Source organism: uncultured Campylobacter sp. (assembly GCF_944323605.1).
Lineage (GTDB): Bacteria > Campylobacterota > Campylobacteria > Campylobacterales > Campylobacteraceae > Campylobacter_D.
This window is the reverse complement of the sequence record NZ_CALUTC010000009.1, coordinates 1-56861: the sequence shown is the minus strand read 5'-3', so window position 1 is coordinate 56861 and position 56861 is coordinate 1. Positions and strand designations below refer to the sequence as shown.

The window sequence follows — 56861 nt, the reverse complement described above, 5'->3', positions numbered from 1 at the left end:
GTATCCAAGAGCACAAACGCCTATACCACTGGCAAAATCAAGGTATTTTTTTCCTTTCGTGTCAAAAAGATAAACCCCATCACCTTTACTTAGTGTAATGTCAAATCTTTTATAAATTTGAAGTAAATTATCTTGTGCCATATTTATACCTCTGTGATGACTGTGCCTATGCCTTTGTTAGTAAATATTTCTAACAAAAGACTATGCTTTAATCTGCCGTCTAAAATGTGAATTTTATTTACCCCGCTTTCACAAGCTTGTATGCAGGATTTTAATTTTACAAGCATACCGCCTTGAGTGCTTTTTGTGAGTTCTTTTGCTTTTTTAATATCAAGTTTTGATATTAAAGAATTTTTATCTTCGTAATTTTCATAAAGCCCTTCTACATCACTTAAAAATACTAATTTTTCAGCCCTTAACGCCTTTGCTATTTCGCACGCTACATCGTCTGCATTAATATTATAAGTGTTTGCATTTTTATCCATTCCTATGGGAGCGATTATTGGTAAGAAATCCTTTTCAAGCAAGTCTAGCAGAATTTTTTCATTTACTTTTTTTATATCTCCTACGAAACCTAAATTTTCATCTTTTTTTTTGCAATCAAGCAAAAAGCCATCTTTTCCACTTATGCCTATGGCTTTTACCCCGTGGCATTCTAAATTTTGCACTAGACTTTTATTTATTTTATATAACATAAGTTCTGCTACTTCTACCACTTCTTTTGAGCTTATTCTAAGTCCATTTTTAAATTCGCTTTTTATTTTTAATCTTTCGCACATAGTGCTTATATCTTTACCTCCACCATGAACTATTACCGGTTTTAAGCCGACTAATTTTAAAAGTGCTATATCTTGCATAACGCACATTTTAAGCTCTTCGTTTTCCATAGCAGAGCCACCGTATTTTATAAGAACTATTTTAGAATTAAATTCTCTTATGTATGGCAAGGCTTCTATTAAAATTTCAGCTTTTTCTAAATAAGTTTGCATATCTTTTCCCTTTATCAAAGATATTATTATATTACAAAATATAAATTTTGATACCTTTTTTGAATTAAAACTTGCATTAAATATTTTTAAATTTTTATTTTAAGTTAATATTAAAAGTCTAAAATAAGATTTTTATTTTATTTCTTAGGAATAATATGTTTGATTGGTTGTTTAGCATAGATGCCCTTATGACTTTGCTCACTCTTAGTGCTCTTGAAATAGTGCTTGGTATAGATAATGTTATATTGTTAGCTATTTTGGTTAATAAGCTAGATCCAAAATATAGGGATAGAGCTAGGTATTTGGGTCTTTTTCTAGCTATGTTTGCACGTATAGCTTTGCTTTTTTCATTATTTTTAATAATGAAACTCACTGCACCTCTTTTTAATATATATTTTCCGGGAATATCAGAAGATAGCATAGCGTTTTTACCTATGGAAATTTCAGGCAGGGATTTGGTCTTATTTTTTGGTGGTTTGTTTTTGATAATTAAACCTATAATGGAGATAGTAGAACAACTCAAACAATCTAGAGGAGAAGAACATCACGGAAGCAATGTTAAGGCTAAATTTTGGACTGTTATAGTTCAGATTATTTTGCTAGATATAGTCTTTTCACTTGATAGCGTTATCACTGCTGTTGGTATAGCTCAAGATATAGAAATAATGGTTTTAGCTGTTATTGTAGCGGTTGCGGTTATGCTTTTTGCTTCAAAGCCTATAGCTGACTTTGTAGAAACATATCCTAGTATAAAGATTTTAGCTCTTTCATTTTTGATAATGGTCGGTCTTGTTTTGGTGTGCGAAAGTTTAGATATACACATAAGCAAAGCTTACATATACACCGCTATGATATTTTCTTTATCTGTTGAAATTTTAAATATTTTTGCTAATAAACATCAAGAAAAGCAAGATTAAAGGCTATTTAGTCTTTTAATCTGCTTGTAAATATTAAAGCTATTCCAAAAACTAAGCAAAAAAAATGTAAAAAATACGCAAAGAAAAAACAAATCAATAAACATAAAATTATTATAAAAATACAAAAACAAAAAACATAAAAAAGCACAAAAACAAATCATAAATAGCAAAGAAACCCTTATTTTAGCTTCTTTAAAATTATTTGTATTTTTGCTTAAATTTCTAAAAAGTATGATTTTACCATCTCTTTTAAAGCAAGCTATTTCATCATTTGTGCTTAGAATATTTCTTTCTATGCTTTTGTATTCTAAATTCTCATTATTTAAAACAAGTTTATAGTTGGAATATCTGTAGTTTGTCTCTTCGCACTTAGAAATTTTAGCTCTTAAAAAAGTGTTTTTGTGGTTTAAAAAATTATTTAAGCTCAAAAATGCCATAACTATCACCACCCAATTCGCCTCTGTAAAGGGCTTCTAGCTCTAAGTCAATGCTTATAGATTTTTGTTTTGTAAATTTTGAATTTGAAAATATTAAAAATGCATCAACTTCATTTTTAAAGCTTTGTAAGAAATTTTCTCCACCCTCAAACATTATAAATTTAGCATCGTTTGGGATTGTCTCATAAAATTCCCTACCTTTTACACAAAAAGCAGCTATTTTTTTATCAAAGCTATTAATTCCTTTTGTGCTTAAAATACACAAATTTGGGGCTTTTGCGTTTGCAAGACGAGAATCTAAGGTAGGTCTATCAAGCCTCATTGTATTTCCTCCCACAACTAATAAATCAATAACCGAGCGTATTTTGTGAGAATATATCCTACTTTCTTCCGAGCTTACTGTTTTTCCAAGTGCCGAACCGTTTAGGCTTAGAGCCAGTTTAAAAAGTTTATACATTTGATTTTTTTGCCATTTAAAAAACGGCTTTAAAAGATTTTGTGTTCTTTCTTTGCAGAGTCCAATATCAACATCAATTCCGCTTTTTTTCAAAAATTCAGCCCCACCAGCAGCTTGTGAATTTATATCTAAAATAGATATGAATACTTTTTTAAATTTAAGCTCTGTAAAAAGCTTCGCACAAGGTGGAGTTTTTCCTTGATGATTACACGGTTCAAGTGTAACAAAAGCTATGGCATCTTTTAATAAATTTGAGTGATTTTTCAAGATAAAAGAGTGTGCTTCATTAGCTTCTTTTGGAATTTCAAGTTTAGGATTTAAAAGCTTTAGTGCTTCTTTGATAGCCTCTAATTCAGCGTGTGCAAAGCCCGCTTTTTTATGTGCTTGTATGCTTAAAATTTTTGAGTTTTTATCTAAGATTACAGCCCCAACTGCTGGGTTTGGGTAGGTTAAAAACTGATATTTCCAAGCCTCATCAATGGCTAAGTTCATATAAAATTCATTATTCATAATATAATTATTTATCAAAAAGATAGTAAAGTTTTGAATCCTCTTTCACATAAGGCTTTAGTTCAGAGAATCTAAAATTTACCTTTTCCATTCTATAGTTATCTTGATACCAGATAAATTCTATACCGTCCTTGCTTATAAAAAATTCTTCTGGCAACGGTATGTATTTATAATCACTCCTAGAAAGAAGTCCTGTTTCTGCAGCATTTTTTAGCTTTCTATAAGTTATCTCTAGCAATTTGTTATCATTTATGTTTTTTATCAAATCTTTAGTTTTGCTAGACAATTCCTCTCCTGTTTCTAAAGAAAAAATTCTAGAATAAGTTTTATTTTTTTCATAAATATCTATATATTCATATCTAAAGTCTTTAAAACTTAGTATTTTGTCATCTATGTAGTCAGGCATTAAAGAATTTATATATTCTATATACAGCGAAAAATTTTCCTGCTTTTCTATCCTTTTCTTTTGTTCTTGTTTTAGTATCTCTTTTAATTCTTTTGTTGATTTTGCACCATATCCTATTTTCTCATTTATATTTTTAAGCACTTTTTCTTCTATGCCGATATTGCTAGGTATTAAAAATGCGTCATCTACCATTGTAACTGTAAAATTCAAGCCAACTTTTAAGCTTTCTTGCAACATATTTTTAGCAAAATTTAAAGTATTTATCTTGTTTTCACTAATCTTGTATTCAATGCTTATGTTTTTATCCTTGAATTCTAGTTCTAATTGTGGTTTATTGTCGCTATCAAATTCAAGATGAGCTATGACTTGCTCATATGAGTTTAGGTCGTTTAAAGAGAATGTTTGATTGTTATCGCTTAATATACCTACTAGGTATGCTTCATACGAATCCGGTAATATAACATTTGTCGTGTAATTTACATCATCTATTTTTTCTAAGCTAAGATAGGCTCTATTTTTGGATTTATCTTCTAAAAAATACCAAATACCTTCATTGTTTTCCATAGAGAATGGAAACTTTATTTTTTTTTCATCTAAGTTATTATCACTATAACAAGCAAAAAAAGCGAATATTACTATGAAAGGAATCAAAAGTCTCATAAACTCTCCTTGTTAAAATCATAGCATTATTATGGTATAAAAGCAATATTTTATATTAAAAAAGATAAATTTTTGATATTTTAAGCTTTAATCATTTTCTTTTAGAGCCAAGGCTTGATAATGAGTTATTAGACTTTCTATCAATTCATTAAAATTCCCACTTTCCATAATGCTATCAAGTTTATATAGGGTTAAATTTATGCGGTGATCGCTGATTCTATTTTGTGGAAAATTATATGTTCTTATTCTTTCGCTTCTATCTCCACTCCCAACCTGCGATTTTCTTTCACTGCTTTCTTTTTCCAACCTTTCTTTTTCTTTCATTTCATAAAGTCTAGCCTTTAATACCTTCATAGCACTTTCTTTGTTCTTGTGTTGTGATTTTCCATCTTGATTAACAACGACTATGCCTGTTGGTATGTGTGTTATACGCACTGCACTATCTGTTGTATTTACACTTTGTCCCCCATGTCCGCTTGATCTCATAACGTCTATTTTTAGGTCATTAGGATTTATATCTATTTCTATATCATCAACTTCTGGCATTACAGCAACTGTTATAGCTGATGTATGAAGTCTGCCTTGAGATTCTGTTTGAGGAACTCTTTGCACTCTATGAGTTCCACTTTCGTATTTGAAACGAGAATACGCACCAGCACCTTTAATGAGTAAAATAACCTCTTTAAAGCCTCCAACGCTACCTTCACTAGAGCTTACTATTTCCGTTTTGTATCCATTCAAATCAGCATATCTGATATACGCCTTTAACAAATCTCCGGCAAATAAAGAGGCTTCGTCTCCACCCGTTCCGGCACGAATTTCTAAGAAGATATTTTTATCATCATTTGGGTCTTTTGGTAAAAGTAAAATTTTAAGCTCTTCTTCAATTTTAGGCTTAGTGTCTTCTAAAATTTTTAATTCTTCTTTTGCAAGTTCAGCAAATTCTGCATCAGACAAGAGTTTTTTATTTTCCTCTATATCTTTTATGATTTTTATGTATTCTTTTGCCTTTAATACTATGGGTTCTAAAGACTTTTGTTCCTTTGATATAGCAGTTATTTTAGCTACATCATTTATAGTAGAATCTTTTTTAAGCTCTTCGTTTAAATCTTCGTATTTTTTTAGAAAAGGTTCTAATTTTTTAGCTAACATTAGGCTATTTTATTTACTAAAAGAGCTAAACGACTTACCCTTCTTGAAGCACTTTGTTTTTTCAAAAAGCCTCTACTAACCATAGCGTGGATACTCTTATTTGCTAGTTTAAAAGCTTCCATAGCGGCTGTTTTGTCATTTTTTTCAGCTGCTTCCCTAACGGCTTTTGTTATATTTTTAAGCCTAGTTCTGTAAAATCTGTTTCTTTCAGTTCTTTTAAGAGTTTGTCTCGCTCTTTTTTCAGCAGATTTATGATTTGCCATTTATGCTATCCTTTTTTTGTTTCTGAAATAAAATTTTAATTTTACAAAAATAAAATTAAAAAAACATTAATGTTTCTTTGTTAATCTGTCTTAAATTTCCAAAATTTTTAAGGAATACAATATGCAAACCATAGCAATTACAGGAGCAAGTTCTGGCATAGGCAGAGAATTGGCTTTAAATTTAGCTTGCAAGGATTCAAGATTATTAATTTCTTCTCGTTCTAAAGAAAATTTACAAATTGTGGCAAATGAGCTTGAAAATTTGGGCGCAAAGAGTGAAATTTTTGCCTTTGATGTTTCTTGTGAAAAAAGCTCTTATGAATGGTGCGAATATATTTTTAGACAAAGGGTAGATATTCTTATTTTAAATGCTGGAATTTCATCGGGTCTTGATGAAAGTGCCAAAAAACAAATTCAAATTACTAAAGTTAATTGTTTAGGTATCGCAAATACAATATTTTACGCTGTAGAAAAGATGCAAAAACAAGAAGCTATAAAGGGCAAAAAAGGACATATAGTTTTAATAGCCTCCATAGCATCTTTTATAGCTTTGCCAAATGCACCAAGTTATAGTGCTTCAAAGCATTATGTTAAAGCCTTAGGCGAAGCTCTTAGCTTGGCTTATCCTGATATTTGCTTTACTGTTGTATGCCCCGGTTTTATAAAAACAAATTTAACAAAGCACATAGATATAAAAAATATGATGAGTGTCGAGCTTGCTGCTAAAAAGATAGTAAAAGCTATAAAACAAGAAAAAGCACTTTTAGTTTTTCCTTTTTATGTGGCCTTTGTGGCTAAAATTTATAATATACTTCCTTTGTGTGTAAAGAAAATTTTTAGAGGGTTTTTTACAAAAAAATCAAGATTGTAAATTTACTTTAAAATGAGACATAAGCTCATCACACAGTTTTAAAAAATTTACACCGTCTATGCTAGGGTGGCTTACAAAGTGATTGTATATTTCTTTTAAGCCATTTTTTAGTTCATTAGAGGTTAATCCGTGGCTTATGGACAGTGTAGCTTCCATAAAAGCGGCTAATTTATCGCAAGCTTTTAAAGCCTTGCCGTCTATTGCGTAGTATTCATTGCTATTAAAATTCTTTAAAGAAGCTGAACAGCTTTTTATTATACCGTCTTTAAATGTCCTATTTTCAAATTCATTTTTTATAATTAGGTTATTTTCATCTTTTCTCATACCCAAAAGATATGCAAATTCAGACCTAAAATCACTTGGCACAAGAGGTAAAATTTTATCATTTATAAGTTTTATTTCGTATTCGCTGATTAATGAGTGAAGCCCATCTATGCCATATTTTACAGGGCTTATTATATCTCTTGTAAGACTTTCTGGCAAGTCGTGAAATAAGGCACAGTAAAAATTACTTTGAGCCCTTGTTTCGCAAGCACCAACATTTAATGAATAAAAATATGACAAGATAGCAACTACAAGCATATGACCTAAAACGGCTGTTTCTGGTATTCTAGGTGTTTGTGCCCACCTTTTTTGGAAACGCAATCTACCACTTAGATCTATTAATCTGGCTATTTTTTGATTTAAGGCTATTTTTCTAGCACCTATTAACTCGTAATAATCTTCTAATTCCTCTTCAACTTTAGCCTTTATATCTTCTATATCGTTTAGAAAATTGCTAGTTTGATACACTATGTTAAATTCCCATCTAGTGGCAAAATACGATGCGGCTTTTAGTATCAGTCTTTCCTTTTGGTATTGGTTTGTATTTAGGTATTTTTGATACCTTTTTAAAAAACTACCGTCGTCTATATCTTTTATCATAGGTTCTAGTTTCGATAAAACCCAAGAATTAATCTGCTCTTTTTTTTGTCTAAGCATTTCGTGATATACATCAGGTCTTATGTCTGTTACTATCACTCTGCTTAAAAATTCAAAAATTCCACCTTCAAGCACAACCGACATATCAACATCTTTTTCAAGTTTTGCTAAAAAATAAGCTATTATAAATTTGTGTGCTTGTTTGTCAAGCTCTACAAGCTCTGTCATTCTAGGGTAGTCATTCCACCTGCTTATACAAGCTGCTTTAAATATATGCTCTATCAGTTCCGCTTTTATCATAAACTAAACCTTTTTATCATAAAATCAAAATAATATAAAAAATTTCAGCCCTAATATTTCAAAAAAGTTAGTAAATTATACTATATTTAAAGCTTTTTTTTTTATAATTTTCAAATAAAGAATCAAAGGCATATTATGAGCAAATATACACACTTACACTTACATACTGAATACTCTTTATTAGACGGTGCCAATAAATTAAATGAACTAGCACAAACACTGCAAAAACAAGGGGTAGATAGTGTTGCTATGAGCGATCACGGCAATATGTTTGGAGCTATTGATTTTTATAAGACTATGAAAAAACACAATATAAAGCCTATCATAGGTCTTGAAGCTTATATACATAATTTTGATAATTTAAACGATAAATCTTCAAGACAAAGGTTTCATCTTTGCCTTTTTGCTAAAAATCAAATCGGTTATGAAAATTTAATGTATCTTAGCTCACAAAGCTATATAAACGGCTTGTATTATTATCCTCGTATAAATAAAAAATTGCTCGAAAAGCATAGCGAAGGACTTATATGCTCTTCAGCTTGTTTGCAAGGCGAGATTAATTGGCATCTAAATTCTAACAATGAAAAAAATATAAAATTCGGTTCTAAAGGCTATAATGCCGCTAAAGAAGTAGCTTTATGGTATAAGAATCTTTTTAAAGATGATTTTTATTTAGAAATTATGAGACACGGCATAGGGGATCAAAGATATATAGATGATTTGATAATACAACTAGCTAAAGAGCTTGATATAAAAATAATAGCTACAAACGATACTCATTATACATTTAAAGATAGAGCAGAAGCTCACGAGGTTTTAATGTGTATAAATACAGGGTTTAAGCTTGATGATCCAAATCGCTTGAAGCATAGTGTTCATGAATTTTATTTAAAAAGTCCAGAGCAAATGCAAAGATTATTTGCAGACATACCAGAAGCTATAGAAAATACGCAAGAAATAGCAAATAAATGTAATTTAGAATTAAAACTTGGCGATCCTACTCCACCAAATTTCAAATTTACTAGAGACTATGCTAAGGAATATTCTTTAACCTTGGAAGAAGATAATGAATTTAGCTTCAAAAATGATGATATAGTTTTTGAATTTTTATGTAGAAAAGGGCTTGATGAAAGGCTTTCTTATATAGATGAGTCTAAGCATAAAATCTATAAAGAAAGATTAGAAAATGAAATACAAATCATCAAAAAAATGAAATTTTCAGGCTATATGCTTATAGTTGCTGATTTTATATCTATGGCTAAGAAAGAGGGAATCCCAGTTGGTCCAGGCAGAGGTTCAGCTGCTGGAAGTTTAGTGGCTTATTCTTTAAAGATTACAGATATAGATCCTTTGCCTTATAATTTACTTTTTGAAAGATTTTTAAATCCAGAACGCGTTTCTATGCCAGATATTGATATAGATTTTTGTCAAGATAGAAGAGATGAGGTTATAGACTATGTTATTGATAAATATGGTGCTGATAAAGTAGCCCAAGTTATAACCTTTGGTAAAATGCTTGCAAAGGGTGTTATAAGAGATGTTGCTAGAGTTTGTGGAATGCCTATAGGCGAAGCTGATGAATTTGCTAAGCTTGTCCCAGACGAACTTAAAATCACACTTCAAAGTGCATATGAAAAAGAACCAAAGATAGCCGAATTTATACAAAATCATTCTAAAGGCAAGGATGTTTGGGACTTTTCATTGGCACTTGAAGGTCTTAACAGACACGCAGGAGTTCATGCAGCAGGGCTTGTTATATCCAATGAATCTTTATGGAAAAAAACACCTCTTTTTAGACCTTCAAAAAATGATGAAAAACACCTTGTTACACAGTATTCTAAGGATTTTTTAGAAGATGTAGATTTGATAAAATTTGACTTTTTAGGACTTAAAACCTTAACTGTCATAGACAATGCAGTAAAACTCATAAAACAAAGATATAACAAAGATATTATTTGGGAAAAGATAGACATAAATGATAAAAAGGTATATAAGACTATACAAAGTGGAAATACTTTAGGTATATTTCAGATAGAATCAGACGGTATGCAAGCTTTAAATTCTAGATTAAAGCCGGATAGATTTGAAGACTTGATAGCTGTTTTAGCACTTTATAGACCTGGACCACTTGAAAGTGGAATGGTCGATGATTACATAGACATAAAACACGGACGCAAACAAGCACAGTATGTTTTTGAGGACTTAAAGCCTATCTTAGAGGATACTTATGGGGTAATTGTATATCAAGAACAAGTTATGCAAATAGTTCAGCAAATAGGCGGCTTTTCTCTTGGTGGTGCTGATAATGTGCGTCGTGCAATGGGAAAGAAAAAAAGAGAAATTTTAGATAGCCTTAAAAGCGAATATTTAGAAGGTGCTAAGAAAAGAGGCTATGATGAGAAAAAAGCTGATGATTTGTTTGAGCTTATATTAAAATTTGCAGAATACGGCTTTAATAAATCCCATTCTGCAGCTTACGCTTTAATAGCCTTTCAAACTGCTTTTTTAAAGACTTATTACCCAAGCGAATTTATGGCAGCACTTTTAACAAGCGAACAAAACAAGGTAGAAAAAGTTGCCCAGTATATAGAGGAACTAAAAAGAATGAATATAGGACTTTTGCCTCCTAGCATAAATAATGCAAGGGGCGAATTTGTAGCTATAAACAAAGACGGTAAAGAAGCCATTGTTTATGGACTTGCAGCTATTAAGAGTGTTGGAATGCCAGCGGTGAGTAATTTGCTTTCAGTTAGAGGCGATGGCTTTAAAAGTATAGATGATTTTATAAAAAAAATAGACCCAACCAAGATAAACAAAAGAACAATGGAAAGTCTTATAAAAGTAGGTGCCTTTGATGAGTATGGATACAGCAGAAAATGCCTTATGGATAATATAGAAAAAATTTGCGAAATATCAAGAAAGATAGCGGACATAAAAAGAAATGAAAGCACTTCTATATTTGGCTTTGAGGAAACTACGGATTCTATAAAATTAGACTTAAAAAACACACAAGAATTTAGTTTAAAAGAAAAATTAGAATTTGAAAAAGAGATTATAGGTTTTTATCTTTTTGCCCACCCTTTAGACGAATACAAAAAAGAGCTTGAGGGCATAGAATTTTTTAAAAGCATAGAATTTGATAAATTAACAGGTAGCGGACAGATACTTTGTGTAGGAAAGATAGAGGAATTAAAAAGCTTTATGAGTAAAGGTGGCAGGAGATTTGCCAAGATGAAGATATTAGATCTTTACTCAAGCATAGATATAGTTGTATTTGAAAAAAATGTAAGCTTACTTGAAGGAATTTATGAGGATTCTGAAAAAAGAGACAAGCCTTATGCTTTTGTTATAAATTATAAAAGAGATGACAGAGAATTTAGTTTAATGTTTAACGAGCTTTTAAGCTTAGATGAAGCAAAAGCTAAAAGTTTAAAGGCAAAAACTTCTTTTAAGTCTAAATCCACAAATAAAGACTACGTGCAAGAGCCTAGAGAATTTGAAAAGACTATTTTAGAAATTGATTTAACATCTTTAAACAAAGAAATCATTTATGAAATTCACGAGTTGGCAAGTTCTTTACACAATCCAAATGAAAACAATAAAAGGCTTGTTTTGAAAGTAAAAACTGTAGATTCTTGTCTTCTTTATACTACGAATTTTATACTTTCAGAAGAAGCAAAAGAAAAGATAATTCAAAAAACAAGAGTTAGCTAATGTTTAATGGACTTATAAGGGAAATAGCCAAGGTAAAAAATTATCAAAATAACACGCTTAGTTTATATGCAAAGCACAAGCCAGAATTAGGAGATAGCATAGCCGTAAATGGTGCTTGCCTTAGCGTAACAAGATTATTTGAAGGTGGTTTTGAGCTTGAATTATCTTTAGAAACTAGAAATAATATAGCCTATAAAAATTTAAAAGATTTTGTGCATATAGAGCCGGCTTTAAGATACGCTGACAAGATAGACGGTCATCTTTTGCAAGGTCATATAGACGGTATAGGAAGGCTTAGCAAAATTCAAAAAAGAGAAAATGGAGTTGATTTTTACATAACAGTTCCTTCTAATCTTATGAAATTTATGGCAAAAAAAGGAAGTGTCGCAATCGACGGCGTTAGTTTAACGATAAATGAAGTTTTTGACGATAGCATAAGACTTACTATAATACCTATAAGTTTTAAAGAAACCCTTTTTAAAAATTACGAACTCGGCAGAGAAGTAAATATAGAAAGCGATTTAATAGCTAGATATTTAGATAGGATAGTAAATTTCAAGGATAAGGATAGCTTATGTCAAAGAATGCCTTATATTTATTAGACAATAAAGACTGCTCCATATTTTGCGTTTATGGAGAAGATTTTATGCCCTATGCGGCGAAAATAGTAGATGAAAATTTATTTAAAGACTTTGAGAGTGGTATAAAAACCTGCGTTTTTATGAAACAAACGCATTCAAATAATGTTTTAATTTATAATGAGAATGTTAAATTTTATGACTGTGACGGTCTTGTTACTGATAAAAAACACATTGCACTGTGCGTTTTGAGTGCTGATTGTTTGCCTTTGATTTTGTGGCATAAAAGTGGATTTATTGCAAATTTGCATTCTGGAAGACAAGGAAGTTTTGATAATATCTTAAAAAATGCCATTTTTTTGCTTGAGAAAAAAGGCGTTAAATCTAGTGAATTAAATCTTTTCATAGCACCTTCTATATGCTTTAAAAATTATGAGATAGCAGGCGATGTTTTGTCTTATGCAAAAACAAATTTTAATGATTTTGTATATGAAAATAAACTTGACTTAAAAGCCATTGTTAAAGATGAGGCTGAAAAACTTGGCATTACAAATATTATAGATAGTGGAATTTGCACTTTTGATGATGAGAGATTTTTTTCTTATAGAAGAGATAAAAGCCAACAAAGATTTGTAACTGTTGCTTATCTAAAGGACTGATATGTATGAGAAAAAAGATTTAACTTTATTAAAAATAATACAAAAAGCAAGGCAATTTAACGATACAGAGCTTAGCAGCGAATTTTTGTTAAAGTCTTTACTAGCTCAAAATTTAAGCGAGATTAAAGATAGCGAAAAAGCTTACATAACAGAGCTTTTAAATAATCTTGTAGAAGCTAAAAAAGAAGCATCTTTAAGCAAGTGATAAGTAAAACCTAGAATTTAAAAATTCTAGGCTCATAGCTTAAAAATCCTTTTTTAAATCTTTTTCCATATCTATTTCATAGGCTTTGTAAATGCTTGGCAAAAGCTTTCTTATAGCATAGTCGTATTTATTAAAAAGCTTATAAACTTCCTCTGCATTTAGCGGTTTTGAATTTTTAAAGTCAAAAACATCTGTATTTTCTATCTTTGGCATATGAGTATCAAAAAAATTATAAAAATCTTTTCGAATTTCAAAGAGGCTGTTTAAATTTCCAACTATCTTATCTTTATCCATAGTAAAATCCTTTTTTTATTTTTTTAGATTCTAGCAAAAAAATATATTTGAATTTTATTTTTTATATAAAAAATGCTAAATTTATCCAAAATTTTTTTAGGATAAATATGACTTTTTCTCAAAAACTAATCTTAAACGGCACTCAAACATTTTTAAATTATAAATTTAAGCAAAATTTTAAAGCAATAAAAAAAGGCGATACTAAAAAACTTCCTAGCAAGAAAAGCTATATGATGTATATACACATACCTTTTTGCCATACTTTTTGCACTTACTGCGGCTTTCATAAGTATATATATGATGAGCTTTTAGCTAAAAAATACTTTCAGGCTTTAAGAGAGGAGATTAAGAACGCAAAAGAGCTTGGCTTTGACTTTGATACTCTTTATGTTGGCGGTGGCACTACTTTGGTAAATGAAAACGAGCTTTTAAAAACCTTAGAGCTTTGCAAGTCCCTTTTTTCCATAAAAGAAATATCTTGCGAAAGCGATCCAAATCACATAAAGCCAGATAAATTAAGACTTTTTAACGGTCTTATAGATAGGCTTAGTTGTGGCGTGCAAAGCTTTGATGATGAATTTTTAAAAAAAACCGCAAGGTATCAGAAATTTGGCTCATCAAAAGAGCTTATAAAAAAACTTGAAGCTGCTATTGGAATTTTGCCTATTTTTAGCATAGATTTGATATTTAATTTTCCAGCACAAAATGAAAAAGATTTATTAAAAGACTTACAAATAGCACAAAAACTAAATCCTACCCAAATCACCACCTATCCGCTTATGAAATCAAAGCTTACAAAAAAGCTTATAGCTAAGTCTTTTGGCAAAGATTTAGTAGATAAAGAATTTGAATTTTACAAACTTATACAGGATTTTTTTAAAGCTTATCAACAAAATAATTGCTGGTCTTTTAGCCTAGAAAAAAACAGCTTAAGCGATGAGTATGTAAGCTATCATAACGAATACGTAGGCTTTGGTAGCGGTGCTTTTAGCTTTTTAGATAACAAACTTTTAGTGAATGCCTTTGATTTAAACGAGTATGAAAGTCTTGGAGAAAATAAGCTAATAGCTGAGTTTGATTTTAAAAGAAAGGACATACTAAGATATAATTTTTTAAGCAAAATTTTTAGCTTAGAGCTTGATATAGATAAATTTAATGAAAATTTTACTTGCGACATTAAAAAAGATCTTAGCTTGGAATTAGCTTTGTTAAAATTTTCTTCTTTTTTGTTTGAAAGGGATAAAAAATTCATCTTAAGCGATGAGGGAAAATATCTTTTTGTGCTTTTGATGAAAGAATTTTATACAAATATGGACACAGTTAGAGCCTTTTTTAAAGAAAGAATCTTGCATTAAATCATTTAAAAATTTTTAGCTTTTTTTTGATTGTAATACCCAAACTTCTTTTAAGCAAATTTTAAGGGGGGGGGGGGGGTATAGTTTTTGGAAAATTTTTAAAGGCTTAATTTGAGAAAATTCTTTTTTATATCTTTCATAACAGTTTCTTTTTCTTTTGCTTGTAGCTCTGATTATTCTTGTTCTTTGGGCTATAAGTGCGTGAAAGCTCCTTATGAAAGCAGGGGAACTTGTATGAAAAAGGTAGATGAGTATGGCAGACAAGATTATGATTACTCAAGAGATATGAATTTTGGTGTTAAAACTGAAGGTGATTGCTCCTTTAATACAGACTGTCCCATAGGCTTTAGGTGTGATTCTTACTATAAAACTTGTGTGAAAAATTAAGAAAAAAAATGAAAAAGATATTTACAACTGTGATTTTAGCTTTATTTTTAGGTGCTTGTGCTGCTTTAGATGAAAATACACATACTAATAACACAAAAAAAGAAACTTGCATTCCTGATTTTACAGGGAAAACAAATCCTTGTAAGGTAAATTTTGGTTATGATAATTCTTTTGTTAAATTTTACGAGTCCTTGTATCTCAATACATCTTTAAGAGAATGTTTTATAAATGCTAATGAAAATTTTTTACAAGACGATGAAGTGCCAGAGCTTATAGTGGCAAGTAGCTTAAAAGATGGTATAAAAAGATTAAAAAATTTGGGTTTAGGATACAATACTATAGGACATTCTTCTTTTACAACCTTTATCAGAATTGATCCTAGTGAAACTATAGCTTTAGCTAAGGCTTTAAGGGCAAAATATGTTATATATATAGAGAAAAATCTTGGCTTAAAAGAAGATGCTGAGAGAAGAAAGAGAATGAGAATTAGTCAAGAAGCTATCTTTTTGATGGGAAACTATCAAAGCTTAGATAAAAAATGTCCTAGACTTATGCAAGAATTTAATGCTCAAAAATCAAAATAGCTTTTAAGCCCTTTTAAAAATAAAGGACTAAAAAGGCTTTATTATCATCATAGAAATGATAGCTATTAAAAGCAAGGTTGGCACTTCATTGTATATCCTAAAAAATTTACCACTTTTTTTACAAGTATCATTTTGAAAAGCTTTTAAAAAATGTAAATTACTAAAATGATACAGCAGCAAAAGCAAGGCAAAAAATAGCTTTGCGTGCATATAACCCTGTGATAATAACAACTCTTTATTTGCAAGAAGCATTAAAATTCCACTTAATACTGTAACTATCATAGCGGGATTTTGTATGTAGCGAAAAAGCTTTTTTTCTTGTATCTTTACAACATCTACAAAAGCTTTATTTTCAATGTTTTCACTATGATAAACAAATAATCTTGGCATATAAAAAAGCCCAGCCATCCATGATATAAAGGCTAGGTAATGAAGCCATTTTAACCATATATAATTTTCAAGTAAGATTTGCATTTTTATCCTTTTTCTTAAAAAAAATTTCTTTTATTAAAATCAAAGCTACGCTGATATTTATCATCACATCGGCTACATTAAAGATAGCAAATTCAAACCACTTATGCCAAAAAAACATATCCACAACACCGCCATACAAGAATCTATCTAATAAATTTGAAAGCCCGGCGGAAACCATTATGCTAAAGGCTAAAAAATGCTCTTTAAAAAATTTTTTTTGTATTAAAAGATAAGTTATTAAAAGAAGTATAAGTGCTAAATGTATGTATTTTAGGTATTCTTTTAGAAAAGAAAACATAGAAAAGGCTACCCCGTCATTAAAAACTAAAACCAAAGACATAAAAGAGCCGTTGTATCTCATACCATTTAGGCTTAGATATTTTACAAACTGATCCAGCACAAAAACTGCTATGAAAGCAATGGTAAAAATAATGCTTTGTTTTTTGTTTAGTATATTAAGCATTCAGGCTTTTCTCAAAAAATTCCACCACAGTTTTCATTTCTTTTTCTATAAGTTTTTTGTCCTTTGCTTCTAATAACAATCTGATTAAATTTTCTGTGCCAGAATACCTAAACAAAGAGCCTATGCCTTTTTGTTTTAAGGAATCTTCAAGCTCTTTTAGTCCTTTTATTTTGCTTAAATCCTTTTTTTGAGTAATCTTTAAATTTTTCAAAATTTGAGGATAAGGCTTTATTTGCGATAGTATGCTTGAGGCGGATTTTTTCTTAGAGAGCATTAAGGCTGAAAATTGAAGTGCTGCTATAAGTCCGTCTCCAGTTTTTGCATAATCTGAAAATATTATATGTCCGCTTTGTTCTCCACCGAAATTTCCGCCTACTTCTTTTAGCTTTTCTAGCACATATTTATCTCCCACGCCGCAAGTTGCAAGTTTTATGCCATTTTTTTGTAAAAATTCTTTTAATGCTCCATTACTCATAACAGTCGCTACAACTGAAGAATTTAATCTGCCTTGCTCTTTTAGATAAAGGGCTAAAACTCCAAGTAAAGAATCCCCGTTTGCCACTTCCCCTTTTTCATCTACTACTACAAGTCTATCTGCATCTCCGTCAAAAGCAAAGCCCACATCAGCTCTAAATTTCTTAACCTCTGTGGCAAGACTTAATGGGTGCAAAGCCCCGCAATTATCATTTATATTTAGTCCATTTGGTTTATCATTTAGCACTATAACTTCAGCACCAAGTTCTTTAAAGACTGTAGGAGCTACTTTGTAAGCTGCACCATTTGCCACATCAAGCACTACTCTTAATGATTTTAGCGTTAGATCTTTTGGAAAGGAATTTTTAATAGAAACTATATAACGTCCTATAACATCATCTATTCTTTTTGCTTGTCCTATCTTTTCAGAAGTTAGTTTGCAACTTTCTATAAGCTTATCATTAAAATAAATATCTTCTATCTGTTTTTCTATATCTTCATTTAATTTATTTCCGTGCATATCAAAGAATTTTATGCCATTATCATAGTATGGATTATGAGAGGCTGATATCATTATACCAGCATCGCAACGCATATCTTCTGTTAAAAAGGCTATTGCAGGTGTTGGCATAGGACCTATTTGCACGACATTATATCCTATGGAAGTTAGCCCTGAAACTATGGCATTTTCTATCATATAGCCGCTTCGTCTAGTATCTTTTCCAACTAAGATGTTGTTGGTTATAGCTTTATCTTTGAAGTAAATCCCAGCAGCCATTGCAAGACGCATAGCTAAAAAAGAATCTAAAAATTCTCCAGCCTTTCCTCTAACACCATCAGTTCCAAATAGTTTCATATGAACTCCTAAGCTAAATTTACGAAATTATAACAAAGCATTAAAAACAAATATGAATTTAGCTATACAAAATATTAACTACGGCTTTTAAATTTGATAGTATTTATATCTTAAAATTTAAACAAGCTTTTTCTAATCTTTTTAAGCCTTCTAAAACAGTATCTTTTGAACTTGCTATATTTATCCTTATAAATTTTTCGCCACCACCTCTATAAATAGAGCCTTTTGATATGTATAATTTATGTTTTTTCCTTAGATATTCGCAAAAAATATCAGTGTTTTCGCATAATTTCTCGCAGTCTATCCACATTAAATATGTAGCTTCGCCTTGCACGACCTTTAAGTTTGTATTACTTTCTATAAAATTTTTGGCAAGTTCTTTATTTGATTTTATATAGGCATTTACATCATCAAGCCATTTTTTTGAGTGTCTATACGCCGCTATACTTGCAGTGATTGCAAATGAATTTGGTTCTGCTATCTCATCTGTGTTTATGGCTATTTTTATTTTATTTCTTAATATCTCATTTTGTGCTATTATAGTAGCTGAATGAATGCCTGCGAGGTTGAAAGCCTTGCTAGGCGATATTATGCTTATACAGTCTTTGTCTATTGATGAAAATGGAGTGTATTGTTTTTGACTTATATCGCAATGAATTTCATCGCTTACAACTAAAACTCCGTATTTTTTGCAAAGATCTGAAATTTTTTGCAATTCTTTAGTAGTGTAAATTTTGCCACTTGGATTATGTGGATTGCATAAAAGTAGCATAGTGCTTTGCGGTAAGCTTAGTGCTTTTTCTAGGTCTTTAAAATCTATTTCGTATTTGTGATTTTTGTATATTAGTTTATTTTCAACAACTTTTCTGCCATTGTTTTCTATACAGCTATAAAATACATTATAAACAGGGCTTTGCACTATTACATTTTCTGCAACTTCTGTGAATCTTCTTATTATAGATGATATAGCAGGTATTACTCCATTGCAAAAAAGCAAGTCTTTTTTTTCTACTTTTAACTTATGCCTATCTTCTAACCATTCTATTACACAGGCATAATAATCTTTAGGTATTATCTCGTATCCAAAAATACCAAGTTCTATTTTTTTATACAAAGCATCTCTAATAGCTTTTGAGCATTGAAAATCCATATCAGCTACCCACATAGCAAGCTCATCTTTTTTAACATTCCATTTTAAAGAATTTGTATTAAAACGGTTGTGTTTTTTGTCAAAATTCATTTTTCAAGCCTTTTTATTATTTGTATGGATTTTACATCACTTTCTTTTTTGTCTAAGTTTATATTTTCTATATCCTTAGCTTTTATGATACCACTTTTTGGATTAAAAATGCTTTTAATTGTTGATTTTACATCAATATCCACAGTAGAATACTCAAAAAGTAAGGTAGAATCATTTAATACACAATTTCTTATAAAAAGATTTTCTATATAACAAAGACCTTGTAAGCTTTGTATGAATCAGTTTATAAATTTTATATTCTTGCTATTCCAAGCTAGATATTCTCCATTTATATAACTGTCATAAGCTTCTACATTTTCACAGTTCCAAAAGGCATCTTTGCTTAATATTTTAGAATTTTTTATTATTATATTTTTACAAGTATCAAAGGCGTAATTGCCGTGAATGCTTATATTATCAGCCTTTATATTATGTGAATTCATAGCAAAATAATCCCCATAAATTTGTATTTCATTTAGATTTATATCATTGCAAAACCACATAGTTTCCGGTGCGTTTGGCATAAAAACTTTATCTAGTTGTATAAAAGAGCTATGACGAAAAGTTTTTGGTGAATTTATGCTAGAATTTCTTATATCAACATTTTTAGCATACCACAAGCCACTTCTTGCTTCTTGATTTAAGATTAAATTTTCAGCTTTTATATTTTGGCTATACCACATAGGGTATTTATAGTCAAAAACAGTGTCTTTTATGCTTAAATTTGCACTATGTTTTAGAGGAGATTCTCCTTTTTTAAATACACAAGAACTCATTTTAGCGTTATTTAGTTTAAATAAAGCTCTTTCAGCTTCAAAAATTTCTTCCTTAATCTCTTTTATAATTTTTCTCCCTTATAAAAGAAAAATTACAAAAGATTGGAGTTAGTCTAAGTCAAGAGCAAAAATAAATTTTTACAAAGGCTTAAAATCCTAAATTTGGATATTAAGCCTTTAAAGATAATAGCATTATAGTAAGCCAAGTAAGAACAAATGCAAAGAGTATTAGGCTAGAAAGCCTACCATTTCTTAATCGTCCCATTTTTGACCTAAGAAGTTACCATTTCTGTCGAAATACATTTCCATAAAATTTGTAAGCTCTACTTTAAAACCATAACCTTCAAAATCTATATCCTTTATATAAACACCAGGATAAGTTTTTTGTATAGTATTCATAGCTTTTTGAGGCAAACCGTAGTATCCTTGATATGGTTGTGGGTTGTTGTATTGTGTTGGTGGCACCGGAGCTGGAGCAACTTGATTTTGTGCTGCTGGATTAGCAAAAGCAAAGATAGCACCTAAACTTAAAGCCGAAAAAATAAGTTTTGTTTTCATTGAAAACTCCTTTGAAGTAAATTTTTTGTAAAAGTTTATTTATATCCTGTGAATTTTATGTGAATGTTTTGTGAAGCGTATGTGAATTTTTTGTTTTAAATAAAACTTAAAATTTTTTGTAATATAATGAGATTTTACACTAAATTTAAAGGAGGCGACGGTGAAAAAAAACATAGTTTTTTTTGAGGTTCAGGGCGGAAGTGATAAAGGACCTGATGGGTATAGAAAAGATACAATGCCTATGGTAAATGCTCTTAAGGCTAAAGGTTGGAATGCAGAGGTTATTTTTTTTGAGGTTGGCAAAAAAGATGAGATATATAAATATGTTAAAGATAATTTTGACGGTTATGTTTCTCGTATAAATCCTGGAAATTTAAAAGAGGAAAATGAATATTTTGATATGCTAAGAAAACTCTGTATGGATGGGCTTGTAGGTATGCCTCATCCTGATGCTATGATAGGATATGGAGCTAAAGACGCCCTAACCAAACTTGCTAGCACAGATTTGGTCCCTGATGATACTTATGCTTACTATGATATAAAAACCTTTAAAGAAACCTTCCCTAAAAGTTTAGCTAAGGGAGAAAGGGTTTTAAAACAAAACAGAGGTTCAACAGGAGAAGGAATTTGGCGTGTAAGTGTAGAAGAAGAGCTACCTGCTGGAGCAACTGTCGTGCCTTTAAATACAAAAATCAAATGCACTGAAGCAAAAGATAATCATGTAGAACATAGAGTTTTAGGTGAATTTATGGACTTTTGTGAGCAATATATAATAGGCGATAATGGTATGCTTGTTGATATGACATTCTTACCTCGTATAAAAGAAGGCGAGATTAGAATTTTAATGCTTTATAAAACCCCTGTTTATGTTGTGCATAAAAAACCAGCTGAAGGAGCGGACGCCTTTTCTGCTACTTTATTCTCCGGTGCAAAATATCGCTATGATGAGCCAAAAGATTGGCAAAACCTTATAGATTGGTTCTTAGCACAGCTTCCTGAAATTCGCACAAAGCTTGGAAACTATGATTTACCTTTGATATGGACTGCTGATTTTATACTTGATACAGACAAAGATGGTAAAGATAAATATGTTCTAGGAGAAATAAACTGCTCTTGTGTAGGTTTCACAAGCCCTGCGGAATTTATGGACAAAATAGCTGTTATGGTCGGCGATAATATAGTAAATATAGTAAGTGAGAAAAAAGCTTAAAACTTCCCCCTTAAAAAGGGGGCATTTATGAGAAATGAAGAAGAAATTTTACATCAGATCTTAAATTTTGCTACAAATAACGATACTATAAGATTAGTTAGCTTAGAAGGTTCAAGAGCGAATGAAAGCCTCAAAAAGGACGGTTTTGAGGATTATGACATATCATTTTTTTGCACTGACACAAAAAGATTTATAGAAAATGAAGAATGGCTTTTAGAATTTGGAGACTTGATTTTTCTGCAAAAACCAGAAGATATGGAATTTTATCCACCTGATTTAAAGGAGTCTTGGTTTTCCTTTCTTTGCACATATGAAGATGGTGTAAAAATAGATTTTACCGTTATACCTCTTTGTGATTTAAGCTTCTACCTTAAAAACGAAAAATTGAGTAAGTTTTTATTAGATAAAGATTCTTTAATCAGTAATCACAAAGCAAGTGTAGAAGATTTTTTCATAAAAAAACTTACACAAAGAAGCTTTGATGATGTTTTGAATGAATTTTATCATTTAAAATCTTATGCTTATCGTCATTTTTTTAGAAAAGATAATCTTTCTTTTATATTTTATATAAATGCTATGAGAGAAACTTTGTTTATTATGCTTACTTGGGAACTTGCTTTGCCTTTTGCTAAGATTAATAATTCTTGTGCCGAGTTTGATTTTTCTATGGGTAAGCATTATAAGTGCTTGAAAAATTATATAAGTAAAAAAAGGTATAAAAAGATTTTAAAAACTTACAAGCTAGGATATAAAAACTCAAATTTAAAAGCCTTAAGATTGATACAAAAATTATTTAAAAAATCTTACAAAAAGCTTGCAAAAAATATGAATTTTAATATTAAAAATTACGAGCATTCTATAAAGCATTACATAAAAACTATAAAACCAAAAATAAGCTGTTAAAAGTCAGCCCCTACGAAAAAAATTTCAACAAAATCTAAAAAAGGAGTAAAAAATTTAGGGGCTGACAGCATATTCTAGCCAAGTGGGATTTTATATAAAATTTGATTAACGAAAGTAAATAAAATTATATTTTTTTAGAAAAAAATATAATTTTTTAAAAAATACAATTTCAAAGAAAAAATAAGTTTATTTTGGTAAAATTCTGGTTTTTCACAATAAAATCTTACAAAACTTAAAAGGTTAGGAATTGATACAAAGATACAGCAGAGAATGTATGGCTAATATATGGAGCTTAGAAGCAAAATACAGTTATTGGTTAAAGGTAGAATTAGCCGCTGTTAAGGCTTGGAGTGAGCTCGGCTTAATAAATAGCGATGACTGTGAGAAAATTTGCAAAAATGCTAGTTTTAATATAGCTAGGATAGACGAGATTGAAAAAGAAACCAAGCACGATGTTATAGCATTTTTAACTTCTATAAGCGAAAATTTAGGCGATGAAAGCCGTTTTTTGCATTATGGTATGACAAGTTCAGATTGTATAGATACAGCACTTGCGTTGCAGATAAATGAAAGCTTAGAGCTTATTTTAAAAGATTTAAATCTCTTGCTAGAGACTATTAAAAATAGAGCCTTTGAACACAAAAATACCCTTATGGTAGGTAGAAGTCACGGAATTCACGGAGAGCCTATCACTTTTGGTTTGGTGCTTGGGATTTGGTATGATGAGCTTAAAAATGCAAAGTCCTTACTTTTGCACTCTAAAGATATAATTTCTTATGGAAAATTAAGTGGTGCTATGGGAAATTTTGCCCACGCCCCTTTAGAATTTGAGGAAAAAACTTGTGCGATTTTAGGTTTAAAAGCAGCCCCTATATCAAATCAAATAATACAAAGAGACAGACACGCACAGGTTGTTTCAGCTTTAGGGGTTTTAGCCGCAAGTTGCGAAAAAATAGCTGTTGCCATAAGGCATTTTCAAAGAACAGAGGTTTATGAGGCAGAGGAGTATTTTTCAAAAGGTCAAAAAGGAAGCTCTGCTATGCCCCATAAGAGAAATCCTGTTTTAAGTGAAAATGTAACGGGTCTTTGTAGGCTTATAAGGGCTTTTGTAAATCCAGCTTTAGAAAATGTCGCTTTGTGGCACGAAAGAGATATAAGCCATTCAAGCGTTGAAAGATTTATGTTTCCTGATATTTTTATAACTACTGATTTTATGCTAGATAGACTTACAAGACTTATAGAAAATTTACTTGTATATCCTAAAAATATGATGAAAAATTTGAATTTAACTGGTGGATTAGTGTTTTCGCAAAGGGTTCTTTTAGAATTACCATTAAGAGGTATAAGCAGAGAAGATGCTTATAAGATAGTGCAAAGGGCTGCTATGAAAGTGTGGCAAGATTTGCAAGATGGTAAAAATGCTTTAAATGAAAACGGAGAAAGCTTGTTTTTATCAGCATTACTTTGTGATGAGGAGTTAAAATCAAAGATGAGCGATGATGATATTAGATCTTGTTTTGATTATTCATATTACTTGAGAAATGTAGATTTAATATTTTCTAGAGTATTTAATTAAATTTAAAAGGTTATTTTATGAAAGTTATAAAAAGAAATGGTCGCACAGAAGAACTTGATATATCAAAGATAAAAAAATGCACTAATGACGCAGTTGCCGGGCTTGATGGCGTAAGTGTTAGCGAATTAGAACTTGACGCAAAAATTCAATTTAGAGACGGTATTTCAACAGAAGAGATTCAAAAAACGCTTATAAAAACTGCTGTTGATAAAATAGATGTTGATTGTCCTAACTGGACATTTGTTGCTGCTAGGCTTTTCTTGTATGATTTGTATAAGAAAGCAAACGGTATGAATAGATACAATCACTTAAAAGATTATTGTGAAAGGGCTGAAAAAGAGGGCAGAATGATTTTAGGACTTAAGGAAAAATACGACCTTGAGGACTTAAATTCGTATATACAACCTACAAGAGACTTGCAATTTACTTATCTTGGCATAAAAACCCTTTATGATAGATATTTGATGAAAGATAAAAAGGCAAATCCTATAGAACTCCCACAACAAATGTTTATGGGTATAGCTATGTTTTTGGCACAAAATGAATTTAATCCACAAGAATGGGCTAAAAAATTTTATGACCTAATTTCAACATTTGAGGTTATGTTAGCTACTCCTACTCTTTCAAATGCTAGAACTACAAGACATCAATTAAGCTCTTGCTATATAGGAAGCACACCTGATAATATAGAAGGTATTTTTGATTCATTTAAAGAAATGGCTTTGCTTTCTAAATTTGGTGGAGGTATAGGTTGGGATTGGTCTAAGGTACGTGCTATGGGAGGAAGTATAGATGGACACAAAAATGCAGCCGGTGGAATAATACCATTTTTAAAAATAGCAAATGATATAGCGGTTGCAGTAGATCAGCTTGGCACTAGAAAGGGTGCTATTTCTGTGTATATAGAACCTTGGCATATGGATATAAATGACTTTTTAGAGCTTAGAAAAAATTCTGGAGAGGAAAGAAGAAGAGCTCACGAGTTGTTTCCTGCATTATGGATAAATGATTTGTTTATGCGAAGAGTTAGAGAAAATGGAATTTGGACTCTTTTTGATCCAGCAGATACCCCTGATTTGTGCGATTTATATGCTGATGATTTTGAAAAAAGATATGAAGAATACGAAAAAGACGAAAGTATAACAAAAGAAATTGTAGAAGCTAAAGAGCTTTGGAAGAAAATTTTACTGAATTATTTTGAAACCGGACTTCCATTTTTATGCTTTAAAGATAGCGCAAATTTAGCAAACCCAAATGCACATGATGGTATTATAAGAAGTTCCAATTTATGCACAGAAATTTTTCAAAATACAGAACCAAATTACTATCAAATAGAAGTCAGATATGAAGATGGAACGGTTGAATGTTACGATGAAGAAGAGATTGTTATAATCGATGGAGGGCATCAAAAGCCAGCTAAAAAGCTTAGCACTCTTGACAGTATAGATGGTAGAAAAATTTACATAGTCGAAAAACATAAACACAATGGAAAAACCGCAGTTTGTAACTTAGCTAGTGTAAATTTAAGCAAGATAAAAACAAAAGAGGATATTCAAAGAGTTGTCCCTGTGGCTATTAGAATACTTGATAATGTTATAGATTTAAATTTTTATCCTCATGTTAAGGTAAAAGATACCAATCTTCAAACTAGAGCTATCGGACTTGGAGTTATGGGCGAAGCACAGATGTTAGCTGAAGAGGGAATTCTTTGGGGAAGTGAAGAGCATTTCCATAAAATAGACAAAATAATGGAATACATAAGCTATGAGGCTATTAATGCCAGCGCATCTTTAGCTGCTGAAAAAGGAAAATATCCTAAATTTGAAGGCTCTAATTGGAGCAAGGGAATTTTTCCGATAGATTTAGCAAATAAAAAAGCAAAAGATCTTACTTTAAGAGATGGACTTTTTGATCAAAGTGATTGTGACTGGGCTAAATTAAAACAAAGAGTAAAAAGAGATGGTATGAGAAATGGTTATCTTATGGCTATAGCTCCCACTTCTTCTATATCCATACTAGTTGGAACTACCCAAACTACAGAACCTATCTACAAACGCAAATGGTTTGAGCAAAATTTAAGCGGTATGATACCTTGTGTTGTCCCAAATTTAAATTTATCTACTTGGGGCTACTACATTCCAGCTTATGAATTAGACCAAAGAGCCTTAGTTAAGGCTGCTGCTGTGCGTGGAAAATGGATAGACCAAGGACAAAGCTTAAATATATTTATGTCTTTAGATAAAGCTAGTGGAGGCTATTTAAATGATATTTATATGCTAGCTTGGGAGCTTGGGCTTAAATCAACATATTATCTAAGAAGCGAAAGCCCTGATAGCAACAAGATAGACACAGTAGATAGGAGCATAGAGTGCGAGGGTTGTCAGTGATAAGCTTTTGCAAGGTATTTTAAGTATCTTGCAATTGATATCTTTTTCTTTTTTTATAAAACAAAAGCTCTACTATATGCTTTTTAAGGATATTTAGCTGAAATGGTTTTACTATATAATCATCGCAACCGCTTTTAAATCCTTCTTTTAGGTCTTTATTTGTATTTAAAGAGGTTAAAAATAAAGCTGGTGTGTTATCTCCACGTTCTCTAATCTCTTTTAGCAAAGAAAATCCATCTTTGATAGGTATTTTTACATCTAATATATACAAGTCATATTCTGATTTTGTGCTTAATTCATATGCTTCTTTTGCATTATGTGTTAAGCTTACGTCAAAACCTTCTTCAACTAAAAATTCATACACTATCTCACTTAAACATAAATCATCTTCAAGTAAAAGTATTTTTTTCATCGGCAAACTTTTTAGTATTTTTTTTGATATTTTAAAACTATATAGTGAAGTGAATGTAAAATTTATAAATCTTATGAAATGTTTATTTGTAAAACTATGATAAAATAGCCACTTCTTTATAGTGAAAGGTTTTTTTGCAGAATTTTAATGCTTTTATCCTCGGTGTTGTAGAGGGTTTGACGGAATTTTTACCTATTAGCTCCACAGGGCATATGATACTTAGTGCTAATATATTAGGACTTAATTTACAAGATGATTTTTGGTCTTCTTTTATAGTTGTTATACAGCTTGGCTCTATCTTAGCTGTTATTTTTGTTTTTTGGCAAAGGCTTATTAAGGGTCTTGATATATGGTTAAAAATTTGCATAGGCTTTATACCAACTGGTTGTATAGGTTTTTTAGCTTCTTTTTTCGTTGAAAATCTTTTTAATGGCTATGTCGTGGCTACTATGCTTATATTAGGTGGTATAGTTTTTATAGTTATAGAGTTATACCACAAGAAAAAAAGCCATACTATAAATTCTTTAGAAGAAGTTAGCATAAAACACGCCGTTTGCATAGGTATAATACAGTGCCTTGCTATGATACCCGGCACTTCAAGAAGCGGTGCTAGCATAGTCGGGGGACTGTTGCTTGGCTTAAATCGCAAGGTTGCTACCGAATTTTCTTTCTTAATAGCACTTCCTACTATGATAGTAGCAACTGCTTATAGTGTGTATAAAAACCCTGATTTATTTAGCAATTCAAATGAGCTTTTACCTCTTAGCATAGGTTTTGTAACAGCTTTTATTATAGCTTTTTTTGTTATAAAGCTTTTTTTAAAATTTATTTCTAAATTCGATTTTATACCATTTGCTATTTATAGAATTTTTCTAGGTTTTATATTTTTTTATCTTTATTACAGTGGAATTTTGGATTCTAGTAGTGAATTTTAATCCTATTTTACACAGATATAAAATAAAATTTTAATGAGATCTTGTATTTTAAAAGAACTTAAGTTTTACAAGGCTAAAATTAGCTTTAAATTTACTTTCTAGTGAGGTATGATGAATAAAGAAATAATTGGATATTTTGATAAAGACAAGATTATAGATACTCAAAGTGCTACTTCTACTGATTTAGAACCTATATATTTTGATAATTCTGCTAATAGTCTGGAAATTTTAAGGCATTCTTGTGCGCATCTTATGGCACAAGCTATAAAGCAGCTATATCCAGAGGCTAAATTTTTTGTAGGACCTGTTATAGAAGATGGTTTTTACTATGATTTTAGGGTTTCTTCTAAGATAGGTGAAGAGGATTTGCCAAAGATAGAAGCTAAGATGAAAGAGCTTGCTAAAAATAAAATCACCATAGAAAAATACGAGATAAGCAAAAAAGAAGCTATAGAAAAATTTAAAGATGATGATTTAAAACAAGAGGTCTTATTAAGGATTCCTGAAGGCAAAGTAGGGATTTATAAGCAAGGGGATTTTGAAGATTTGTGCCGAGGACCTCATATACCAAATACAAAATTTTTAAATTTCTTTAAGCTCACAAGGGTAGCAGGTGCTTATCTTGGCGGAGATGAAAAAAGAGAAATGCTGACTAGAATTTACGGCACAGCTTTCGCTGATAAAGAAAGTTTGAAAGAATATCTGCATATTATAGAAGAAGCTAAAAAAAGAGATCATAGAAAATTAGGAGCGGAACTTAAGCTTTTTACCTTTGATGATGATATAGGAGCAGGACTTCCTATATGGCTTAGCAATGGTGCTAGAATGCGTTCAAAATTAGAGCATATGCTTTATAAAATTCATCGTTTAAGAGGATACGAGCCAGTAAGAGGACCAGAGCTTTTAAAAGCTAAAGCTTGGCAAATAAGTGGGCATTATGAGAACTACAAAGAAAATATGTATTTTACACAGATTGATGAACAAGAATATGGCATAAAGCCGATGAACTGTGTTGGGCATATTAAAATTTATCAAAATGATATAAGAAGTTATAGGGATTTACCTTTGAAATTTTTTGAGTATGGCGTGGTGCATAGACACGAAAAAAGTGGTGTTTTGCACGGTCTTTTTAGGGTTAGAGAATTTACTCAAGATGATGCACATATATTTTGTATGCCAAGTCAGATAAAGGAACAAGTGCTAGAAATTATAGCTTTTGTTGATAAGCTGATGAAAATTTTTGATTTTTCGTATGAAATGGAAATTTCCACAAAACCGGATAAAGCCATAGGCGATGATGAAATTTGGGATACAGCTACAAAAGCCTTAAAAGATGCTTTAGATGAGCAGGGTTTAAGCTATGGCATCGATGAGGGTGGTGGTGCATTTTATGGTCCTAAGATAGATATAAAAATAACCGATGCTTTAAAAAGAAAGTGGCAGTGCGGAACAATACAGGTTGATTTTAATTTACCAAATCGTTTTAAACTAGAATACACAGATGCAAATAATGAAAAAAAACAACCCGTTATGCTTCACCGTGCTATATTGGGATCTTTTGAGAGATTTATAGGTATTTTGACAGAACACTGTGCTGGGGAATTCCCATTTTTCATAGCACCCATACAAGTTGCAATAGTGCCTATAAGTGAAAATCATTTATCATATGCTGAAAAAATTCAAGCAGAGCTTATAAATTTAGGTATAGATAGTGAAATTTACTCTAAAAATGATAGTTTGAGTAAAAAAATTCGTAATGCAGAAAAACAAAAACTGCCTATGATTTTAGTTTTGGGAGATGAGGAAGTAAAAAATTCTACAGTCGCTTTAAGAGACAGAAGGGCAAGAGAACAAAAAAATATTACTCTTGTTGAATTTTTAAATTTTATAAAGGAGAAAATAAGTGAGGTGCATTTTTGAGTAAAGAAAAAGAAGTGTTGCTTAATGAAGATATAAAAGCAGATGAGATAAGATGTGTCGGTGATGATGGTAAGGTTTATGGCATTATTAGCAGTGATGAGGCTTTGGAGATAGCAAATCGCCTAGGGCTTGATTTGGTTATGATAGCTCCGGATGCAAAACCTCCTGTTTGCAAGATAATGGATTTTGGAAAATTTCGTTATCAGCAAGAAAAAAAACAAAAAGAAGCTAAGAAAAAGCAAAAGGTTATAGACACAAAAGAGATAAAGCTTTCTGTTAAAATAGCACAAAATGACATTAACTACAAGGTAAAACACGCTTTAGAATTTCTTTCTCAAGGAAAGCACGTAAGATTTAGGGTATTTTTAAAAGGACGAGAGATGGCAAGTCCTGAAGCTGGCGTAGCTTTGCTTGAAAAAATTTGGACTATGATAGAAAATGAAGCAAATCGCGATAAAGAGCCAAATTTTGAAGGCAGATATGTAAATATGCTTGTAACTCCTAAAAAGTAAGCAATGATAAGCAAAGAACGTTTATTCTAAAGAAGATGATGTTGAGGTTGTCTTAGAAAAACTAAAGATTTCAAAAATAACTTGTAAGGTAAGGCTACTGGAATAAAAGGCTTTAAAAGTTTAATAAACATAAAAGTAGTCTAGAAATAGCCGAAACTTCGCTAAGATATTATATTTTCTAGGTTAAGATATGCAGGAAAATCCTTTATTTTTAAAAGAGCAAATCATCACCTACTTAGGCAATAAAAGGGCTTTGCTAGGTTTTTTAGAACAAGGCTTTAATATTGCGAAAAAGGAGCTTAAAAAAGAAAAATTTAGTTTTTGCGATATTTTTAGCGGCTCAGGCATAGTAAGTCGCTTTGCAAAAGCTTATTCAAATTTTATCATAGCAAATGATTTGGAGGATTATTCAAGGATTATAAATTCTTGTTATTTGACAAATAAAAGTGAAATTCCTTTAAAAAAGTTAAAAAATTTTTATGATAAATTACTTTTAAATTTAAAGCTTGAAAAAGGCTTTATCACAGAGCTTTACTCTGCAAAAGATGAGAATTCTATCGCAAAAAACGATAGGCTTTTTTATACCAAAAGAAATGCTATGTATTTAGATAGTATGAGAAAGCTTATAGATAGCGAAATTCCACAGGAATTTAGACATTTTTTTATAGCACCTTTAATTTATGAAGCAAGCGTGCATTCAAACACTAGTGGTGTTTTTAAGGGATTTTATAAGGATAAAAATGGGCTTGGAAAATTTGGAGGAAGTGCAGAAAATGCCCTAAGTCGTATAAAGGGCGATATAGAGCTTAAAATGCCTATTTTTTCAAATTTTACTTGCGAATTTGAACTTTTTCAAAAAGATGCAAATTTATTAGCAAAAGAGCTTGATTATTTAGACGTAGCTTATTTAGATCCACCTTATAACCAACACCCTTACGGTTCGAATTATTTTATGTTAAATTTAATAGCAAACTACCAAAAACCAAGTGAAATTTCAAAGGTAAGCGGCATACCAAAAGAATGGAATAGAAGCGATTTTAATAAAGCTAATAAAGCTCAAATAGCACTTTTTGACTTGATATCTAGTTTGAAAGTTAGAGTAGTTTTGCTTTCTTATAACTGTGAAGGATTTGTAAAAAAAGAAAATTTTTTAAAGGATTTAAAAAAACTTGGTAAATGTAAAATTTTAGAGCAAGTGTATCCGACTTTTAGAGCATCAAGGAATTTGCAAGCTCGTGCTAAACACATAAAAGAGCAACTTTATATTATAATAAAAGATAAAATTTAAGCGCTAAGCACTTAAATTTATTTTTCGCAGTAAAATGTTACTAAAGCAGATTTTTCCATATTTTCCTCATCTATTACAGGCAAAACCGGACCTATATTATTTACAGTACCTACTATTTTATCAAATTTATCAAACGACGCAGTGTTACTTTTTTCTGTTAAAACCCTTGGTGCAGGTCTTATTTGTCTAGATGAAAAATTTATATTTTTTATTTTACATTTATAATTTATGCTTTTTGAATATCTGATACTAGACTCATTTGCAAGAGTTAAAATTTTATTTATGCTTTCTTCCTCGCTTTTTCTAAGCAATTCGTTTGATATCGTAGCATTTAGTGATGGCACATTCATAGATATCAAACCGCTTAAAGAGGCTATTTTACTCATAGAGCTTATAAGCTCTTTGTATTCTTCTAGTTGATTTGTGTTTATTTCACAGTTAAAAGAGGCGTTAAAGCTATATCCTTTTTGTGTTTGCTTTCCGCTTTTATAGTCATAGTGAAAAGTTGGCTCTAAACTATAAGAACCGCCCGTGCAAATTTTATTTTTAGAAGCTAGTATGATTATATCATTAAAAGTTCGTGTTATTTTTTCTTTTTCTTCCTCGCTTAACTTTGTCTTTGTGCTAAGTTGATTGCTTGCAAAAAATCTTGGAGTCGATACAAAGCTATCTGGCAAGATTTTGCTTGAATCGTATAAATTTTGAGTAAAACTAAAGCCTTCATTTTTGTCTTGCTGTATATATAAATTTGAAAAAAAGATTCCAGCTACAAATACACATAAGGCTATTGATATGCAAAAAAAAACTTGATAAAAAGTATTTTTCATTCTAATTCCCCTTTTTTAGGCAAGATTATGGTTACAAGTAAAACTATAAACATCATTATTGCTATATATAAAAAGAATCCATCCTCAAAGCCAGCATTTTTGAATTGAAGACCTACCCAAGGTGCAGAACCACCAAATATAGCATTAGGTATTGCATAGCCAAAGCCTGTTCCTAAAGCTCTAACATGTTCGGGGAATAACTTAGCCTTAAAAATTCCAGCAACAGATGTATAAAAACTAAGTATTACAAACAAGGCAAGTATAGCTAAGAATGCGTAGTATTCGTTAGGAGCTGCCATCAAAGCCATAAAAAGTGGATATATAAAAATGAGTGCTAAAACGGCAAATATTAGCAAGAAATTTCTATGTCCTATTTTATCTCCTAAAGCTCCAAAAATTGGTTGAAGTATCATTAGTATAAAAAGAGAAAATAGCATTATATTATTTGATATAGAGCTATCTATCCCAGCACTATTTATCATAAAAGTTTTTGTATAAGTTGTTATAGTGTAAAAAGCTAATGAGCCTCCAGCTGTTATTCCAAGCACTAAAAGAAACTGCCTCCAAGATGTGCTAAAAAGAGCTTTTAATGTGCCTCTATCTTCGTGCTTGTGTAATTCTTTAGCACTTTCGTGCATTATAGCTCTTACAAATAGCGAGCCAAGTGCTAAAAGCCCACCTATTATAAAGAGAATTCTCCAAGCATAATCCCTCATTTCTTGTTCTGTAAAAAATAAAAGCATTATAGATATGCTTGCTACGGCTAAAAGCTGACCGCCTATTAAGGTTACGTATTGAAATGATGAGTAAAATCCTCTTTTTCCTTCTGTGGCTAACTCGCTTAAATATGTTGCCGCTATTCCATACTCTCCGCCTACGCTAAGACCTTGTATGAGCCTTGCTAATAAAAGCAATAATACCGCAAAATCTCCTATGCTTTCTTTGCTAGGAATAGCTGCTATCATAAAAGAGCCTATAGCCATTAGTATGACAGATATTACCATAGAAGATTTTCTTCCTATCTTATCTGCTAATGAGCCAAATAACCAAGAACCAATCGGACGCATTAAAAATCCAAGAGCAAAAATTCCAAATGCTGAAATTTGTTGTATAGTGGGATCGCTTGAATCTGAAAATTGTTTAGCAAAATAAACAGCTGTAAATGCGTATATATAAAAATCAAACCATTCTACTAAATTGCCACTACTTGCAGCTATTATAGAACGTATTCTTTTTGCTTTTGATAAATCTTGCATTTTATTTCCTTTTTAATTTCATTATACCTAAAAAGTATTTATGAATTAGTTAGAATCAAATACGGTTTAAATACAAAGTTCTACATTTGTTTATTTTACAAGGCTTTCAAAAAGCTAAGTCTAAGGCTTTACTTGTTAGAATTTAGGTTTTAAGGAGTTTGTATGAAAATTTTTCTTTTGTTTTTGACCTTGTTTTTCCTTGCTTGTTCGCCTTATAATGGGCTTGAACCCGGCAAAGAGTATGGCTTTAGATTAGATGCAAATGAAAGCTCTATTTTGCAAAATCCTCCACTAAATCAAAGCAGAATTTACGTTTATAGAAAAGATAGTCCGCAAGCTTTTAATATAGAATACCAAAGAGTATTTGATATAATGATAGAATATAATAATAAAAGTGACTTTCTTGCAAAATCAAAACCTTACAATGCATCTTATAAAGATATAAATTTAGATTCAAATACAACAGTAACCTTAAAAGCAAGGATTGCTAATTCAGTTTCTAAACTTAGCTTTACTCCTAAAAAAGATATGATCTATTGTTTGCAAAGTGAAATTTTGCAAGATGATATATCATCAAATAGCTTTGTAGCCTTTCCTGCATTCATTCTTGTTGAAAAAGAAGATTGTATTTATATGATAGAAAAAAAGATAGGCAAAATTAATAATTAAGAGCATTTAATGCAAATAGTTTTAGATGATATAAAGATAAATGATGATTGGAAATTTTTTTTAAAAGATGAATTTTTAAGCCCCTATTTTTCCGATATAAAAAGTCATTACATACTTGCTTTGAAAGAAAAGCAAAAGATATATCCTCCAGCAAATTTAACATTTAATGCTTTTAACCTTTGCCCTTTAAAAGATGTAAAGGTTGTTTTATTAGGTCAAGATCCTTATCATCAGAGAGGACAAGCTATGGGTCTTTCTTTTTCTGTCCCAGATGCTGTAAAAATTCCCCCTTCTTTACGAAACATTTATAAAGAATTAGAAAGTGATTTAGGCATAAAGCCTTGTCTTAGCGGAAATTTAAGCAAATGGGCAAAACAAGGAGTTTTGCTTTTAAATTCTATCTTAAGCGTTAAAGAAAACGAGCCTCTTTCTCATTCTAATTTTGGTTGGGAAAAATTTAGCGATGCTGTGATAAAGAGATTAAGCGATGAAAAAGAACATTTAGTTTTCTTGCTTTGGGGAGGTTTTGCAAAAAGCAAAGCCTCTTTGATAGATGAGAGCAAGCATTTAGTATTAAAGGCAGCTCACCCAAGCCCTCTTGCTAGAACAGGTTTTTTAGGCTGTAAGCATTTTTCAAAATGCAATGAGTATTTAATATCGCATTTAAATTCTCCTATAAATTGGGACTTAAACTAGAAATTTTTTATTATTTCACTTGCGATTTTCTTTTTATCAAAACCTTTTATTTCGCTTATCATACCATCTTGTGCTAAAAAAATTCTATCTGCTGCATCAAAATATGTTTCATCGTGGCTTATGCTAAGTATAGTTTTGCCCTCTTTTTTTAACAAAGGCAAAAGTTCTTTATAAAAAAATCTTCTAAAAGCAGGATCTTGATCTGCTGCAAATTCATCAAGTATTAAAATTTCTCTTTTTTCAAGTAAGCAAAGTAGCATAGCAAGTCTTTTTCTTTGACCGCTTGAAAGTTTGGTATTTAGTATAATGCCGTCTTTTACCTCAAATTTTTCATCAAGTTTTAACAATTTTAAATATCTTTGAATGTCGCTATCTTTAGCTTCTTCATCATATCCAAGCAATTCTTTAAATATATGGCATTCTGTGAAAATCGCTGATATGAGTTTTCTATAAGATAGTAGGTTTGAAGAATCTATCTTCATATCGTCTAAGTATAAAGCACCGCTGTTTGGTTTTAGTAAGGAGGCAAAAAGTAAAGAAAAAGTGCTTTTTCCAGAGCCATTTTTGCCTATTAAAAATATAAGCTCACCCTTATTTATCTCCAAAGTAGTTGGCTTTAGCTCAAATTTATCCTCGTAAGAAAAGCTTACATTATCAAATCTAATTTTTTTGTAAGTTTTTATCTTTTCACATTTTTTAAATTCTTCTTTATAAGCTTGTAAAGACAAGCTTTTTATCTTATCAAGTGCTATTTTAGCTACTAAAATTGTTGGAAAAGCAGAAAGCAATGAAAGTAGTGGAGCTCTTAAAAAGAACATAGCAAGTGCTATGGTTGTGGCATTTTGTATGCTTGTTATGTTGAAATTTAAAGCTAAGAAAAATTCAAATGCAACAAGTGCTAAAAAACTTGCATTCGTAAAATTCACATAAAGGCTTTGTATTAAACTTGCCTTTTTATTATTTTTTCTTTTTTTTAATGCATATTTTTCAAAGCCATCTTTATAGTATCTACTTGCTCTAAATGTGTTTAAACTTAAATTTTTATGCCCGTCTATTATGTCTTGGTAAGCATTTTGTAGGAAATCATCATTATTTCTTGATTCTCTGAAATATTTATGTATTTTTCTTATCAAAATAAAGTCTATCAAAGCCGTAAAGATTAAAACAGTTATACAAAGTATGAAAATTTCATAACTTACATAAAATATATATGATAAAAGTGCTATAAATAATATACTTGATTGCAAAAAATCAGGACTTCTAAGCAATGCAAATGATATTGAGCGAGTATCAGCCCCTAAAGAAGCTAAAAGTTTGGCTTTTCCTATTTTATCAAGTTGTATTAAATTTGTGTCTAGGATTTGTTTTACAAGTTTTCTTTGCATCTTAAAAATAAAATTTTGTCCAAAAGAAGATAGTGCAAATTCCACACTTACATTAAAACAAAAAAGTATAATTAAAAGCAAAATAAAATAAAACATCATCAAAAAAGTGCTTTCATTTGCACTAAGTAAGTATTTGTTTATAAAAGACAAAATCCATACATTAAGAAAAGATGAGAGGAATGAAAGACAAAAAAATATAAAAATTTTTAACTTATTTTCTTTGATAATTTTTAATATAAAATCCATCATAAATCCAGTATTTTTTATATGAAAGATTAAAATAGCTTTGTTAATAAAAGTTCAAAAAGAGTGTAAAATTTTTAATTTTTAAAATTTTTATAAACTAGGGATTTATCCCTAGTTATTAGTTTTAGCTCTTAGTGCTTCCCATTCTTCCCAGCTTGAAGCTTCTTTTGATTTGAGCTTAAATAAAGTGCCGCCCAAATTCTTGTGTCCTACATGCTTATGACAATCTGTGCATTTCATAGCCTCATCACTGTCTTTAAATTCTATGTATTTTTGGTGCATTTTGTTTATCGTAGAAGTTTTTAGCTCATTTGCTTCAACAAAGGCATTATTATGGCAGTTTAAACAAGAGCTATCAAATGTATAATATTTTCTAGCATGTTCTCTGTTTGCAAGCCAATCTTTTTCATTTGGATCCCCAGTTAGCGTTGTAAATCCTTCAGCTATGCCATTTTTTGCTTTTGTGTAGAGATAATTTACTATATTATCGTGTGGTAAATGGCATTGAGTGCAAGTAGCTTGAACGCCTTTTGGATTGCTAGCACCATGCACGGGATCCATAACGTTTGTCTCAGCTATAGCCCCGTCCCAAGCGTGACAAGAGCCACAAAATGGATATTCTCCTGTAACAACTACAGCTTTATATCCTAAGGAGGTTAATACAAGTGTAACTACAACCGTTGATATTATAATCAAATATATTGTTTTATTTTTCATAATCTACCTCGCTATCAGCTTTTGCATAACTTCTTGTACGTGGCAAGAAGCACATAAAACTTTTTGATTGCTTATGTGTTCTGGTATGTTTTTCACTTGTGAAACCGTGTCTGTGTGACTTTTGTGACAAATATCGCAATCTAAGCTTTCATAATGAGGGCTTTTATGTATATTGTTATTATGCCCTAAACCACTAGTATAATCAGCTAATTTTTCATAATCCCCGTGACATTTTTGACAAGATTTATTCATAGCACTTGAATACTGTGTAGCCTCTTTTTCAAGGTGGCAATCAGAACAGGAAAGATTTAGCTTTTTGTGTATCCCATATATAGGAAAGCTATTTTCATCAAATTTGCTTACAATCTCTCCTTTAGAATCTCTTAAATTTTCATCGGCTAAAAGCAAAACACAAAATAAGCTAACAAATAAAATTACTAGTTTCATCACACACTCCTTATTTCATTATATCTTTTTGCTAATGCCTCTCCTGCACGCATTCCATACACTAAACAATCAAGCACAGCACAGCTACCAAGTCGGTTATATCCGTGCCTACCTCCTGTTAGCTCTCCACAGGCATATAAACCTTTTATAATATTTAAATCATTGTCATAAACTTCGCACCAAGTGCTAGTTTTAACCCCTCCCATACAGTGATGAACTTTTGGTCCAGGTCTTGCTGCAAAAAATGGTGCTTTTTCCACTTTTATATATTTACCTTTGAATTTTGAGAAATTTCTTCCAAATTCAGGGTCTGTGTATTTTTCATTTTTACTTGCCTCATCTACAAAAGAATTATATCTTTTGAGTTGCTCTAAAAATGGTTCTTTGTTTATTTTGTAGTAATCTATCAACTCATCTAAGGTTTCAAACTGTCTTACAGCACCAGCTAAAACCCCTCTTTGTAAATCTGGAAGTTTTATCGTTTTTGCACCATTAATATCAGTTATAACGATAGGTGGCACGCCATCATTTTCTGCAGTAACCTTTAGTATGGCATCAGAGCCAATTTTTCTGTCTGAAATCTCATTAAAAAACCTAAGCCCAGTTTTTGGATTTATCGCTATACCATAATCATAAGCTTGTGTAATAAAACGGTATCCAAAGCCAAAACCACCTTCATCAAAGCTTGTAACATGCATACTTTGTATATATTGCATATCTACAAATTTTACATTATCTTTAAGTAAAATTTCAGCTGTGTAACCTGTAGCACCTTGGTGATTAGTTGTTTTAAATTCTTTTGTCAAGCTTTCATCAAATTTTTGTCTAAAACGGTAATCAGCACCCCAACCACCTGATAGTATCTTACTTGACCGCTTTTGTTGTCTGCTTCTATGGCATCTGGATCAAAGTTAAACTGGTATTTTTCACGAACTTTAAGACCTATTACATTTCCATTTTTATCATAAACTATGCCATCCATTATAGTTCTAGTTTGAATTTTGCCACCATCGTTTAAAATCTTTTTTGTAAAGGACGAGTTATATAGCTACCAACTCCAGGAGATAAAGATCTAGCCACAGAATGCCCACCGCTTCTAGTTAATTGAGAGAATTTCACTCCGCTTGCCATAAGCCATTCTAATGTTCTTGGAGCATCTTCTACCATTATATCTACAAGCTCTTTATCATTTATATTATGTCCGCTTTTTAATATGTCAGCTACAAATTTTTCCTTTGAGTCTTCTACGTTTTCTTCTTTTTGAAATTTAGACCCAGCAACGGCTATTTTACCACCACTATATGCACTATTTCCACCAAGATAAGGCATTTTGTCTATCATTATTACATTTTTGACACCGTTATCTAATAGACTTTGCATAGCTGCAGAACCAGCATAACCTGTGCCAACTACTATCGCATCAAATTCCTTATCCCATTTTAGAACGTCTTTTTCGGAGATTCTAGCAACAGCACTAAAAGGAAAAGCACAAATTCCAATACCTCCTGCTATGACTTTTAAGGCTTTTCGCCTTTCTTTGAGCTCCATATCTCCTCCTCATTTATATTTTGTTTATTTTATAAAAAATATAAAAAAAGTAAAGTATTTTTTTAAAAAACTTATATTTTTTTAAAATTTATAATTTAAAAAACTTATATTTGTAAGATATATAATTAGCTATTTTTGTATTTTGTAAAAAAATAAGTATAAAATAATAAGAATATTCTTATTATTTGTAGCAAAAAAAAGAGATATTTTATCCACCTGTTTGATAAAAGGCTCTTTGAGATTTTTCTTTATATGCATTCCATTTGTTTTTTTCTGGTTTATTTTTTATAACTGTATATAAAATTTCACTAGCTTTTTTTATATCTTTGTTTTTAATAGCTTCTTTTATACTTAAAGCTTCATCAAAATACAAGCAAGGCACTAATAAACCTTCCGCTGTGATACGAATTCTATTGCAAGTGTTGCAAAATTCATCACTATGAGGCTCTATAATGCCAAAAGTATAGTCATTATCTATTTTATAAAGACTTACAGGAGATGAGGTATCTTTTTCTTGCTTTTTGATATTGTATTTTTTTGACAAAATCTCTAAAATTTTTTCACAATTTACTGAATTTAGCTGTCCGTAAGCGTGAGTGTTTTCCATAAATTCTATGAACCGTATTTGCACTTTTTTGCTTTGTGCAAAATCAAGCAAAGAAATAAGCTCATCATCATTTATACCCTTTAAAACAACGGTATTTAGTTTTACTATAAAGCCTAATTTTATCGCCTCATCAATACCTTCTAAGACATTTTCCAAAACATCTTTTTGAGATATTTTTTTAAGCTTATTAGCATTTAAAGAATCAAGGGAGATATTTATTCTTTTAAGACCAGCATCTTTTAAGGCTTTAGCTTTATCTTTCAAAAAAAATGCATTGCTTGTAAGAGCTAAATCTACTGTGCTTTTGTATTCAAATATCATTCTTATAAAATCTTGTAAATTTTCTCTTAATAAAGGCTCTCCACCCGTTATCCTAATTTTTCTTATTCCAGCGTCTATGGCAACTTTTACAAACAAAAATAATTCATCAAAACTTAATAAATTTTCATCTATTTTTTTATCTGGCGGAATTTTTGGCATACAATAAAGGCAGCGAAGATTGCAGTTGCTAGTTACTGATACTCTTAAATAATCAATCTTTCGGTTGTAAGAATCAATTAGCATTTTATTCCAAAATTTTTCTAAATTTAAGTGCAAATTCTACATTGCCCGTGCTTATACGAAGGTCTTTTGCTATTTGTTCTATGCTCTTTCCTTTTTGAAATAAATCCACTATTTTTTGTTCTTCATCTTCATAGTTTGGAGTTAGTTTGCTCATATTTTGTGTTTTTTGTTCTAAACTTGATAATCTATTTTCTTGTTCATTTTGAAATTCTTCTATAATATCTTCAAAGCCTCTTAAGCTTTTTAAAACGGGTAAAATTTTGCTATTTACTTCCTTGTCTATTAGAAATGAAATTTCAGCTTTTATTTCATCTAAATATGAACTCATATCAGGAGCATCGCTTTTGCTTTCTAAATCTTTTCTTAAAAAATGCAAGTCTTTATTTATATCTTCTATGGCATTTTCAAGTTTTCTAATTTTTGCAGAATTTTCTTTATCTTTTATAAAAACATAAGCAACTAGGGCGAGCATCAAGATAAGTAGAAAAACCAAATAAAGCAAATCTTCACTCATACATCATCCTTTTTTCTTTCTTTTAAGAATTCTCTTTGCATATTTGCTACAAAGTTATCATATAAAATTTTATCATCATTTCTAAATTTATTTATTTTTGCTATATTTTTATCTATTGCTTTTACAAAAAATGCAATATCATTACCTTCTAAACGAAATCTAAAATAATAATCCTCTTCTTCTTTAAGCAAGGGATCTTTGATTTTTATGTATTCATAGTGTATCGCACAAGCTAAAGTTGAATACTTAAGCTTTAAAAAATTTTCTTTATTATCAATCTTTGATTCTAGCCTTAATATATCGTTTTTTATAGATAATAACAATTTAAAAAGCACCTCTTCACTGTCGCTAAATTCTGCTTTAGAAGCCATTTTTTTGAAGCTAGCTAATTTAGCGTTTGTGTTTAAAGCAAAATATTCTTGTAAAAGATATTCCTCATCTTGTTTGCTTTCCTGAAAATCGACTTTAAAACTAGCGTTAAATAAGGTTAAGCTCACAATAAATCCGCCCAAACAAATATAAAAAATACTATGCTTAAGTAACCATTTAATGTAAAAAACGCTTTATCTATGTTTGCAAAATTTTTTCTTACTATTAGCTGCTCTAAAAACAATATAATAGCACAAAGTGCTATGCCTATAAAACTTATATAAGAAAGCTTGGCTTCATAAGCAAACCAAATCCAAAATACAATGGCTAAAAAATGAAAAAAAGCTGATAAAAATAAAGTGGTTTTAATGCCAAATTTAGCCGGTATGGAGTGGAGTTTTTTTATCCTATCATACTCCATATCCTGAATGCTATAAAGTAGGTCAAATCCAGCTGTCCAAAACATAATACCAATGCATAAGATTAAGCTATAAAGCTTTATTTCTCCTAATACTATAACAGAACCAGCAACTGAAGCAAGCCCTAAACAAAACCCTAAAACAATATGTGCTAGAGACGAAAATCTCTTAAAAGTAGAGTAGGCTGCTAGTATAAAAAGTATCAAAAAAGAAAGATAAAATGCTAAATCGTTGATAAAATAGGTAGCAAGTATAAAAATAAGTGCATTTGATACTATGAATACAAATACCGATTTTCTATCTATACGACCGTTTAAATTTGGTCTTTGCTTGCATCTTGGATTGTCTTTGTCTATATCCTCGTCCAAAAAGCGATTTACAGCCATAGCGAAATTTCTAGCACTAACCGCACATATTATGCCTAAGATAAGCACTTTAAAACCAAACCAGACACTGTCATTTTGAAAATTTGAAGCTACCATCATAGAAACAAATAAAAAAGGTAGTGCAAAAATAGAATGCTTAAATACTACAAGCTCAAGCAAGACGCATAATTTCATATACAACTTTTTCATACTATCTCTTTTAAAAATAAAATTTTGTTATGATTATACTAAAAGTAATTAAAAAAAAATGAGGAAAGTTTATGTTTTTTACTTTTGCTTTGATAGGAAGCACTGCAAGTGGTAAAAGTGCTATAGCACATAAGTTAGCATTAAAATACGATTTAGTCATACTTAGTTTAGATAGTTTATGTGTGTATAAACAAATAAATATAGCATCAGCAAAGCCAAGTAAAAAAGATATGAAAGAGGTAAAATATTTTGGTATAGATTTAATAGATGTAGATGAAAAATTTAATGTATCATTGTTTTTTGAAGAATACGAAAGAGCTAAACTTTTTGCAAAGGCTAAAAATAAAGCTTTGTTGATAGTTGGAGGTAGCTCTTTTTATCTAAAATCATTAATGCAAGGTCTTAGCGAATATGTAAAGGATATAGAATGCACCCTTAATAATGATGAACTTTATGAGCTTGTAAAAAGAGTTGATAAGAATGCAAAAATAGAAAAAAACGATATTTACAGACTTAAAAAGTGGTATAGCATATATAAAACAAGTGGTGAAATTCCAAGTGTATTTTTAGCAAAAACTCTCAAAAAACCACCGATTGATAAGCTTGAAATTTTTTATTTAAATTTAGACAAGGAAAAAATAATAAAAAATATAGCATTAAGGACTGCAAATATGTTAGATATCGGGCTTATAAATGAAGCAAAAGAACTTTTTTTAAGGTATGATGAGAGGCTAAAACCCTTAAACTCTATAGGTTTAAAGGAATGTAAAGATTTTCTTGATAATAAAATTTCAAGAAAAGAGCTTGAAATTTTAATAAATACTCATACAGCACAACTTGCGAAAAGACAAAGAACTTTTAATAAAAAATTCACAAGCACAAAACTAAATGAAAATGCTTTTGAAGTGCTTGATGAGTGGCTAAAAAACAAATTAAAAGTAAAATAATTTTAATAAAGACTCCATTATTTCTTTGCTTAAATTCGTGCTTAACTTATCTAAAAAGTCTGTAGTGGAAGGTTTTTCATCTTTCCAAATGGCTTCATTAACTTTGCTTAATTCTTTTAATTTATCTTCCGCCTTTTTTATACTTCCAAGCTCATCTATAAGACCAACTTTTAAAGCCTCGTTTGCTATGAAAATTCTAGCATCTGCCCAAGTTTGAATTTTATTCATATCAAGCTTTCTTTGTTCGGCTACAAATGATGTAAAAACATCATAAACATCATTTATATATTCTTGTATATAAGCCTTGTCTTCATCTTTTAGAGGTTTTGAGAAATTTAAAATTTCTTTGTATTTACCAGCACTAAGACTTTGAGGTTTTATGCCTAATTTTTTTAATGCCTCACTTATATCAACGCTAGAGATTAAAACACCTATGGAGCCTATGATTGAAATAGGATTTGCCATTATATAAGTAGCACTAGAACCAGCCAGATAAGATCCACTTGCCATATATTCTCTAGCATAAGCTATAACCGGCTTTTTTTCTTTAAGTTCTTTTATAGCTAAAGCTATCTCCATACTAGCACCAGCTGCACCTCCGGGAGAATTTATATCAAGCAAAACCCCTTTTATATTATCATCTTCCATTACTTCATAAATTTGATTTACTAAAGTCGTGCTATCTAATATGGCACCGTTTATATAGATTTTTTGTAAATTTTCTATACCTTTTTCGTCTTTTCCTTGTAAAATAAAGATAAGCAGTATGATAAATAACAAAACAAAGGTTTTAAAATATGTATTTATGTATCTTATACAAGCAGATAGAGTTTTGAAAAATGATTTTATTATAGACATTTTTTTCCTTTTATATATAGTTTTTCAGCTTTTTTAGCATTGAGTATGAAATTTAAGACAAGATCTTGTTTATCGCATTCTTGTATCCTAAAAACAGCAAAATCAGCTTCAAAGCCTTTTTTTATCTCTCCTAAGTTCATATTAATAGCCTTTGCAGGTTTTTGAGTAGCCATTAATATAAGCATTTTAGCTAGTTTTTTTAAGTCTAAATCTCTATGTATTAACAAATTTGCCCTTAGTTCATCAAGCATAGAAAGAGATATATTTGAACTAAGACCGTCAGTTGCAAGATGTATGTTTAAACCACTTGTTATAGCTTTTTTTAATTTTAATGTATTTTTGCTTAAAAGCCTGTTTGAAAATGCACAGTGCGATATAGAATGTAAATTTTTATCAAAATTTGAAAAATCATCTACAAAGACACAATGCGTAAAAAGCGTTCTTTGAGCTTTAAAAAGCTCTAAAAAACTTTTTTCACTAAAATTTGGTTTTGAATCTTTTGAAATTTTGTCAAGCCAAGATTTGAATTTTGATTTTGTATTATTAAGCCATAGTTTTTCGTGCTTGCTTTCTAAAAAATGCGTGCTTACTAAGGTTTTATTTTTTTTAGCAAAGTTAATAGCAAATTTAGCTAAATCCAAATTTAAAGAATATGGAGAATGCAAAGATACAGCGGGTATAAAAAGCTCATTTTCATACTCTTTACTTTTATGAAATCTTTTCAAAAAATCTTCTTTTTTTGATTCGTTTAAGTCTTTATTTACACCTAAAATTTCATTAAAAAATATTATTCTAGCAGAGCTTTTTACACAAGCTTTTAAATCGCTACCAAAGCTAGAAATTTCCCCTATTGTCCCGGTGCCACTTTCTTGCATAAGTCTTATATTTTTTAGTATTAATTCTTCTTTTGCCTTTTCATTTAAATTTTCTCTTTTTTTCATTACAGAATTTAGCCAAATTAAGAAATCTCCATAACTCAAATCATATGAATTTGCACTAAATTCTAAGTGAGTATGAGGATTTATAAAAGCTGGCAAAAGTAAAGAATTTTTTTTACAATCTATAAATTCAGCATTTGGGTATTTTTTTTGCATACTTTTTACATCGCCATAATCTATGATATTTTTATCAAAGGCTATAGCATTGTTTTTTAGTATGTTAAACTCATCATCGCATTTTAATATAAATTCCGCACTTATTAAAAACATAAATTTACCTAAATTTTTTTAGTCTTAAGCCTAAATTCTACCTAATTTTAGTTTAAAAATGTTATAATTGATAGCTTAAATTCTTAAAAGGTGGTTTTTAATGAAGGTAATGGTAATTCAAGGACCTAACATAAATATGCTAGGACTTAGAGAAACGGCTATTTACGGACCTATGAAAATGGAAGATATACACGAACAAATGAAAATAGCTGCTTCTCAAAATAATGTAGAGATTGAATTTTTTCAAAGCAACTATGAAGGCGAAATAGTAGATAAAATACAAGAGTGTTTAGGTGTTTTTGACGGCATAGTTTTAAATGCTGCTGCTTATACTCACACTTCCGTTGCTATTAGAGATGCTATAGCAAGTGTAAATTTACCTGTTGTTGAGGTTCATATCAGCAATGTTTATAGAAGGGAAGAATTTAGACAAAAAAGTCTTATAGCACCAGTTTGTGCCGGAACTGTGGTAGGATTTGGTGCTTTTGGTTATCATTTGGCACTTATGGGTCTTTTACAAATTTGTGATCAACTTGCAAAATTAAAGCAAAATCAAGGACAGTGATTTATGTTAAAGATAGAAGGTGCTAGAACTGTTAAAAAGATTAAATTTTTTCCATTTTTTACGAATCTTAGAAACAATGCTAAGTATTTTGCTATAGTCGGTATAGGAGCTAATATAGCCTGTGAAAAGAAAAGATTTAAATCTCTTTTTAGGACATTAATGAACGATAAGAGGATTAAGGTTTTAAGCACCTCTTCTTTACTTATAAATAAAGCTTTTGGTTACGAGTTTCAAAGAGATTTTTATAATGCTGTTATGTTTATACAAACTATTTTGCATGCAAGAGAGCTTTTAAAGGTTTTGTTTTTTTATGAATTTAAATTCAAAAGAAAGAGAAGTTTTAAAAATGCTCCAAGAACGCTCGATTTAGATTTGTTATATTTTAGTAAAAATATTAAACAAGACGAAAAACTTTGTGTGCCACACAAAGGAGTCAATGAGAGAATAAGTGTTATTTTGCCTCTTGGAGAATTGGTTCAAAAAGGAAGATTGTAGTGGGACAGCTTATCCATACCTTTACTGTTGAAGATACTGAAGAGATAATACCTAAGGTAAAACAAGATTTTGGCGATGAGGCTATGATAGTAACTCATAAGCAAATAAAAGCTAAAACCTTGACTCAAAAACCATTATATGAAGTTGTTGTGGCTATTGATGAGAAAGATTATGAAGAACATTTAAAAAAGACTGGAAAGACGCCTGTTAAAAAGGTAGAAAATACTGTAAAACCTAAAGCAAAACAAGAAGATGATGTAGTGCTTGATTTTTCGTCCGCTGCTAAAGATGTGAGAGCTAAAGCTTATGCTAATGTCGATTCTAAAAATAAGCTTGATAATTTCAAAAAAAGACTTTCTGAAGTTAGTTCTGAGATAAACAAAGTAACTAATTTTAATGAACTTAATACCAATTCCGCTGAATACGACAAAAAAATACAGTCATTTGAAAAGCAAATAAACAAACTAAGCGAAAAAGTTGGCTTGATAGTTGATATGATGTGGGAAAGCAAATCAGAATTAAGAAATAATGTTATTATCCCGCCCGAATTTGCTACCATATACAAACAAGCAAAAGAAAGCGGTATGAAAGAAGAGCATTTAGAAGCCATTATGAAAGCAACTGTTGAGAATATGCCAGCTTCAATGAAAACAAATCCAGAAGCTGTTTATAGGTATTTTCATTCTTTGCTTAGAAATATGTTACCTTGTAGAGCAGAAACAGAGATAAAAAAACAAAAAATTATGATGTTGGTGGGACCAACAGGTGTTGGAAAAACTACTACTCTTGCTAAGCTTGCTTTTAGATATGCTTATGGAGATAAGAGATACAAAACAGGTATCATAACGCTTGATACATATAGGATAGGTGCTGTTGAGCAGCTTTTTCAGTATGCAAAAATGATGAAATTGCCTATTATAGATAGCATAGAGCCAAAGGATTTGGACGAGGCTATAAAAACTCTTAATTATTGTGAGGTTATATTAGTAGATACCATAGGAAATTCGCAATATGATCAAAGTAAATTAGCAAAAACTAAAGAATTTTTATCCCATTCTAACGCTGACATAGATGTTAATCTAGTCATTTCAGCTAATACTAAATTAGAAGATTTAATGGAAATTTATAATAACTTTTCTTCTTTTTTGGATATAGACACTATAATAATAACAAAATTTGATGAAACAAAAGTTTTTGGGAATATTTTTTCTCTCATATACGAGATAAATAAACCCATCAGTTTTTTTTCTATAGGTCAAGAAGTTCCAGATGATATAGAGCCAGCTTCTAGTGATTTTTTAGTAAAATGTGTTTTAGAGGGCTTTAAAAGGAAAGAATGATGCAAAATCAAGCTACAAGATTAAATAAACTAATGCAAGATAGCAAGGAAAAAAGAAAAGGAACACATTTTATAGCTGTTACCAGTGGTAAAGGCGGAGTTGGAAAAAGCACTGTTAGTGCAAATTTAGCTAATCTTTTATCAAAAAATGGCTATAAAGTAGCCTTATTTGACGCTGATATAGGGCTTGCAAATCTAGATGTTATATTAAATGTTAGAGCAAATAAAAATTTACTTCACGTCTTGCGGGGTGAGTGTTCTTTAGAAGATATTATCATAGAAGTAAAATCTAACTTGTGGCTTGTCCCGGGAGAAAGTGGCGATGAAATTTTAAAATATAATGATAAAAATATTTATGATAGATTTTTAAATCAAGCCTCTGTTTTAGATGATTTAGATTTTCTCATCATAGATACTGGTGCTGGTATAGGGGGAAATATACAACACTTTTTAGAAATGTCTGATGAGATTATAGTTGTAACTGTGCCAGATCCAGCAGCTATTACCGATGCTTATGCCACCATAAAGGCAACATCAAAAACAAAGGAAAATATCCTTATGCTTTTAAATTCGGTAAAGAGCGAAAGCGAAGCTTTAAGAGTTTTTGAAAACATAAAAAAAGTTGCTGATTCAAACATTAAAAATCCTCTAAATTTAGAATTTATAGGTTATTTAAGCACTAGCAAGGATATTAGCTCTAGTATTAAAAAAAGAAGTTTGTTTTCTGATGAAAATTCTATGTCAAGTGATGAGCTAAGATCTTTAACCTCAAAGCTTTTATATAGATTGGAACAAAAAGTGCTTGATGATGTTTCAAATAGATCTTTTTCTAATTTCTTTAGAAGGATTATAGAAAGATTTTAGATTGAAGGAAATGTTATGAGACCAATGCCAGAAAATTTTGTAGCCTTTTTTTTAGTATGCGGTTTTTTCATAGGCTTAGCATTTAGTGTAGTAAGCATAGACGATCCTTTTGATATAGTAGTTTTTACCCTGCTTATAACCTTTTTATTTTATATACTCATACATATTAGCATTATGTTTTTCATAGATATTAATAAAATAGGCGGTAGAATTTTCAACAAAAATAGCTATGAAAGCACTAGCAATGACATAATAAACGATCTATCTATAAGAGAAAGAAAAATGGAGCATCTTTTACAAAAACTAGAAGAAGAAAGAGAAGAGCTCAAGAAAAACGACTTTAAAGAAAGAAAAAGAAATGCTAAAAAACAACGTCCAGCTGCCTAATGCTTACGCAGAAGCTATAAAAAAAGAACAAGATGAGCTAGTTCTTACTTATATGCCAGCACTTAGGGCATTGGCTTTTAGATTAAAGGAAAGATTGCCATCTAATATAGATGTAAATGATTTGATAAGTGTGGGCGTTGAAGAGATGATAAAGCTTTCTAGAAAATATGATAAAGAACAAAATGATAGCTTTTGGGGATATGCTAGAAAAAGAGTTAATGGATCTATGCTTGATTATCTTCGTTCTTTAGATGTGTTAAGCAGAGGAAATAGAAAGCTCGTAAAAGATATTGATAATTTGATAGATGAATATTACAGAGAGTATGAATGTGAGCCAAGCGATGAATATTTAGCAAATGCTTTAAATTTAGACATAGAAAAGATACGAGAAGCCAAAATAGCACACGAGTTAAGCTATGTTTTGCCTTTGGAAGATCAATTAGAATGTTATAGCGAGGATAGCACCTTAGATAAGATAGAAAAGGAATTTTTTTTACAAAAGATAAATGAAATACTTGATACCTTAAAAGAAAGAGACCAGCTTATACTTCAGCTTTATTATTATGAGGAGTTGAGTCTTAAGGAGATTAGCGAAATTTTAGATATAAGCGAGTCTAGAATATCTCAAATTCACAGGAGATTGATTAAAAAGCTTAGGGAAGGGATTATAAGTGGCTGAGATATTATCACAAGAAGAAATAGATGCCCTACTTGAAGTTGTTGATGAAAACGATTCTGGTATTGGCACTAGAAATAAAGAGGAAAAAGACGAAAGAAATATCGTTGTATATGACTTTAAAAGACCAAATAGAGTTTCAAAAGAACAGCTAAGATCTATAAAAGGCATACACGATAAATTAGCAAGAAATCTCGCTTCCCAAATTTCATCTATAATGAGAAGTATAGTTGAGATAAAGCTGCATTCAGTCGATCAGATGACTTATGGTGAATTTTTGATGTCCTTGCCAAGCCCTACAAGCTTTAACGTGTTTTCTATAAAGCCTTTGGATGGAAACTGTGTTTTAGAGATAAATCCAAGCATAGCTTTTCCTATGATAGATAGACTTTTAGGCGGTCAAGGCGATAGCTATGAGACATTAAGAGAGCTTACTGATATAGAATTAAATTTGCTTGATTCTATACTTCGTATAGTTATGCAAAGACTTAAAGAAAGCTGGTCTAATGTTACTGAAATTTATCCTAGCATTGAAGCTAAAGAATCAAGTCCAAATGTAGTTCAAATAGTCGCACAAAATGAAATCGTCATAATGGTGGTTATGGAGATAATCATAGGTAATTCAAGTGGTATGGTAAATATTTGCTATCCAGTTGTTCATCTAGAATCAGTTTTAAGTCGTCTAGCGAATAGAGATATTATGATGGGTGAGACCTCGGCTAAGAAATCTAGAAATAAAGAGTTAAAAACTTTGATAGGTCGTGCAGAGGTTGTGTATGAAGCTATTTTAGGAAAAACTATGATTTCTGTAGATGAATTTTTGGAATTAAAGCAAGGCGATATACTAAAACTTGATAGACAAGCAGATGATAAAGCTATAGTTTCAATAGATAAAAAAGATGTATTCTTGGCACAAATCGGACTTCATAGATTTAGAAAATCTATAAAAATAGTAGAGCTTATAAGAACTGATAAAGATGAAATTAAAGAAATACTAGAAAAATACGAAGAAGAAAGAAGAGCTAAGGCTAATGTATATAACGATGCTGATATGCAAGAGGAAGAAGAGGAAGAAATTACATGATAAATGATTTTTTAAAAATTTTTACAAATGAAGCAACTAGCACTCTTGAGGGTTTATCTGGAAAATCCGCTGAATTTGGCGAATATCAAGAATTTGATGTAAGCGAACAAGATACTATGAAGCCACCGTTAGTAAATGCGGTGTTTGATGTAAGTGTAGGCGGAAAATTCGCTTTTCTAGCTTCCTCTGTTTTAATGAGTGCTATAGGCGAATGGATGATGGGCGAAGAAGAAATTTCTAGGAATGATCAGTTAAATTCCGATGAAATGGATGCTGCAAAGGAAGCTATACTAAATATAATGTCAGCTTTTTCTACAACTTTAGGAGCACAAAAAGATATACCAAAAATGGAATTTAAGATTGAAAAATGTGAATTTGTAAGTGATTCACTTGATCTTAATGGCTTTCATAAATTGTATTTTTTTGATGTTAAAATATCTGATTTGAATGAAAAAGTAGCCATAGTGCTTGATAAAAAGCTTTATAATTCTTTGACGAAGGTTGAAAATAGCTTTGTTGGAGGAGATTTTGTAGCAGAGGACGATGAGCAACAAATAGGCAATCTTGGAAATTTAAGAAACATAAATTTGATAATGGACGTTCGTCTTCCTATACGAGTTCGCATAGGAAATAAGAAAATGCTTTTAAAAGATGTTTTAACTATGGATATAGGCTCTGTAGTAGAATTAAATCAACTAGCAAATGATCCCTTGGAAATTCTTGTTGGTGATAAAAGGATAGCTTATGGGGAAGTTGTCATCGTGGATGGTAACTTTGGAATTCAAATCACAGAGATAGGAAGCAAGAAAGAAAGATTAGAGCAACTTCGTTAGTTAGCTTAATCCTTTGTTAAGGCGTGTAGTTTTCATCATCGCTATGCAAAAGAAATCCTTTACTTAAGTTAAAAATCAAACATTTAAGCTATTTTTAGAAAAAAGCAAATGTTTAATCACTTATTTTTAACAAACCCTCTAGTAAAGAATTTTTTTGCTCTTGAAAAATATTTATGTATTTTGAGCTTAAAGAGCTATATATATTTATATACCCATTTTCTGCTTTTATGATATTGTTGTTATCTAGCTTTACTTCTGAATCAAAGGCATATTTTCTAATCTTATTTATCTCATCTGTGATTTTTTCATCTGAAATACCTGCCATTTGAAAAAAGGTTTGTGCTATATCCGCTAAGCCACCTAAAAGCATATTTGATACTGAAAAATTTTTTAGCACATCATCGGCAGATTGTGCTATAAGATTTTTATCCTTTGAGTTTAAATTTTCACTAGAATATTCAAGCTCTTTTAAGGTATCATTGTAGCCATTTAAATTTCCTTGATACATAAAATCTTTTATGTGAGTAAGCTTAGCAGCCAAGTCTTCTTTGCCATCTTTTTTTACATTTTCTATAACTTCTTGCATCTTTGATTTTATGGTATCAATGGCGTTTAAAAACTCATCCTTGCTAACCTTACCTAAATTCATAAAGTCTAAATTATTTTCCGTGCTTTTGCTGACCTCTATAAATTCACTTAAAAATTCTTTGTTGTCAAAGCTGGAATTTGAGCTTTTATTTGTTTGGGTATATGTACTAGAATTTAGCGAAGTGTTTATAAACATTTTTAATTCCTTGAACTTATCTTATTTGATTATATCTGCCATTGTAAACCTGATTTGAAAAAAATCTTTAGCTGCATTGAAAATTTTTGTAGCTAAAGGGTTTACGCATGCACCTGTTTTAACTTCTAAAAAGATAAATTTTAACATAAAGTTTAATAAAAATTAATATAAGCATTATTTTATAAAGAAAAAGTTGCTTTCTTGTGTAAAAAAAGAATTTTAAATTTCAAGCTTTTAATTTGCCTCTATCCACTAAACCTTTAAATCAACTTTGTTTTTATCCACCTTAAATAACTTTTCTAATAATTCTAATACATCATTTCCTTTTTTTCTTTCATTTTCTAAGAAAGTTAAAAAGAAGTTTTTAGCTATATCATCATAAGTATAAGTTTGAGATTTACTTTCAGCTTGTATAGGAGTAAATGGTTTATTTTCTCTAGAAGTAGAATTTGTGTAAGGTTCTGTGTTTTCTTGTGAATTTAAGCTTTCTTGCAAATTCACATTTTTATCTTTTAAATTCTTTAACTCAAGCCATTCTTTTTTAAATTCATCTACATTGCTATGTTTTGACATAAGATTTAAGATAGTTTTAAAATCATCTAAAGTTCCACTTGTTAGCATCTCACTAAGCTCTATAGCTAAGGCACTTCCTACCTTACCAAAACCAGCACTCATACCAAGCACGGTTGCCTCACCCTCTAGTATAGCTCTGTGAGGAGAATTTTTAAAAAAGCTTACAAAAAGTCCGCTTTTGCTTAATTTATCATCCTTTAAATAAGCCTCTTTGCTTAATCCTTGTAAAAGCTCATTTATATCTAAATTTTGCTTTGTTTCAAATCTAGAAAAAGTAAAATTTAAAGAAGTGGGCAAGTGTCCTAGCAAATTTGCATTTGAGTTCATTATCTTTGAGTTAAATTCATCATAATTATCGTAAGTCTTTACCACAGCTAAACTTTTTATATTAAGCTCATATCCAATGGCTATGGATTTTAAATCCTCATTGCTCATAAAATCTTTATCACCAAGCTTTAAAGCAGAAAAAACCTTATAAGCATTTTGCATACTCTTTGCTATGTCTATGCTCGTAAAAATATCTTTATTTTTGTAAGAATTTACTAAATTTTCTATATCCTTTGCATAAATTTTAAAGTCTTTTGGAAGTCCCGCAGCTTCGTTAAAATCAGCTGTGAAATATCCTTCCTTATCTACGCCATAGCCTAGAATTTTATTAATAGCTTCGTTTTTGTCTCTTACTAGGTTTTGCTTTAAATTTGTATTTAAAGATGAAGTTTGATTTTTAATATTTTCTAAATTTAGGCTGTATAAAGTTGAAGTGTTAGAGACAAAAGAAAGCATATCTAGCCTTTAAAATTTACTTGTGTTAAAATCGTCAAATTTTAAAAAAGATTTATGCTAGCTTTTTATATCTATTGTCATAAGGTCTATAAAAGTCAAATTTTTCTTAGATAATTCAGTCAAAAGATCTAAAAATGTTTTAGAATTTTCATTTTTAAAACTTAAGGCATTAAGCTTACTTTCTAAAGTTTTTAGATCATCTGTGCTATTTAGTAAGGAAAAAGCATCGGCTAAATTTGCAAAAAAGGTAGAGCTTAATTTTTCATTAAAATTAGCTATATCATCTTTATTTACGTTCTTATCAAATCCTTGTAATTTACCCCAAGCAGTGCTTTCGCCCTCTACTAGATTAAGCCCTGGCACTGCAAAAGCATTTTTAGATAAAAATCCAACTATCATACCACCCATACTTATGGAGCCGTCCTCATTTGTATATTTATCCGCATTTGTATCCCAAGATAAGGCAGTATCTGTGCTTTGCAAGATATTAGGGTTTGTGGGTAAGGTTTTGGAATTTTCATCTGTATTATCTGCATTAAAAAAACTAGGAGCTAGTATTTGATTATTTGAAAGTGTTTTAAATCCACCATTTGAAACTATATCTTTTACCTCTTCATAAGAAAAGGTATTTTCTACATTTAAACTATCTTTGTTTATTATATAAGTGTGTGGAAAGTGATTTTGTATATCATCTTTGCTGAAAGAAGTTTTTGTGCTTAGATGAGGGCTGCTTTGTATGAGCGATGATACTATTTTATAAGCATTGCCAATAGTTTTTGCTATGTCTATATTTTCAAAGGCTTTAACCATAGAACTAGTATTTTCATTTGCCCAAAAATCAACCAAACTTTGCATAGTGCTTGAGTGAATTTTTATATCAGTAGGAATATTTGCAGCCTTATTAAATTCGCTTGTGAAATATCCTTCTTTATCAACCTTATAGCCTAATACTTCGTTTGTATTGTTTGTGGCATAACTTTTTGTATTTATTTTGTTGGATATATAATAATTATTATGTTGATTTGCTACATTTTTTATATACATAAAATATCCTTAACTTTCTTATACCTTTAGAGCATATTTTACAATCTTTTCACACTTTAAAATCTATCTTATTCTTATCTACCTTAAATAACTTTTCTAATAATTCTAAAATATCAGTCCCCTTTTTTCTTTCATTTTCTAAAAAGTTTAAAAAGAAGTTTTTAGCTATATCATCATAAGTAAAAGTCTCACTTTTACTTTCAGCTTGTATGGGGGTGAAGGGTTCGTCTTTGGAATTTTCTTTAGACTTTATATTTTCTTGTGAATTTAGATTTAATTCTTTTAAATTTGACTTTTCATTTTCCAACAATTTATCATTTAAAGCTTTTAATTTCAACCATTCTTGTTTAAATTCATCTATGTCCTGTATTTGCATAGGTAAAAGTAGAATTTTTCTACTTATTTCATCGTTAAAACTATGCGTTATTGAGTGTTTTTTCATAAAATCATTTAATTCTTTTATTTCATCTACACTCATACTTTTATCAAGTCCTCCCATTTTAGCTATAATGGTTGTTTGTCCTTCAAAAAAACCATAATTTCCAACAGCATTCTTTCCTTCCATTGAATTTATAAAGGACATTAAAGCCTCACCCTTACTTAGATAGTCTTTATCAGTTTTCAAATCAAGTTTCGCATTTACCTTAAAAAGCTCATTTTCTTGCGATAAAAACTCCGTCTCATCTTTGTAAATTTTGTCTACCTTAAAAGTATTTGTATCGTATCTAAAATATTTTGGAATTTTAGCTAAATCATCTTTGCTAAAAAAGTCTTTTTGACTTTGAATAAGTTGAGAAAATACTTTGTAAGCATTATTTAAGCTTTTTTCTAGGTTTATTTCTGTGAAAAATACATCTTTTGCACTGCTTCCAAATTGTATAGAATTCAGCAAATCCTTTATATCATTTGTATTTATCTTAAAGTCTTTAGGAATTGCTGCCGCTTCATTAAAATCAGATGTAAAAAAGCCCTCTTTATCTACGCCGTAACCTAGAATTTTATTAACAGCCTCGTTTTCGGGTTTTACTAGGTTTTGGGATGGATTTGTATTTAAATTTTCTAGTGTTTTTTGAGCAAAAACACTAGAACTTCTTTGGGTAGAATGATAGTTAGAAACAAACATTTAAAAATCCATATTTTATTTTGCAATTCTATTAACAGCCCTAGACTGCAATCCACCAAAATATCTATCAAATTGATCTTTATATTTAATGCTTAACTGTCTTACTATTAGATTACTATTTAAAACTTGCTTAGATTGTTTATACATATGCCCTGTTCTAGCATCGTATAATATCGCATCATATGTAAAATAATTATATGGCTTCCCTAAAGACGACACAGACCAGTTGTTTTGTGCCATAAAGCCAACAAAAAGATACAAATCACCATATGTTAAAGCGTTCCATTCTGACAATTCTCTTTGTGTCATAGTAAAATAAGAAGCGGCATGATTAGCTAAAGCAAAGCATTGATTTATACCGCACTGATGAAAACTATCATAATACCCACCCCTAACCTGCTTCTTTTCCTCTAAGCCCAACACCTTTACACCAGGACTTTTTTCAGTGAGTTTGCCATTGGTATAAAAGGCTAGTAAATCAGTAGCAAAAGATAAATTTATAATAAAAGTAGATAAACTTAATACAACAAATATCTTTTTAATCATTAATTTTACTCCTTAAAAAATAAACTATCTTTTAAATTTATATCGTCAATCTTTAATAAAAACTTTATATAATTTATTTTTTAAATTTACATCTTGTGTAAAAAAGAAATGTTTAAATATAAAATTTACAAAACACTATTTATATATATAATAAACTAAATTTTTTTAATCTTTTCACACTTTAAAATCTATCTTATTCTTATCTACCTTAAATAAATTCTGTAATAATTCTAATACATCAGTCCCCTTTTTTCTTTCATTCTCTAAGAA

The 56861-nt window shown here is 30.4% G+C and carries 62 protein-coding genes and 1 pseudogene (1 of these 63 running past the window's edge); 28 read left to right on the top strand and 35 right to left on the bottom strand.

What is annotated here, in order from left to right; all coding sequences use genetic code 11:
- Positions 1-141 carry the 5' portion of an aspartate aminotransferase family protein gene (locus tag Q0J35_RS06190; protein WP_297194199.1) on the bottom strand. It extends 1029 nt beyond the left edge of the window, so the window shows 141 of its 1170 coding nt (coding positions 1-141); its start codon is at positions 139-141; the stop codon falls past the left edge of the window.
- 2 nt (positions 142-143) lie between these two features.
- On the bottom strand, positions 144-989 hold the full coding sequence (gene argB, locus Q0J35_RS06185; protein WP_297194197.1) for an acetylglutamate kinase: 846 nt from the start codon (positions 987-989) through the stop codon (positions 144-146).
- Positions 990-1144: 155 nt separating this feature from the next.
- On the opposite strand from argB, the gene Q0J35_RS06180 reads away from it, so the two are divergent.
- Positions 1145-1906: a TerC family protein gene (locus Q0J35_RS06180; protein WP_297194195.1), complete on the top strand. Its 762-nt coding sequence runs from the start codon at positions 1145-1147 to the stop codon at positions 1904-1906.
- Here the strand turns inward: Q0J35_RS06180 and Q0J35_RS06175 are convergent.
- The 5 genes from Q0J35_RS06175 to rpsT all read right to left on the bottom strand — a co-directional run bounded on the left by Q0J35_RS06175 (position 1903) and on the right by rpsT (position 5791).
- Complete coding sequence (locus tag Q0J35_RS06175; RefSeq protein WP_297194193.1) at positions 1903-2343, bottom strand: hypothetical protein; 441 nt, start codon at positions 2341-2343, stop codon at positions 1903-1905. The two genes, Q0J35_RS06180 and Q0J35_RS06175, sit on opposite strands and share 4 nt — an antisense overlap.
- Positions 2321-3310, bottom strand: coding sequence for a bifunctional diaminohydroxyphosphoribosylaminopyrimidine deaminase/5-amino-6-(5-phosphoribosylamino)uracil reductase RibD (gene ribD / locus Q0J35_RS06170; RefSeq protein WP_297194191.1), 990 nt, complete (start codon positions 3308-3310; stop codon positions 2321-2323). Before ribD ends, Q0J35_RS06175 begins: the two co-directional genes overlap by 23 nt.
- Positions 3311-3317: 7 nt before the next feature.
- Complete coding sequence (locus Q0J35_RS06165) at positions 3318-4376, bottom strand: hypothetical protein (RefSeq protein ID WP_297194189.1); 1059 nt, start codon at positions 4374-4376, stop codon at positions 3318-3320.
- A gap of 87 nt (positions 4377-4463) precedes the next feature.
- A complete protein-coding gene (gene prfA, locus Q0J35_RS06160) occupies positions 4464-5528 on the bottom strand; it encodes a peptide chain release factor 1 (RefSeq protein ID WP_297194185.1) in 1065 nt (354 codons plus the stop codon).
- Entirely contained in the window at positions 5528-5791 is a 264-nt protein-coding gene (gene rpsT / locus Q0J35_RS06155) for a 30S ribosomal protein S20 (protein WP_297194182.1), read from the bottom strand. Before rpsT ends, prfA begins: the two co-directional genes overlap by 1 nt.
- A 121-nt stretch (positions 5792-5912) precedes the next feature.
- On the opposite strand from rpsT, the gene Q0J35_RS06150 reads away from it, so the two are divergent.
- Positions 5913-6662, top strand: a complete 750-nt coding sequence (locus tag Q0J35_RS06150; protein WP_297194179.1) for an SDR family NAD(P)-dependent oxidoreductase — start codon at positions 5913-5915, stop codon at positions 6660-6662.
- Here Q0J35_RS06150 and Q0J35_RS06145 read toward each other — a convergent pair.
- On the bottom strand, positions 6651-7883 hold the full coding sequence (locus Q0J35_RS06145; protein WP_297194177.1) for an HD domain-containing protein: 1233 nt from the start codon (positions 7881-7883) through the stop codon (positions 6651-6653). The genes Q0J35_RS06150 and Q0J35_RS06145 overlap by 12 nt on opposite strands.
- Positions 7884-8018: 135 nt before the next feature.
- Between Q0J35_RS06145 and dnaE the strand changes: the two genes are divergently transcribed.
- From dnaE to Q0J35_RS06125, 4 genes are read left to right on the top strand one after another with little or no spacing between them, the layout of a single operon-like run.
- On the top strand, positions 8019-11597 hold the full coding sequence (gene dnaE, locus Q0J35_RS06140) for a DNA polymerase III subunit alpha (protein WP_297194175.1): 3579 nt from the start codon (positions 8019-8021) through the stop codon (positions 11595-11597).
- Positions 11597-12199 (top strand): riboflavin synthase, encoded by a 603-nt coding sequence (locus Q0J35_RS06135; protein ID WP_297194173.1) that lies wholly within the window; start codon positions 11597-11599, stop codon positions 12197-12199. Before dnaE ends, Q0J35_RS06135 begins: the two co-directional genes overlap by 1 nt.
- Positions 12172-12834, top strand: a complete 663-nt coding sequence (locus Q0J35_RS06130) for a polyphenol oxidase family protein (RefSeq protein WP_297194171.1) — start codon at positions 12172-12174, stop codon at positions 12832-12834. Before Q0J35_RS06135 ends, Q0J35_RS06130 begins: the two co-directional genes overlap by 28 nt.
- Before the next feature lies 1 nt (position 12835).
- Entirely contained in the window at positions 12836-13039 is a 204-nt protein-coding gene (locus Q0J35_RS06125; protein ID WP_297194169.1) for a hypothetical protein, read from the top strand.
- A gap of 39 nt (positions 13040-13078) precedes the next feature.
- Here Q0J35_RS06125 and cmeU read toward each other — a convergent pair whose 3' ends face one another.
- Positions 13079-13333 (bottom strand): CmeU family protein, encoded by a 255-nt coding sequence (gene cmeU / locus Q0J35_RS06120; RefSeq protein ID WP_297194167.1) that lies wholly within the window; start codon positions 13331-13333, stop codon positions 13079-13081.
- Between the two features lie 107 nt (positions 13334-13440).
- Between cmeU and Q0J35_RS06115 the strand changes: the two genes are divergently transcribed.
- The 3 genes from Q0J35_RS06115 (at position 13441) to Q0J35_RS06105 (ending at position 15659) form a co-directional block, all read left to right on the top strand.
- Positions 13441-14688 (top strand): coproporphyrinogen III oxidase family protein, encoded by a 1248-nt coding sequence (locus Q0J35_RS06115; RefSeq protein ID WP_297194165.1) that lies wholly within the window; start codon positions 13441-13443, stop codon positions 14686-14688.
- A 111-nt stretch (positions 14689-14799) separates the two neighbouring features.
- The gene (locus tag Q0J35_RS06110; RefSeq protein ID WP_297194163.1) at positions 14800-15075 is read left to right on the top strand and encodes a hypothetical protein; all 276 of its coding nucleotides are present in this window, start codon (positions 14800-14802) and stop codon (positions 15073-15075) included.
- Positions 15076-15083: 8 nt separating this feature from the next.
- On the top strand, positions 15084-15659 hold the full coding sequence (locus tag Q0J35_RS06105; RefSeq protein WP_297194161.1) for a hypothetical protein: 576 nt from the start codon (positions 15084-15086) through the stop codon (positions 15657-15659).
- 27 nt (positions 15660-15686) lie between these two features.
- Here Q0J35_RS06105 and hemJ read toward each other — a convergent pair whose 3' ends face one another.
- The 6 genes and pseudogenes from hemJ to Q0J35_RS06075 form a co-directional block, all read right to left on the bottom strand.
- Entirely contained in the window at positions 15687-16133 is a 447-nt protein-coding gene (gene hemJ, locus Q0J35_RS06100; protein WP_297194158.1) for a protoporphyrinogen oxidase HemJ, read from the bottom strand.
- Positions 16117-16596: a signal peptidase II gene (gene lspA / locus Q0J35_RS06095; protein WP_297194156.1), complete on the bottom strand. Its 480-nt coding sequence runs from the start codon at positions 16594-16596 to the stop codon at positions 16117-16119. The genes hemJ and lspA overlap by 17 nt, the downstream gene beginning before the upstream one ends.
- Positions 16589-17926, bottom strand: a complete 1338-nt coding sequence (gene glmM / locus Q0J35_RS06090; RefSeq protein WP_297194154.1) for a phosphoglucosamine mutase — start codon at positions 17924-17926, stop codon at positions 16589-16591. The genes lspA and glmM overlap by 8 nt, the downstream gene beginning before the upstream one ends.
- A gap of 103 nt (positions 17927-18029) precedes the next feature.
- Positions 18030-19166 (bottom strand): PatB family C-S lyase, encoded by a 1137-nt coding sequence (locus tag Q0J35_RS06085; protein ID WP_297194152.1) that lies wholly within the window; start codon positions 19164-19166, stop codon positions 18030-18032.
- A pseudogene (locus Q0J35_RS06080) lies at positions 19163-19999 on the bottom strand (DUF3737 family protein). Before Q0J35_RS06080 ends, Q0J35_RS06085 begins: the two are co-directional and overlap by 4 nt.
- A gap of 195 nt (positions 20000-20194) precedes the next feature.
- On the bottom strand, positions 20195-20500 hold the full coding sequence (locus Q0J35_RS06075; RefSeq protein WP_297194150.1) for a PepSY-like domain-containing protein: 306 nt from the start codon (positions 20498-20500) through the stop codon (positions 20195-20197).
- A gap of 160 nt (positions 20501-20660) precedes the next feature.
- On the opposite strand from Q0J35_RS06075, the gene Q0J35_RS06070 reads away from it, so the two are divergent.
- From Q0J35_RS06070 to Q0J35_RS06055, 4 genes are all read left to right on the top strand, one after another.
- A complete protein-coding gene (locus tag Q0J35_RS06070; RefSeq protein ID WP_297194148.1) occupies positions 20661-21710 on the top strand; it encodes a Cj0069 family protein in 1050 nt (349 codons plus the stop codon).
- A 27-nt stretch (positions 21711-21737) separates the two neighbouring features.
- Positions 21738-22613 carry an aminoglycoside 6-adenylyltransferase gene (locus Q0J35_RS06065; protein ID WP_297194146.1) on the top strand — a complete coding sequence of 292 codons (876 nt, stop codon included), beginning with the start codon at positions 21738-21740 and terminating at the stop codon, positions 22611-22613.
- A gap of 247 nt (positions 22614-22860) precedes the next feature.
- Positions 22861-24189 carry an adenylosuccinate lyase gene (purB, locus tag Q0J35_RS06060; protein WP_297194144.1) on the top strand — a complete coding sequence of 443 codons (1329 nt, stop codon included), beginning with the start codon at positions 22861-22863 and terminating at the stop codon, positions 24187-24189.
- A 17-nt stretch (positions 24190-24206) separates the two neighbouring features.
- Positions 24207-26576, top strand: coding sequence for a ribonucleoside-diphosphate reductase subunit alpha (locus Q0J35_RS06055; RefSeq protein ID WP_297194142.1), 2370 nt, complete (start codon positions 24207-24209; stop codon positions 26574-26576).
- Positions 26577-26595: 19 nt separating this feature from the next.
- On the opposite strand, the gene Q0J35_RS06050 is transcribed toward Q0J35_RS06055, so the two are convergent.
- The gene (locus Q0J35_RS06050; RefSeq protein ID WP_297194140.1) at positions 26596-26988 is read right to left on the bottom strand and encodes a response regulator; all 393 of its coding nucleotides are present in this window, start codon (positions 26986-26988) and stop codon (positions 26596-26598) included.
- Between the two features lie 134 nt (positions 26989-27122).
- Here Q0J35_RS06050 and Q0J35_RS06045 point away from each other — a divergent pair, with 134 nt between their 5' ends.
- From Q0J35_RS06045 to Q0J35_RS06030, 4 genes are all read left to right on the top strand, one after another.
- Complete coding sequence (locus Q0J35_RS06045) at positions 27123-27923, top strand: undecaprenyl-diphosphate phosphatase (protein ID WP_297194138.1); 801 nt, start codon at positions 27123-27125, stop codon at positions 27921-27923.
- Between the two features lie 111 nt (positions 27924-28034).
- Entirely contained in the window at positions 28035-29843 is a 1809-nt protein-coding gene (gene thrS / locus Q0J35_RS06040) for a threonine--tRNA ligase (RefSeq protein ID WP_297194136.1), read from the top strand.
- Positions 29840-30355: a translation initiation factor IF-3 gene (gene infC, locus Q0J35_RS06035; RefSeq protein WP_297194134.1), complete on the top strand. Its 516-nt coding sequence runs from the start codon at positions 29840-29842 to the stop codon at positions 30353-30355. The genes thrS and infC overlap by 4 nt, the downstream gene beginning before the upstream one ends.
- 190 nt (positions 30356-30545) lie before the next feature.
- Positions 30546-31643, top strand: coding sequence for a DNA adenine methylase (locus tag Q0J35_RS06030; RefSeq protein ID WP_297194133.1), 1098 nt, complete (start codon positions 30546-30548; stop codon positions 31641-31643).
- A 17-nt stretch (positions 31644-31660) separates the two neighbouring features.
- Here the strand turns inward: Q0J35_RS06030 and Q0J35_RS06025 are convergent, their stop codons facing one another.
- Positions 31661-32470: a hypothetical protein gene (locus tag Q0J35_RS06025; RefSeq protein WP_297194131.1), complete on the bottom strand. Its 810-nt coding sequence runs from the start codon at positions 32468-32470 to the stop codon at positions 31661-31663.
- Positions 32467-33726, bottom strand: coding sequence for an MFS transporter (locus tag Q0J35_RS06020; protein WP_297194129.1), 1260 nt, complete (start codon positions 33724-33726; stop codon positions 32467-32469). Before Q0J35_RS06020 ends, Q0J35_RS06025 begins: the two co-directional genes overlap by 4 nt.
- Positions 33727-33888: 162 nt before the next feature.
- Between Q0J35_RS06020 and Q0J35_RS06015 the strand changes: the two genes are divergently transcribed.
- Together Q0J35_RS06015 and ung are read left to right on the top strand one after the other, a co-directional pair.
- Positions 33889-34395: a hypothetical protein gene (locus tag Q0J35_RS06015; protein WP_297194127.1), complete on the top strand. Its 507-nt coding sequence runs from the start codon at positions 33889-33891 to the stop codon at positions 34393-34395.
- Between the two features lie 9 nt (positions 34396-34404).
- Positions 34405-35091, top strand: a complete 687-nt coding sequence (gene ung, locus Q0J35_RS06010; RefSeq protein ID WP_297194125.1) for a uracil-DNA glycosylase — start codon at positions 34405-34407, stop codon at positions 35089-35091.
- Here ung and Q0J35_RS06005 read toward each other — a convergent pair.
- The 10 genes from Q0J35_RS06005 to mqnP form a co-directional block, all read right to left on the bottom strand.
- A complete protein-coding gene (locus Q0J35_RS06005) occupies positions 35088-36722 on the bottom strand; it encodes a multidrug ABC transporter permease/ATP-binding protein (RefSeq protein ID WP_297194123.1) in 1635 nt (544 codons plus the stop codon). The genes ung and Q0J35_RS06005 overlap by 4 nt on opposite strands.
- Before the next feature lie 111 nt (positions 36723-36833).
- On the bottom strand, positions 36834-37439 hold the full coding sequence (locus Q0J35_RS06000) for a NapC/NirT family cytochrome c (protein ID WP_297194121.1): 606 nt from the start codon (positions 37437-37439) through the stop codon (positions 36834-36836).
- A 3-nt stretch (positions 37440-37442) separates the two neighbouring features.
- The gene (locus tag Q0J35_RS05995; protein WP_297194119.1) at positions 37443-37886 is read right to left on the bottom strand and encodes a cytochrome c3 family protein; all 444 of its coding nucleotides are present in this window, start codon (positions 37884-37886) and stop codon (positions 37443-37445) included.
- Complete coding sequence (locus tag Q0J35_RS05990; protein WP_297194117.1) at positions 37886-38692, bottom strand: FAD-binding protein; 807 nt, start codon at positions 38690-38692, stop codon at positions 37886-37888. Before Q0J35_RS05990 ends, Q0J35_RS05995 begins: the two co-directional genes overlap by 1 nt.
- Positions 38689-38868, bottom strand: a complete 180-nt coding sequence (locus tag Q0J35_RS05985; protein WP_297194115.1) for a hypothetical protein — start codon at positions 38866-38868, stop codon at positions 38689-38691. Before Q0J35_RS05985 ends, Q0J35_RS05990 begins: the two co-directional genes overlap by 4 nt.
- A gap of 32 nt (positions 38869-38900) precedes the next feature.
- Positions 38901-39434 (bottom strand): FAD-binding protein, encoded by a 534-nt coding sequence (locus tag Q0J35_RS05980; protein WP_297194113.1) that lies wholly within the window; start codon positions 39432-39434, stop codon positions 38901-38903.
- Between the two features lie 208 nt (positions 39435-39642).
- Positions 39643-40605, bottom strand: coding sequence for a GTP 3',8-cyclase MoaA (moaA, locus tag Q0J35_RS05975; RefSeq protein WP_297194111.1), 963 nt, complete (start codon positions 40603-40605; stop codon positions 39643-39645).
- Between the two features lies 1 nt (position 40606).
- Positions 40607-41119 carry a hypothetical protein gene (locus tag Q0J35_RS05970; protein ID WP_297194108.1) on the bottom strand — a complete coding sequence of 171 codons (513 nt, stop codon included), beginning with the start codon at positions 41117-41119 and terminating at the stop codon, positions 40607-40609.
- A complete protein-coding gene (locus tag Q0J35_RS05965) occupies positions 41116-41616 on the bottom strand; it encodes a hypothetical protein (protein ID WP_297194106.1) in 501 nt (166 codons plus the stop codon). Before Q0J35_RS05965 ends, Q0J35_RS05970 begins: the two co-directional genes overlap by 4 nt.
- Positions 41613-42482: a menaquinone biosynthesis prenyltransferase MqnP gene (mqnP, locus tag Q0J35_RS05960; RefSeq protein WP_297194104.1), complete on the bottom strand. Its 870-nt coding sequence runs from the start codon at positions 42480-42482 to the stop codon at positions 41613-41615. Before mqnP ends, Q0J35_RS05965 begins: the two co-directional genes overlap by 4 nt.
- Before the next feature lie 71 nt (positions 42483-42553).
- On the opposite strand from mqnP, the gene miaA reads away from it, so the two are divergent.
- Positions 42554-43429, top strand: coding sequence for a tRNA (adenosine(37)-N6)-dimethylallyltransferase MiaA (miaA, locus tag Q0J35_RS05955; RefSeq protein WP_297194102.1), 876 nt, complete (start codon positions 42554-42556; stop codon positions 43427-43429).
- Here the strand turns inward: miaA and sppA are convergent.
- Positions 43415-44287, bottom strand: coding sequence for a signal peptide peptidase SppA (gene sppA, locus Q0J35_RS05950; protein ID WP_297194100.1), 873 nt, complete (start codon positions 44285-44287; stop codon positions 43415-43417). The genes miaA and sppA overlap by 15 nt on opposite strands.
- Positions 44278-45495: an aminofutalosine deaminase family hydrolase gene (locus tag Q0J35_RS05945; protein ID WP_297194098.1), complete on the bottom strand. Its 1218-nt coding sequence runs from the start codon at positions 45493-45495 to the stop codon at positions 44278-44280. Before Q0J35_RS05945 ends, sppA begins: the two co-directional genes overlap by 10 nt.
- 100 nt (positions 45496-45595) lie before the next feature.
- Between Q0J35_RS05945 and aroQ the strand changes: the two genes are divergently transcribed.
- Genes aroQ through fliY form a run of 8 tightly spaced genes read left to right on the top strand, consistent with a single transcriptional unit; the run spans position 45596 to position 51738 of the window.
- Complete coding sequence (gene aroQ, locus Q0J35_RS05940) at positions 45596-46060, top strand: type II 3-dehydroquinate dehydratase (RefSeq protein ID WP_297194096.1); 465 nt, start codon at positions 45596-45598, stop codon at positions 46058-46060.
- A gap of 3 nt (positions 46061-46063) precedes the next feature.
- Positions 46064-46555 (top strand): 2-amino-4-hydroxy-6-hydroxymethyldihydropteridine diphosphokinase, encoded by a 492-nt coding sequence (gene folK, locus Q0J35_RS05935; RefSeq protein WP_297194094.1) that lies wholly within the window; start codon positions 46064-46066, stop codon positions 46553-46555.
- Positions 46555-47895, top strand: coding sequence for a flagellar biosynthesis protein FlhF (flhF, locus tag Q0J35_RS05930; protein WP_297194092.1), 1341 nt, complete (start codon positions 46555-46557; stop codon positions 47893-47895). Before folK ends, flhF begins: the two co-directional genes overlap by 1 nt.
- Positions 47895-48758 (top strand): flagella biosynthesis ATPase FlhG, encoded by an 864-nt coding sequence (flhG, locus tag Q0J35_RS05925; RefSeq protein WP_297194089.1) that lies wholly within the window; start codon positions 47895-47897, stop codon positions 48756-48758. The genes flhF and flhG overlap by 1 nt, the downstream gene beginning before the upstream one ends.
- Before the next feature lie 15 nt (positions 48759-48773).
- Positions 48774-49145 (top strand): hypothetical protein, encoded by a 372-nt coding sequence (locus tag Q0J35_RS05920; RefSeq protein ID WP_297194086.1) that lies wholly within the window; start codon positions 48774-48776, stop codon positions 49143-49145.
- Positions 49117-49824 (top strand): RNA polymerase sigma factor FliA, encoded by a 708-nt coding sequence (locus tag Q0J35_RS05915; RefSeq protein ID WP_297194084.1) that lies wholly within the window; start codon positions 49117-49119, stop codon positions 49822-49824. Before Q0J35_RS05920 ends, Q0J35_RS05915 begins: the two co-directional genes overlap by 29 nt.
- On the top strand, positions 49817-50905 hold the full coding sequence (gene fliM / locus Q0J35_RS05910) for a flagellar motor switch protein FliM (protein WP_297194082.1): 1089 nt from the start codon (positions 49817-49819) through the stop codon (positions 50903-50905). The genes Q0J35_RS05915 and fliM overlap by 8 nt, the downstream gene beginning before the upstream one ends.
- A complete protein-coding gene (gene fliY / locus Q0J35_RS05905) occupies positions 50902-51738 on the top strand; it encodes a flagellar motor switch protein FliY (RefSeq protein ID WP_297194080.1) in 837 nt (278 codons plus the stop codon). Before fliM ends, fliY begins: the two co-directional genes overlap by 4 nt.
- 112 nt (positions 51739-51850) lie before the next feature.
- On the opposite strand, the gene Q0J35_RS05900 is transcribed toward fliY, so the two are convergent.
- From Q0J35_RS05900 to Q0J35_RS05880, 5 genes are all read right to left on the bottom strand, one after another.
- Positions 51851-52522, bottom strand: a complete 672-nt coding sequence (locus tag Q0J35_RS05900) for a hypothetical protein (protein ID WP_297194078.1) — start codon at positions 52520-52522, stop codon at positions 51851-51853.
- A 252-nt stretch (positions 52523-52774) separates the two neighbouring features.
- A complete protein-coding gene (locus tag Q0J35_RS05895) occupies positions 52775-53878 on the bottom strand; it encodes a Cj0814 family flagellar-dependent secreted protein (protein WP_297194076.1) in 1104 nt (367 codons plus the stop codon).
- Between the two features lie 57 nt (positions 53879-53935).
- The gene (locus tag Q0J35_RS05890) at positions 53936-54922 is read right to left on the bottom strand and encodes a Cj0814 family flagellar-dependent secreted protein (RefSeq protein ID WP_297194074.1); all 987 of its coding nucleotides are present in this window, start codon (positions 54920-54922) and stop codon (positions 53936-53938) included.
- Positions 54923-54971: 49 nt separating this feature from the next.
- Positions 54972-56045 (bottom strand): Cj0814 family flagellar-dependent secreted protein, encoded by a 1074-nt coding sequence (locus tag Q0J35_RS05885; protein WP_297194072.1) that lies wholly within the window; start codon positions 56043-56045, stop codon positions 54972-54974.
- Positions 56046-56060: 15 nt separating this feature from the next.
- A complete protein-coding gene (locus Q0J35_RS05880) occupies positions 56061-56591 on the bottom strand; it encodes a hypothetical protein (RefSeq protein WP_297194070.1) in 531 nt (176 codons plus the stop codon).
- Between the last annotated feature and the right edge of the window lie 270 nt (positions 56592-56861).

What these genes read in the sequence shown, in the direction of transcription:
- fliY (WP_297194080.1), top strand. Translation starts at nt 50,902, where the DNA reads ATGATAAATGATTTTTTAAAAATTTTTACAAATGAAGCAACTAGCACT.
- Q0J35_RS06025 (WP_297194131.1), bottom strand. Translation starts at nt 32,470, where the DNA reads ATGAAAAATACTTTTTATCAAGTTTTTTTTTGCATATCAATAGCCTTA.
- argB (WP_297194197.1), bottom strand. Translation starts at nt 989, where the DNA reads ATGCAAACTTATTTAGAAAAAGCTGAAATTTTAATAGAAGCCTTGCCA.
- Q0J35_RS05995 (WP_297194119.1), bottom strand. Translation starts at nt 37,886, where the DNA reads ATGAAACTAGTAATTTTATTTGTTAGCTTATTTTGTGTTTTGCTTTTA.
- Q0J35_RS06135 (WP_297194173.1), top strand. Translation starts at nt 11,597, where the DNA reads ATGTTTAATGGACTTATAAGGGAAATAGCCAAGGTAAAAAATTATCAA.
- Q0J35_RS06085 (WP_297194152.1), bottom strand. Translation starts at nt 19,166, where the DNA reads ATGAATTTTGACAAAAAACACAACCGTTTTAATACAAATTCTTTAAAA.
- Q0J35_RS05915 (WP_297194084.1), top strand. Translation starts at nt 49,117, where the DNA reads ATGCTAAAAAACAACGTCCAGCTGCCTAATGCTTACGCAGAAGCTATA.
- Q0J35_RS06020 (WP_297194129.1), bottom strand. Translation starts at nt 33,726, where the DNA reads ATGCAAGATTTATCAAAAGCAAAAAGAATACGTTCTATAATAGCTGCA.
- glmM (WP_297194154.1), bottom strand. Translation starts at nt 17,926, where the DNA reads ATGAAACTATTTGGAACTGATGGTGTTAGAGGAAAGGCTGGAGAATTT.
- thrS (WP_297194136.1), top strand. Translation starts at nt 28,035, where the DNA reads ATGAATAAAGAAATAATTGGATATTTTGATAAAGACAAGATTATAGAT.
- Q0J35_RS06165 (WP_297194189.1), bottom strand. Translation starts at nt 4,376, where the DNA reads ATGAGACTTTTGATTCCTTTCATAGTAATATTCGCTTTTTTTGCTTGT.
- aroQ (WP_297194096.1), top strand. Translation starts at nt 45,596, where the DNA reads ATGAAGGTAATGGTAATTCAAGGACCTAACATAAATATGCTAGGACTT.
- Q0J35_RS06055 (WP_297194142.1), top strand. Translation starts at nt 24,207, where the DNA reads ATGAAAGTTATAAAAAGAAATGGTCGCACAGAAGAACTTGATATATCA.
- cmeU (WP_297194167.1), bottom strand. Translation starts at nt 13,333, where the DNA reads ATGGATAAAGATAAGATAGTTGGAAATTTAAACAGCCTCTTTGAAATT.
- Q0J35_RS05945 (WP_297194098.1), bottom strand. Translation starts at nt 45,495, where the DNA reads ATGTTTTTAATAAGTGCGGAATTTATATTAAAATGCGATGATGAGTTT.
- moaA (WP_297194111.1), bottom strand. Translation starts at nt 40,605, where the DNA reads ATGCTAATTGATTCTTACAACCGAAAGATTGATTATTTAAGAGTATCA.
- lspA (WP_297194156.1), bottom strand. Translation starts at nt 16,596, where the DNA reads ATGCTTAATATACTAAACAAAAAACAAAGCATTATTTTTACCATTGCT.
- rpsT (WP_297194182.1), bottom strand. Translation starts at nt 5,791, where the DNA reads ATGGCAAATCATAAATCTGCTGAAAAAAGAGCGAGACAAACTCTTAAA.
- Q0J35_RS05920 (WP_297194086.1), top strand. Translation starts at nt 48,774, where the DNA reads ATGAGACCAATGCCAGAAAATTTTGTAGCCTTTTTTTTAGTATGCGGT.
- Q0J35_RS06125 (WP_297194169.1), top strand. Translation starts at nt 12,836, where the DNA reads ATGTATGAGAAAAAAGATTTAACTTTATTAAAAATAATACAAAAAGCA.
- prfA (WP_297194185.1), bottom strand. Translation starts at nt 5,528, where the DNA reads ATGTTAGCTAAAAAATTAGAACCTTTTCTAAAAAAATACGAAGATTTA.
- Q0J35_RS05985 (WP_297194115.1), bottom strand. Translation starts at nt 38,868, where the DNA reads ATGGATGGCATAGTTTATGATAAAAATGGAAATGTAATAGGTCTTAAA.
- Q0J35_RS06015 (WP_297194127.1), top strand. Translation starts at nt 33,889, where the DNA reads ATGAAAATTTTTCTTTTGTTTTTGACCTTGTTTTTCCTTGCTTGTTCG.
- Q0J35_RS06180 (WP_297194195.1), top strand. Translation starts at nt 1,145, where the DNA reads ATGTTTGATTGGTTGTTTAGCATAGATGCCCTTATGACTTTGCTCACT.
- Q0J35_RS05970 (WP_297194108.1), bottom strand. Translation starts at nt 41,119, where the DNA reads ATGAGTGAAGATTTGCTTTATTTGGTTTTTCTACTTATCTTGATGCTC.
- Q0J35_RS05980 (WP_297194113.1), bottom strand. Translation starts at nt 39,434, where the DNA reads ATGGAGCTCAAAGAAAGGCGAAAAGCCTTAAAAGTCATAGCAGGAGGT.
- Q0J35_RS05885 (WP_297194072.1), bottom strand. Translation starts at nt 56,045, where the DNA reads ATGTTTGTTTCTAACTATCATTCTACCCAAAGAAGTTCTAGTGTTTTT.
- Q0J35_RS06145 (WP_297194177.1), bottom strand. Translation starts at nt 7,883, where the DNA reads ATGATAAAAGCGGAACTGATAGAGCATATATTTAAAGCAGCTTGTATA.
- sppA (WP_297194100.1), bottom strand. Translation starts at nt 44,287, where the DNA reads ATGTCTATAATAAAATCATTTTTCAAAACTCTATCTGCTTGTATAAGA.
- Q0J35_RS06105 (WP_297194161.1), top strand. Translation starts at nt 15,084, where the DNA reads ATGAAAAAGATATTTACAACTGTGATTTTAGCTTTATTTTTAGGTGCT.
- Q0J35_RS05890 (WP_297194074.1), bottom strand. Translation starts at nt 54,922, where the DNA reads ATGTATATAAAAAATGTAGCAAATCAACATAATAATTATTATATATCC.
- Q0J35_RS06050 (WP_297194140.1), bottom strand. Translation starts at nt 26,988, where the DNA reads ATGAAAAAAATACTTTTACTTGAAGATGATTTATGTTTAAGTGAGATA.
- Q0J35_RS06130 (WP_297194171.1), top strand. Translation starts at nt 12,172, where the DNA reads ATGTCAAAGAATGCCTTATATTTATTAGACAATAAAGACTGCTCCATA.
- Q0J35_RS06150 (WP_297194179.1), top strand. Translation starts at nt 5,913, where the DNA reads ATGCAAACCATAGCAATTACAGGAGCAAGTTCTGGCATAGGCAGAGAA.
- Q0J35_RS06175 (WP_297194193.1), bottom strand. Translation starts at nt 2,343, where the DNA reads ATGGCATTTTTGAGCTTAAATAATTTTTTAAACCACAAAAACACTTTT.
- Q0J35_RS06065 (WP_297194146.1), top strand. Translation starts at nt 21,738, where the DNA reads ATGAGAAATGAAGAAGAAATTTTACATCAGATCTTAAATTTTGCTACA.
- flhG (WP_297194089.1), top strand. Translation starts at nt 47,895, where the DNA reads ATGCAAAATCAAGCTACAAGATTAAATAAACTAATGCAAGATAGCAAG.
- Q0J35_RS06005 (WP_297194123.1), bottom strand. Translation starts at nt 36,722, where the DNA reads ATGGATTTTATATTAAAAATTATCAAAGAAAATAAGTTAAAAATTTTT.
- Q0J35_RS05900 (WP_297194078.1), bottom strand. Translation starts at nt 52,522, where the DNA reads ATGTTTATAAACACTTCGCTAAATTCTAGTACATATACCCAAACAAAT.
- miaA (WP_297194102.1), top strand. Translation starts at nt 42,554, where the DNA reads ATGTTTTTTACTTTTGCTTTGATAGGAAGCACTGCAAGTGGTAAAAGT.
- mqnP (WP_297194104.1), bottom strand. Translation starts at nt 42,482, where the DNA reads ATGAAAAAGTTGTATATGAAATTATGCGTCTTGCTTGAGCTTGTAGTA.
- folK (WP_297194094.1), top strand. Translation starts at nt 46,064, where the DNA reads ATGTTAAAGATAGAAGGTGCTAGAACTGTTAAAAAGATTAAATTTTTT.
- ribD (WP_297194191.1), bottom strand. Translation starts at nt 3,310, where the DNA reads ATGAATAATGAATTTTATATGAACTTAGCCATTGATGAGGCTTGGAAA.
- Q0J35_RS06000 (WP_297194121.1), bottom strand. Translation starts at nt 37,439, where the DNA reads ATGAAAAATAAAACAATATATTTGATTATAATATCAACGGTTGTAGTT.
- Q0J35_RS06075 (WP_297194150.1), bottom strand. Translation starts at nt 20,500, where the DNA reads ATGAAAACAAAACTTATTTTTTCGGCTTTAAGTTTAGGTGCTATCTTT.
- dnaE (WP_297194175.1), top strand. Translation starts at nt 8,019, where the DNA reads ATGAGCAAATATACACACTTACACTTACATACTGAATACTCTTTATTA.
- hemJ (WP_297194158.1), bottom strand. Translation starts at nt 16,133, where the DNA reads ATGCAAATCTTACTTGAAAATTATATATGGTTAAAATGGCTTCATTAC.
- ung (WP_297194125.1), top strand. Translation starts at nt 34,405, where the DNA reads ATGCAAATAGTTTTAGATGATATAAAGATAAATGATGATTGGAAATTT.
- Q0J35_RS05880 (WP_297194070.1), bottom strand. Translation starts at nt 56,591, where the DNA reads ATGATTAAAAAGATATTTGTTGTATTAAGTTTATCTACTTTTATTATA.
- Q0J35_RS06115 (WP_297194165.1), top strand. Translation starts at nt 13,441, where the DNA reads ATGACTTTTTCTCAAAAACTAATCTTAAACGGCACTCAAACATTTTTA.
- Q0J35_RS06030 (WP_297194133.1), top strand. Translation starts at nt 30,546, where the DNA reads ATGCAGGAAAATCCTTTATTTTTAAAAGAGCAAATCATCACCTACTTA.
- Q0J35_RS05895 (WP_297194076.1), bottom strand. Translation starts at nt 53,878, where the DNA reads ATGCTTTCTTTTGTCTCTAACACTTCAACTTTATACAGCCTAAATTTA.